Source organism: Aeromonas schubertii (assembly GCF_000820105.1).
GTDB lineage: Bacteria > Pseudomonadota > Gammaproteobacteria > Enterobacterales > Aeromonadaceae > Aeromonas > Aeromonas schubertii.
In genome coordinates this window covers 1-56134 of sequence record NZ_CDDB01000063.1, presented here as the reverse complement: position 1 = coordinate 56134, position 56134 = coordinate 1, and the positions used below count along the sequence as shown (strand labels likewise).

General features: G+C 61.7%; 53 protein-coding genes and 2 tRNA genes (1 of these 55 cut by a window edge). 34 read left to right on the top strand and 21 right to left on the bottom strand.

Annotated elements, in window-relative coordinates:
• Positions 1-423 carry the 3' portion of an ABC transporter ATP-binding protein gene (locus tag BN1133_RS12480; protein WP_050666851.1) on the top strand. Its footprint begins 264 nt before the window's first position, so the window shows 423 of its 687 coding nt (coding positions 265-687); its start codon lies off the left edge, out of view; the stop codon is at positions 421-423.
• Positions 420-2855, top strand: a complete 2436-nt coding sequence (locus BN1133_RS12475; protein WP_050666850.1) for an ABC transporter permease — start codon at positions 420-422, stop codon at positions 2853-2855. Before BN1133_RS12480 ends, BN1133_RS12475 begins: the two co-directional genes overlap by 4 nt.
• A gap of 6 nt (positions 2856-2861) precedes the next feature.
• Here BN1133_RS12475 and BN1133_RS12470 read toward each other — a convergent pair whose 3' ends face one another.
• The 3 genes from BN1133_RS12470 to BN1133_RS12460 all read right to left on the bottom strand — a co-directional run bounded on the left by BN1133_RS12470 (position 2862) and on the right by BN1133_RS12460 (position 7616).
• Entirely contained in the window at positions 2862-3758 is an 897-nt protein-coding gene (locus BN1133_RS12470) for a TIGR01777 family oxidoreductase (RefSeq protein WP_050666849.1), read from the bottom strand.
• 419 nt (positions 3759-4177) lie between these two features.
• Positions 4178-6343 carry a phosphate acetyltransferase gene (gene pta, locus BN1133_RS12465; protein WP_050666848.1) on the bottom strand — a complete coding sequence of 722 codons (2166 nt, stop codon included), beginning with the start codon at positions 6341-6343 and terminating at the stop codon, positions 4178-4180.
• 70 nt (positions 6344-6413) lie between these two features.
• A complete protein-coding gene (locus tag BN1133_RS12460; protein WP_050666847.1) occupies positions 6414-7616 on the bottom strand; it encodes an acetate kinase in 1203 nt (400 codons plus the stop codon).
• A 297-nt stretch (positions 7617-7913) separates the two neighbouring features.
• Here BN1133_RS12460 and yfbV point away from each other — a divergent pair, with 297 nt between their 5' ends.
• Positions 7914-8348 (top strand): terminus macrodomain insulation protein YfbV, encoded by a 435-nt coding sequence (gene yfbV / locus BN1133_RS12455; protein ID WP_050666846.1) that lies wholly within the window; start codon positions 7914-7916, stop codon positions 8346-8348.
• 50 nt (positions 8349-8398) lie between these two features.
• On the opposite strand, the gene BN1133_RS12450 is transcribed toward yfbV, so the two are convergent.
• The 3 genes from BN1133_RS12450 to BN1133_RS12440 form a co-directional block, all read right to left on the bottom strand.
• Positions 8399-8899 carry a YfbU family protein gene (locus BN1133_RS12450; protein WP_050666845.1) on the bottom strand — a complete coding sequence of 167 codons (501 nt, stop codon included), beginning with the start codon at positions 8897-8899 and terminating at the stop codon, positions 8399-8401.
• A 260-nt stretch (positions 8900-9159) separates the two neighbouring features.
• Complete coding sequence (gene bcp / locus BN1133_RS12445; protein ID WP_050666844.1) at positions 9160-9624, bottom strand: thioredoxin-dependent thiol peroxidase; 465 nt, start codon at positions 9622-9624, stop codon at positions 9160-9162.
• Positions 9625-9647: 23 nt separating this feature from the next.
• Positions 9648-10181, bottom strand: coding sequence for a glycine cleavage system transcriptional repressor (locus BN1133_RS12440; RefSeq protein WP_050666843.1), 534 nt, complete (start codon positions 10179-10181; stop codon positions 9648-9650).
• A gap of 115 nt (positions 10182-10296) precedes the next feature.
• On the opposite strand from BN1133_RS12440, the gene dapA reads away from it, so the two are divergent.
• From dapA to BN1133_RS12425, 3 genes are read left to right on the top strand one after another with little or no spacing between them, the layout of a single operon-like run.
• On the top strand, positions 10297-11184 hold the full coding sequence (gene dapA, locus BN1133_RS12435) for a 4-hydroxy-tetrahydrodipicolinate synthase (RefSeq protein ID WP_050666842.1): 888 nt from the start codon (positions 10297-10299) through the stop codon (positions 11182-11184).
• Complete coding sequence (gene bamC / locus BN1133_RS12430) at positions 11177-12292, top strand: outer membrane protein assembly factor BamC (RefSeq protein ID WP_136612884.1); 1116 nt, start codon at positions 11177-11179, stop codon at positions 12290-12292. Before dapA ends, bamC begins: the two co-directional genes overlap by 8 nt.
• 60 nt (positions 12293-12352) lie before the next feature.
• Entirely contained in the window at positions 12353-13453 is a 1101-nt protein-coding gene (locus tag BN1133_RS12425) for a phosphoribosylaminoimidazolesuccinocarboxamide synthase (RefSeq protein WP_050666840.1), read from the top strand.
• Positions 13454-13528: 75 nt separating this feature from the next.
• On the opposite strand, the gene BN1133_RS12420 is transcribed toward BN1133_RS12425, so the two are convergent.
• Positions 13529-14134, bottom strand: a complete 606-nt coding sequence (locus tag BN1133_RS12420; protein ID WP_050666839.1) for a short chain dehydrogenase — start codon at positions 14132-14134, stop codon at positions 13529-13531.
• A gap of 111 nt (positions 14135-14245) precedes the next feature.
• On the opposite strand from BN1133_RS12420, the gene BN1133_RS12415 reads away from it, so the two are divergent.
• A complete protein-coding gene (locus BN1133_RS12415) occupies positions 14246-15148 on the top strand; it encodes a LysR family transcriptional regulator (protein WP_050666838.1) in 903 nt (300 codons plus the stop codon).
• A gap of 51 nt (positions 15149-15199) precedes the next feature.
• Here BN1133_RS12415 and dxs read toward each other — a convergent pair whose 3' ends face one another.
• The 3 genes from dxs to xseB are packed head-to-tail and all read right to left on the bottom strand — an operon-like array spanning position 15200 to position 18225.
• Complete coding sequence (gene dxs / locus BN1133_RS12410) at positions 15200-17059, bottom strand: 1-deoxy-D-xylulose-5-phosphate synthase (protein WP_050666837.1); 1860 nt, start codon at positions 17057-17059, stop codon at positions 15200-15202.
• A gap of 23 nt (positions 17060-17082) precedes the next feature.
• Positions 17083-17973 carry a (2E,6E)-farnesyl diphosphate synthase gene (ispA, locus tag BN1133_RS12405; protein WP_050666836.1) on the bottom strand — a complete coding sequence of 297 codons (891 nt, stop codon included), beginning with the start codon at positions 17971-17973 and terminating at the stop codon, positions 17083-17085.
• The gene (gene xseB / locus BN1133_RS12400; RefSeq protein WP_050666835.1) at positions 17974-18225 is read right to left on the bottom strand and encodes an exodeoxyribonuclease VII small subunit; all 252 of its coding nucleotides are present in this window, start codon (positions 18223-18225) and stop codon (positions 17974-17976) included.
• A gap of 212 nt (positions 18226-18437) precedes the next feature.
• Between xseB and pomA the strand changes: the two genes are divergently transcribed.
• The 3 genes from pomA (at position 18438) to greA (ending at position 20699) form a co-directional block, all read left to right on the top strand.
• Positions 18438-19196, top strand: a complete 759-nt coding sequence (pomA, locus tag BN1133_RS12395) for a flagellar motor protein PomA (RefSeq protein WP_050666834.1) — start codon at positions 18438-18440, stop codon at positions 19194-19196.
• Between the two features lie 5 nt (positions 19197-19201).
• The gene (locus BN1133_RS12390) at positions 19202-20110 is read left to right on the top strand and encodes a flagellar motor protein MotB (RefSeq protein ID WP_050666833.1); all 909 of its coding nucleotides are present in this window, start codon (positions 19202-19204) and stop codon (positions 20108-20110) included.
• Positions 20111-20222: 112 nt separating this feature from the next.
• Positions 20223-20699 carry a transcription elongation factor GreA gene (gene greA / locus BN1133_RS12385; protein ID WP_050666832.1) on the top strand — a complete coding sequence of 159 codons (477 nt, stop codon included), beginning with the start codon at positions 20223-20225 and terminating at the stop codon, positions 20697-20699.
• 40 nt (positions 20700-20739) lie between these two features.
• Here greA and BN1133_RS12380 read toward each other — a convergent pair whose 3' ends face one another.
• Positions 20740-21324, bottom strand: a complete 585-nt coding sequence (locus BN1133_RS12380; RefSeq protein ID WP_050666831.1) for a PilZ domain-containing protein — start codon at positions 21322-21324, stop codon at positions 20740-20742.
• Positions 21325-21427: 103 nt separating this feature from the next.
• Positions 21428-21724, bottom strand: coding sequence for a ribosome assembly RNA-binding protein YhbY (gene yhbY / locus BN1133_RS12375; RefSeq protein WP_050666830.1), 297 nt, complete (start codon positions 21722-21724; stop codon positions 21428-21430).
• A 97-nt stretch (positions 21725-21821) separates the two neighbouring features.
• On the opposite strand from yhbY, the gene rlmE reads away from it, so the two are divergent.
• From rlmE to pnp, 14 genes are all read left to right on the top strand, one after another.
• Positions 21822-22451: a 23S rRNA (uridine(2552)-2'-O)-methyltransferase RlmE gene (gene rlmE, locus BN1133_RS12370; RefSeq protein ID WP_050666829.1), complete on the top strand. Its 630-nt coding sequence runs from the start codon at positions 21822-21824 to the stop codon at positions 22449-22451.
• Between the two features lie 45 nt (positions 22452-22496).
• Complete coding sequence (gene ftsH, locus BN1133_RS12365) at positions 22497-24437, top strand: ATP-dependent zinc metalloprotease FtsH (protein WP_050666828.1); 1941 nt, start codon at positions 22497-22499, stop codon at positions 24435-24437.
• Between the two features lie 65 nt (positions 24438-24502).
• Positions 24503-25348, top strand: a complete 846-nt coding sequence (gene folP / locus BN1133_RS12360; RefSeq protein ID WP_050666827.1) for a dihydropteroate synthase — start codon at positions 24503-24505, stop codon at positions 25346-25348.
• A 16-nt stretch (positions 25349-25364) separates the two neighbouring features.
• Entirely contained in the window at positions 25365-26699 is a 1335-nt protein-coding gene (glmM, locus tag BN1133_RS12355; protein WP_050666826.1) for a phosphoglucosamine mutase, read from the top strand.
• Between the two features lie 210 nt (positions 26700-26909).
• Positions 26910-27236: a preprotein translocase subunit SecG gene (gene secG, locus BN1133_RS12350; protein ID WP_050666825.1), complete on the top strand. Its 327-nt coding sequence runs from the start codon at positions 26910-26912 to the stop codon at positions 27234-27236.
• Between the two features lie 8 nt (positions 27237-27244).
• Positions 27245-27329, top strand: a tRNA-Leu gene (locus BN1133_RS12345).
• 89 nt (positions 27330-27418) lie between these two features.
• A tRNA-Met gene (locus BN1133_RS12340) sits at positions 27419-27495 on the top strand.
• Between the two features lie 163 nt (positions 27496-27658).
• Positions 27659-28117 (top strand): ribosome maturation factor RimP, encoded by a 459-nt coding sequence (rimP, locus tag BN1133_RS12335; protein ID WP_050666824.1) that lies wholly within the window; start codon positions 27659-27661, stop codon positions 28115-28117.
• A gap of 14 nt (positions 28118-28131) precedes the next feature.
• On the top strand, positions 28132-29628 hold the full coding sequence (gene nusA / locus BN1133_RS12330; protein ID WP_050666823.1) for a transcription termination factor NusA: 1497 nt from the start codon (positions 28132-28134) through the stop codon (positions 29626-29628).
• A 25-nt stretch (positions 29629-29653) separates the two neighbouring features.
• The gene (gene infB, locus BN1133_RS12325; RefSeq protein ID WP_050666822.1) at positions 29654-32347 is read left to right on the top strand and encodes a translation initiation factor IF-2; all 2694 of its coding nucleotides are present in this window, start codon (positions 29654-29656) and stop codon (positions 32345-32347) included.
• A gap of 54 nt (positions 32348-32401) precedes the next feature.
• Positions 32402-32830, top strand: coding sequence for a 30S ribosome-binding factor RbfA (gene rbfA / locus BN1133_RS12320; protein ID WP_005347492.1), 429 nt, complete (start codon positions 32402-32404; stop codon positions 32828-32830).
• 1 nt (position 32831) lies between these two features.
• Positions 32832-33785: a tRNA pseudouridine(55) synthase TruB gene (gene truB, locus BN1133_RS12315; protein WP_050666821.1), complete on the top strand. Its 954-nt coding sequence runs from the start codon at positions 32832-32834 to the stop codon at positions 33783-33785.
• Positions 33786-33906: 121 nt separating this feature from the next.
• Positions 33907-34176: a 30S ribosomal protein S15 gene (gene rpsO, locus BN1133_RS12310; RefSeq protein ID WP_050666820.1), complete on the top strand. Its 270-nt coding sequence runs from the start codon at positions 33907-33909 to the stop codon at positions 34174-34176.
• Positions 34177-34333: 157 nt separating this feature from the next.
• Entirely contained in the window at positions 34334-36478 is a 2145-nt protein-coding gene (pnp, locus tag BN1133_RS12305; RefSeq protein ID WP_050666819.1) for a polyribonucleotide nucleotidyltransferase, read from the top strand.
• A 73-nt stretch (positions 36479-36551) separates the two neighbouring features.
• Here pnp and BN1133_RS12300 read toward each other — a convergent pair whose 3' ends face one another.
• The 5 genes from BN1133_RS12300 to BN1133_RS12280 all read right to left on the bottom strand — a co-directional run bounded on the left by BN1133_RS12300 (position 36552) and on the right by BN1133_RS12280 (position 41925).
• Positions 36552-38636, bottom strand: a complete 2085-nt coding sequence (locus BN1133_RS12300) for an alpha-amylase (protein ID WP_050666818.1) — start codon at positions 38634-38636, stop codon at positions 36552-36554.
• Between the two features lie 160 nt (positions 38637-38796).
• The gene (locus BN1133_RS12295; protein WP_050666817.1) at positions 38797-39942 is read right to left on the bottom strand and encodes a hypothetical protein; all 1146 of its coding nucleotides are present in this window, start codon (positions 39940-39942) and stop codon (positions 38797-38799) included.
• Positions 39942-40313 (bottom strand): GtrA family protein, encoded by a 372-nt coding sequence (locus tag BN1133_RS12290; protein ID WP_050666816.1) that lies wholly within the window; start codon positions 40311-40313, stop codon positions 39942-39944. The genes BN1133_RS12295 and BN1133_RS12290 overlap by 1 nt, the downstream gene beginning before the upstream one ends.
• Positions 40310-41299 (bottom strand): glycosyltransferase family 2 protein, encoded by a 990-nt coding sequence (locus BN1133_RS12285; RefSeq protein WP_050666815.1) that lies wholly within the window; start codon positions 41297-41299, stop codon positions 40310-40312. The genes BN1133_RS12290 and BN1133_RS12285 overlap by 4 nt, the downstream gene beginning before the upstream one ends.
• 92 nt (positions 41300-41391) lie before the next feature.
• Positions 41392-41925 (bottom strand): hypothetical protein, encoded by a 534-nt coding sequence (locus BN1133_RS12280; protein WP_050666814.1) that lies wholly within the window; start codon positions 41923-41925, stop codon positions 41392-41394.
• Positions 41926-42127: 202 nt separating this feature from the next.
• Between BN1133_RS12280 and BN1133_RS12275 the strand changes: the two genes are divergently transcribed.
• From BN1133_RS12275 to BN1133_RS12260, 4 genes are all read left to right on the top strand, one after another.
• On the top strand, positions 42128-42913 hold the full coding sequence (locus BN1133_RS12275; protein WP_050666813.1) for a substrate-binding periplasmic protein: 786 nt from the start codon (positions 42128-42130) through the stop codon (positions 42911-42913).
• Positions 42914-42956: 43 nt separating this feature from the next.
• Positions 42957-44432, top strand: a complete 1476-nt coding sequence (locus BN1133_RS12270) for a L,D-transpeptidase family protein (RefSeq protein ID WP_050666812.1) — start codon at positions 42957-42959, stop codon at positions 44430-44432.
• Between the two features lie 138 nt (positions 44433-44570).
• Complete coding sequence (locus BN1133_RS12265) at positions 44571-45116, top strand: peptidoglycan L,D-endopeptidase MepK (protein ID WP_050666811.1); 546 nt, start codon at positions 44571-44573, stop codon at positions 45114-45116.
• Between the two features lie 77 nt (positions 45117-45193).
• A complete protein-coding gene (locus tag BN1133_RS12260) occupies positions 45194-45442 on the top strand; it encodes a hypothetical protein (protein WP_050666810.1) in 249 nt (82 codons plus the stop codon).
• Between the two features lie 58 nt (positions 45443-45500).
• On the opposite strand, the gene BN1133_RS12255 is transcribed toward BN1133_RS12260, so the two are convergent.
• The 4 genes from BN1133_RS12255 to BN1133_RS12240 form a co-directional block, all read right to left on the bottom strand.
• Positions 45501-46088, bottom strand: coding sequence for a superinfection exclusion B family protein (locus BN1133_RS12255; protein ID WP_050666809.1), 588 nt, complete (start codon positions 46086-46088; stop codon positions 45501-45503).
• Positions 46089-46206: 118 nt separating this feature from the next.
• The gene (ansB, locus tag BN1133_RS12250; RefSeq protein WP_050666808.1) at positions 46207-47265 is read right to left on the bottom strand and encodes an L-asparaginase 2; all 1059 of its coding nucleotides are present in this window, start codon (positions 47263-47265) and stop codon (positions 46207-46209) included.
• A 133-nt stretch (positions 47266-47398) separates the two neighbouring features.
• A complete protein-coding gene (locus tag BN1133_RS12245; RefSeq protein ID WP_050666807.1) occupies positions 47399-47593 on the bottom strand; it encodes a heavy-metal-associated domain-containing protein in 195 nt (64 codons plus the stop codon).
• Between the two features lie 55 nt (positions 47594-47648).
• A complete protein-coding gene (locus BN1133_RS12240; RefSeq protein WP_050666806.1) occupies positions 47649-48599 on the bottom strand; it encodes an AEC family transporter in 951 nt (316 codons plus the stop codon).
• Positions 48600-48704: 105 nt separating this feature from the next.
• Here BN1133_RS12240 and treR point away from each other — a divergent pair, with 105 nt between their 5' ends.
• The 6 genes from treR to BN1133_RS12210 all read left to right on the top strand — a co-directional run bounded on the left by treR (position 48705) and on the right by BN1133_RS12210 (position 55493).
• Positions 48705-49655, top strand: a complete 951-nt coding sequence (treR, locus tag BN1133_RS12235) for a trehalose operon repressor TreR (protein ID WP_050666805.1) — start codon at positions 48705-48707, stop codon at positions 49653-49655.
• A 158-nt stretch (positions 49656-49813) separates the two neighbouring features.
• A complete protein-coding gene (treB, locus tag BN1133_RS12230; RefSeq protein ID WP_050666804.1) occupies positions 49814-51244 on the top strand; it encodes a PTS trehalose transporter subunit IIBC in 1431 nt (476 codons plus the stop codon).
• Positions 51245-51311: 67 nt separating this feature from the next.
• A complete protein-coding gene (treC, locus tag BN1133_RS12225) occupies positions 51312-52982 on the top strand; it encodes an alpha,alpha-phosphotrehalase (protein WP_050666803.1) in 1671 nt (556 codons plus the stop codon).
• Positions 52979-53566, top strand: coding sequence for a sugar O-acetyltransferase (locus BN1133_RS12220; RefSeq protein ID WP_050666802.1), 588 nt, complete (start codon positions 52979-52981; stop codon positions 53564-53566). Before treC ends, BN1133_RS12220 begins: the two co-directional genes overlap by 4 nt.
• A gap of 314 nt (positions 53567-53880) precedes the next feature.
• Positions 53881-54201 carry a hypothetical protein gene (locus BN1133_RS12215; RefSeq protein ID WP_050666801.1) on the top strand — a complete coding sequence of 107 codons (321 nt, stop codon included), beginning with the start codon at positions 53881-53883 and terminating at the stop codon, positions 54199-54201.
• Between the two features lie 194 nt (positions 54202-54395).
• Positions 54396-55493, top strand: a complete 1098-nt coding sequence (locus BN1133_RS12210) for an ABC transporter substrate-binding protein (protein ID WP_050666871.1) — start codon at positions 54396-54398, stop codon at positions 55491-55493.
• Positions 55494-56134 lie beyond the last annotated feature (641 nt).

Below are 56134 nucleotides of genomic sequence, written 5' to 3'. Positions count from 1 at the left end.
CAGCTGGGGTTTGTCTTTCAGTCCTTCCTGCTGCTGCCGACCCTGACCGCTCTCGAAAACGTGATGCTGCCGGCCGAGCTAAGGGGTGAGCGGGATGTCGAGCCCCGGGCCCGCGCTCTGCTCGAGCAGGTAGGATTGGGGTCAAGGTTGCACCATCTGCCACCCCGCCTCTCGGGGGGAGAGCAGCAGAGGGTTGCCCTCGCCCGCGCCTTTATCGGCCAGCCCGAGTTACTGCTGGCCGACGAGCCGACCGGGAATCTCGACAGCAAGACGGGAGAGCGGATCATCGAGCTGCTGTTCGAGCTCAATCGACAGCACGGCACCACCCTGCTGGTGGTGACCCATGATCCTGCGTTGGCGCAGCGTTGTGGGCGCCGTCTGGAGATTTCCGCCGGGCGGTTCATCGCCGGGGAGGCCTCATGACTCCTCGTCTTGCACTGCGCCTGTTGTGGCGGGAGGGGTGGCAGGGTGAGTTGCGCTGGTTTGTGTTGGCGCTCGCCCTGTGCGTGACCTGTGTCGTGAGCGTGGCGCTCATGGCCGATCGGCTCAATGCCGGCCTCAAGGCCTCGGGTCGTGAATTTATCGGTGGGGACAGGGTGCTGGTCAGCCCTGCTGCGCTCCCCGCATCACGACTCGACGGCTGGCGGCAGGCGGGGGCCCGGGTGCAGACCACGGTGAGCTTCAACACCATGCTGTTTCATGGGGAGGCATTCCAGTTGGCCTCTCTGCGCGCCGTCCCGTCGGAGTTTCCTTTTTATGGCTCGCTCAAGCGTGACCCTGTCGTTCCCCTGAAGCCGGGAGCCATCTGGTTGTCGCCCCGACTGATGCAACTGCTGGGGACACGACCGGGGGAGCGCATTGAGGTGGGGAATACGGCCCTCACCGTGAGCGCGACACTGTTGGAGGAGCCGGATCAGGGCTTCAGCCCCTTCCAGCTTGCTCCCCGGGCGTTGGTGCACAGCGACGATCTGGCGCGTATCGGCGCCCTGCTGCCGGGCAGTCGCCAGGAGTGGCGCTACCTGCTAAAGGTCGACGCGACCCGACTCGACGGGCTGGACCGCACACGCCCCACGGCGGCCGGTATGCGCTGGCTAACCCCGGAGAGTGGCGACAGCCGCAGCGGCAGGACCCTGGCCAACGCAGAGCGCTTCTTTCGGTTGGCGGCCCTGACCGGTGTACTGCTTGGGGCCCTGGCCATGGCCATCGCCGTGCGCCACTTCGCCGAGCGCCAAACCGGTATGGTGGCGCTGCTCAAGACTCTGGGGGCCTCCCGTGCCACCCTGTGGCGCCTGCTTGGCAGCCTGCTGCTCGGCCTGACCCTGGTGGGTGGAGGGATCGGGCTACTGCTCGGGCTGGTAGTTCAGGGGGTCGCCCTGGCCTCGCTGCAGGGGGTGTTGCCGGCCGAGCTGCCGCCGCCCTCGTGGCGCCCCTTCGTCCTGGCGATGGCGGTGGCGCTCTTCATTACGCTGATGCTCTCGCTCATCCCCTTTTTGAGGCTGTTGCGTATTCCTCCGCTACGGGTGCTGCGCAGAGAGGTCGAGGCTGACATCGGCAGCCACTGGGCCATTCCGGTGGCGCTGCTCGGGCTGTTTATATTGGTGTGGGGCTTGATGGGGGATGGGCTGCTGGCGCTGGGGCTCATCGCCTGCATGGGGCTGTTGATGGGGCTGCTGGCCCTGTTAGGGGGGCTCCTGTTGCGGCTTGGGCGGAAGGTGCGTGGGCCGCGCCCCTTGCGCCTGGCGCTGGCCCGCATGGCCAGAGAGCGGGGGCGGGGTCTGTTTCAGTTGGCCGGGTTTTCCCTCGCCTTGCTGCTGCTGGGGCTACTCTGGGCGGTGCGCAGCGATCTGATGGGGGATATCGCCCGGCACCTGCCGGCCGATGCCCCCAATCGGTTCCTGGTCAACCTGATGCCGGAGGAGCGCATCCCTGTGCTGACCAAACTCAAGGAGGCCGGTGCCGAGACCTCTGATTTCTACCCCATGGTGCGAGGCCGGCTGACTCGCATCGCCGGTGAGGCTGTGGCCGAAGAGGGTCAACCGGGACGTGAGGGGATAGGGCGCGAGCTCAACTTCACCACCACCGACCGCCTGCCGTTTGGCAACCGCATCACGGCCGGGGAATGGTTGAATGGCCCGGGTCAGGTGTCGGTCGACGAGGAGGTGGCGACCAGGCTCGGCATCCGGCTTGGGGACGAGTTGGGCTTCACCATAGAGGGACGCCCCTTCACGGCCACCGTCACCAGCCTGCGAGCGATCCACTGGGATTCCCTGCGCCCCAACTTCTTCATGATCTTCTCGCCGGATCTGCTGGAGCCCTTCAGCCTCACCTGGATGGGGAGCTACCGGTTGCCCGACGGGACGCAAACGGTCGAACTGGATCTGGTTCGCTCCTTTCCCACCGTCAGCCTCATCGATGTCGAGGATCTCATCAACCGGCTTGTCGCTATTTCGGCCCAGGTGAGCCGGGCGCTGGGACTGATGCTGGGGTTAGTCACGGCGGCCGCCTTGCTGGTGCTGCTGGCCCAGACCCAGGCATCCCTGGCGGCGCGGCGCGGCGAGCTCATCGTGATGCGTACCCTGGGGGCTCCTGGCACTCTCTTATCGCGCATGTTGAGCTGGGAGCTGATGATAACCGGTGCCGTGGCGGGGCTTTGTGCCGCCCTGGTGGCCGAGGGGGGCGTCCTCTTCCTGCAGCTGTGGTGGTTCTCGGGGTCGCTCAACTGGCACCCTCAGCTCTGGGTCGGACTACCCTTGCTGGGGGCCTTGCTGGTGACGCTGATTGGACAGGGGTGGCGCCGCCATCTGTTGAGAGGAGCCCTGGGGGGGCGGCTACGCGCCATGGGGCACGCCCTCTAGGGGGCGTCAGGTAAAGAGATCGGTGAGAGCCGGCGCCAGCTCCGGGTGGGAAAAATGGAAGCCTGCCTCCTGCAGCCGGGTCGGCAGCACCGCCTGACCGGTCAACAACAGATCGCTCGCCTCGCCCATGGCCAGGCGCAGCAGGGGGGCGGGGACCATCAGGAGGTGGGGACGATGCAGGGCTGAGGCCAGGGCTTTGCTAAATGTCCGGTTGCTCACCGGCTGGGGGGCTGTGCCGTTATAGATCCCCTGGCACTCCTCATGCTCGAGCAGGAACAAAATGGCGCGCACCAGATCCTGCAGGTGGACCCAGCTCATCATCTGCTCTCCCGATCCCAGGGGGCCACCCAATCCCAGCTTGTAGGGGGTCAGCATCTTGGCCAGCGCGCCCCCCTCCTTGCCGAGCACGATACCGATACGCAGCACACACACCCGGGTCTGTTTGCTGCGCGCCTGCAAGGCGAGGGACTCCCAGCGTTGACAGAGGCGATGGGTAAACTCGTCGTGAGGTTGCTGGCAGGATTCGTCGACCGGCTCCGGGCCTTGTCGTCCATACCACCCCACGGCAGAGGCATTGATCAAGACTCGGGGAGGAGCCTCGGAGAGCTGGATCAGATCGACCAGTTGTTCGGTCAGCAGCCAGCGGCTGTCGCACAGCAGCTGTTTGCGCTCCTCGCTCCAGCGTCCCTCGGCGATCGGCTCGCCGGCCAGGTTGATCACGGCATCGAAGCCATCCAGATTATCGAGGCGATCCAGGTTATCGATGATCTCAACATCGTGCCCCAGCCGTTGCCAGGCGCGGGGGCGATCCCGGCTCAGGATCACCAGATCATGCAGCTGCTTGAGTTGGGCGACCAATTTACGGCCAATGAAGCCGGTGCCGCCGGTGATCAGGATCTTCATATCAGCTCCTCTGCCTCTGTGCCCATTACTCTAGCCATTCCCAAAAATTGGAACAAGTCGTTGTATTACTTGAGCTTGTTTGGAGGCTATCGATTTGGTCCCGGGGAAGGGGTGGGGCCGCTCAAGAGCGTTATTTTCTTTCAAAAGATCTGAAAACTATCCACAAAATCTGTGGAAAACTCTGTAGATTAGCCGTGCTTCTATTTTTATTTATATGATTTATATGAAAAATTTCTGGCCACGTCAAAATGTGCCCTCCTTGTGCAAGGGATTGGCGGTGGGTGAGTGGTTGCTCTTTCCCAATGCCTCTCACCACAAGGGATCGAGGATCCGATCCCGGATCCTCCATGTTGATCCCTGAGATCAAACGGATATAAAAAAGCCCTGCCGAAGCAGGGCTTATGCCGTCACTGGGGCGATCAGGCCTGGGCTGCGTCTTGCTGGGCCGCCTGGATCCCGGTCAGGGCGATGGTGTAGACGATGTCATCCACCAGGGCACCACGGGAGAGGTCGTTGACCGGCTTGCGCATGCCTTGCAGCATGGGGCCGATGGAGACCAGCTCGGCAGAGCGTTGTACCGCCTTGTAGGTGGTGTTGCCGGTGTTGAGATCCGGGAACACGAAGACGGTGGCCTTGCCGGCAACCGGGGAGTTCGGCGCCTTGGACTTGGCGACGTTCTCCATGATGGCCGCGTCGTACTGCAGCGGGCCGTCGATGACCAGGTCCGGACGCTTCTCCTGGGCGATGCGGGTGGCTTCACGTACCTTGTCCACATCGGCGCCGGCGCCGGAGGTGCCGGTGGAGTAGGAGATCATGGCCACTCGCGGCTCGATACCGAAGGCGGCGGCAGACTCGGCGGACTGGATGGCGATTTCTGCCAGTTGCTCGGCGCTCGGATCCGGGTTGATGGCACAGTCACCGTAGACCAGTACCTGATCCGGCAGCAGCATGAAGAAGATCGAGGAGATCAGGGAAGAACCGGGGGCGGTCTTGATGATCTGCATCGGCGGACGGATGGTGTTGGCGGTGGTGTGTACCGCGCCGGATACCAGGCCGTCAACTTCATTGCGCTCCAGCATCATGGTGCCCAGCACCACGTTGTCTTCCAGCTGTTCGCGGGCGACCACTTCGGTCATGCCCTTGTTCTTGCGCAGCTCGACCAGGCGGGCCACGTAGCGCTCGCGAACCTCGACCGGATCGATGATCTCGACGCGATCGGTCAGGATCACGCCCTGCTGATCGGCGACACGGCGGATCTCTTCCGGGTTACCCAGCAGCACCGGGCGGGCGATGCCACGCTCGGCACAGATGGCGGCTGCCTTGATGGTACGCGGCTCTTCCCCTTCCGGCAGCACGACACGCTTGTTGGCCTGACGAGCCAGCTCGGTCAGCTGATAACGGAATGCCGGCGGGCTGAGGCGGCGGGAGCGGGTAGACTTGGCAGAGAGGGACTCGATCCAGTGCTTGTCGATGTGGCCGGCCACATAATCCTGCACCAGCTCGATACGCTCGCGGTCATCTTCCGGAATATCGACGTTGAAGTTCTGCAGGCTGACGGCGGTCTGCCAGGTGTTGGTGCCGATCATCATGATCGGCAGGCCGGTGGCCATGGCCTGTTGGCACAGGGCCATCACCTGCGGCTCCGGATGGTAGTTACCGGTCAGCAGCAGGGCGCCCAGCTTGGTGCCGTTCATGGCGGAGAGGCAGGCAGAGACGATCACGTCGGAGCGGTCGCCGGAGGTGACCAGCAGGCTGCCCGGACGGAAGTGCTCGACCATGTTGTGGATAGAGCGGGCACAGAAGGTGACGGTCTGCAGGCGGCGGGTATCCAGCTCACCCTTGTTGATGATCTTGGCGGCCAGGTGCTTGGCGAGATCCTTGGCACGCGGGGCGATCAGCTGGGTGTTCCAGGGGATGCAGCCGAGGATGCGCAGGGGGCTCTTGCCAAAGACCTGCAGCACCTCCAGGTTGTGCGCCGGATCGGCACCCTGGTGGTGAGCCTCGAACATCTCGGTCAGATCGGGGCGGGTCACACCGTGCTCGTCAACCGGTGCGCCCACCTTGTTGATGATGCAGCCGACGATGCGCTTGTTGGCGACGCCACCGAAGTTGGAGCAGGCCAGCTCGATACGCTCTTTGAGCTTCTGGCTGGAGTCGTTACCCGGATGGGTGACGAACACCATGTCGGCATCCAGCGCCTTGGCCACGTCGTAGTTCAGCTTGTTGGCAAAGGGCTGCTTGTCGGTCGGAACCAGGCCTTCTACCACCACCACTTCGGCGGCGCTGCTCTTCACGTGTTCTTCGAAACGGGCCACGATCTCTTCCAGCAGGATGTCGGTGTTGCTGGTGGTGATCATGTTCTCGGCGTAGGAGAGGGCGAACGGCTCGGGCGGATTGATGTTGGCTGCGGCGCGGATCACGGCGCTGGAGCGCTCCGGACCGGTTTCGCCCGGACGCGGCTGGGCGACCGGCTTGAAGAAGCTCACGTTGACACCGTGACGCTCCATCGCGCGAACCACACCCAGGCTCACGGAAGTCACGCCGACACCGGTGCCGACCGGGATAAGCATAATAGTGCGTGCCACTTTATACCCCTTGGTTGTTTTGGGATCAGGAAAAGGCCGCCCTTGGGCGGCCTTGCATTACAGCTAAATCTTAGGCGCCGACCAGTTCCAGCGCATCGTGGGCGATGACCCACTCCTCGTTGGTCGGGATGACCAGGGCCTTGGTGGAGCCGGCCTTGGTGATCTCGCCACCCTTGCCGAAGCGGGCGGCCAGGTTGGCGTCGTGGTCGACGTCGAAGCCCAGCAGGCCCAGCTTGCCCAGGGTGATCTCGCGGATCGGAGCGGAGTTCTCGCCGATGCCACCGGTGAAGACTACGGCGTCCAGACGACCGTCCATGGCGGCGGCGTAGGCACCAATGTACTTGGCCAGACGGTAGCAGTAGACATCCATGGCGCGCTTGGCTTCTTCCTTGCTGTCGTAGTTGTCTTCAACGAAACGGCAGTCGGAGGTCACTTCGGTCAGACCCAGCAGGCCGGACTCCTTGGTCAGCATGGCATTGATCTGATCGACGCTCATGCCCAGCTTGTCGTGCAGGAAGAAGATGATGGCCGGATCGATATCACCGGAACGGGTACCCATCACCAGGCCTTCCAGCGGGGTCAGACCCATGGAGGTGTCGACGGACTGGCCATTCTTGATGGCACAGACGGAGCCGCCGTTGCCCAGGTGGCAGTTGATGATGTTCAGATCGGAAACCGGCTTGTTCAGCTGCTTGGCCGCTTCCAGGCTGATGTAGTAGTGGCTGGTGCCGTGGGCGCCATAGCGACGGATGCCGTTCTCTTTGTAGAGCTTGTACGGCAGGGCGTACAGGAAGGCCTCTTCCGGCATGGTCTGGTGGAAGGCGGTGTCGAACACGGCCACGTTCTTGTCGGCCAGCTCGGGGAATACCTTCATGGCGGCACGGATGCCGATCAGGTGAGCCGGGTTGTGCAGCGGCGCATAGGGGATGGCGGCTTCGATGCCGGCAATGACGTCGTCACAGATCACCACGGACGAGGTGAAGCGCTCGCCGCCGTGCACGACACGATGGCCGATGGCAACCAGGTTCTTGGCCAACTCGGGGTTGAGCGGCAGGATCTTGTGAACGATGAAGTCCAGGGCTTCCTGGTGAGCGGCACCGGCTCCCAGTTCGGCGTTGCCCTTCTCACCGTTGAGCTTCCACTTGATGCGGGCATCCGCCAGGTTGAAGCACTCGGCCAGGCCGGAGAGCAGGTCATCACCGGTGTTGGCGTCGATGACGGCGAATTTCAGGGAAGAGCTGCCACAGTTAAGAACAAGAACCAGCTTACTCATGAATTAATCCTATCGCAGAATGGTTATACAGGCGTCCGACTCGGGCGCGGGGCGACTGACGGTTCAGGTGTTGGTCATCGGGAGAGTTGGCATTTTTCGGCCTTCGCCTTGTATAGTGATAGCAAGGCTCCGATGACAGCGTGAACGGCGTGGCCGACACGCAAAAAAAGGCGCATAAAGGATAACCTGTTTGTTGGAAAATAACAAAGTCATCCTCAATCATTGTTGGCTTACATCAAAAAAAGTTGAGGTTTTGCGATTTAAGTGGTGGTTTGGTCGACATAGAGGAGCCAGGTGATGGATCTTTTTGGAAGTAAATTACAGCTTGGTCGACGCTATCTGGCCGTGTGGCCCCGTCGTCCCGAGCTGAATCCCCTCTTCCCGGAAAACCGGGTCATTCACGCCATCGAATTTGGTGCCAGGGTGCTGCCCCCCGTGGTCGTGATCTGCCTGATGCTGCAGTACCAGTTCGGGGATGCCTCTTATTGGCCCTCTGTTCTCACCTCTCTTATCTTCATGCTGAGTATGCCGCTGCAGGGTTACTACTGGCTCGGCCGGCGTGCGGTAACCCCTCTGCCACCCTCTTTGGCTCACTGGTATCGTGAGATCAATGGCCGCATGAGCGAGCAGGGTTGCCGGCGACGGGCCGTCGATTCTCCCCGCTACCAGGAGCTGGCCGAAACGCTCAAGGCGGCCTTCGACAAGCTCGACAGCTCATTTCTCTACGAATGAGTCAACCCGTTTAGCATAAAGGCGCCCGCAGGCGCCTTTGCTGATCCCGATCAGGCATTGAGGATTTTTCTCAGCTCCTGTACCGAAAGCTTGTACTGGCGCGGGCATTCACTCCATGCGGCGAGCATGCGCTGATACTTGCCACGCATGGCCACATCACTGGAAAGCGATTCACAGGGGCAATCGACCTCAGGGAAGCGTTTCTCCACTTCGAGCAGGAAGCAGACGTAGTCACACAGCTCGCCCTCGTGGCTGCGGCTGTAACCGATGAAGCGCAGACGCGCCTGCGGGAATTCGCTCTGCTCCTCGCTGGCGAGGTTTTCCCAGGAGACCGCCATGGCGTGATGCATCTCCAGGGTGTCGATCACCTCCTGGCAGCTCTCCCGGCTCAGCTGCCCCAGGCTCTTCCCAAGATCCTGTAGCTGGAGGCCGTAGCCACGCTCGACGATGGTCTTGGCACGCAGATAGGCAGGGGCCTGCTCGGGGTTGAGCTTGGCCAGGATCTCGTACTGATTGCAGAGGATGAGGCGCTCGGAGGGGCTCATGTTCATGGTGTTTCTCGCGTATCAAAGAGTCTGAGGGCACGTTAACTCATATATAGAATGAATTTTTTGATCTGGGTCGCCAGGGGCGCGAGTTGGGAGAGAGGGGTGATGAATTAATCGTGCGGGAGGGGGATTGCAACAGAGCCTGACACAAACGAAACTGTCTTCGTCGCCGAAGTGAACCACCAAGGCACCTCTTCTGCATCCGATTGATGTGGCGACACCGTAACGGGGCCGGCTTATGCCGGCCCCGTTATTATCCGGGCTTAACCTGCCAGGTGAGTCAGTACCACCTGATGGTGGTCACTGGTTTTGAACTTGTTGAAGACATGGGCTATTTGCCCCTGCTCGTCGAGCAGGAAGCTGATACGGTGCAGGCCGTCGTACTCCTTACCCATAAACTTCTTGGGGCCCCAGACCCCAAAGGCATCGGCGACGGCGTGATCCTCGTCGGCCAGCAGGGTGAAGTTGAGACCATCGCGCAGCTCGAATTTCTTGAGGCGGGCGGGGCTGTCGGTGCTGATGCCGAGGACCACCAGATTGTGGGCTGCCAGCTCGCCTTGCACATCGCGCAGTCCACAGGCCTGGGTGGTACAACCCGGGGTCATCGCCTTGGGATAGAAGTAGATCAGCACTCTCTTGCCGCGCAGATCCGAGAGGGAAACGAGCTCGCCATTCTGGTTGGGCAGGGTGAAATCGGGAGCCTGGGCTCCGGCTTGCAGCATCGGCATGGTTGCTCCTTGGTGTGTGCCCCTCAGGGGCGGCGCTGATTGAAGGTGATGTGGAAGGACTCGGCTCCCAGAGTACGACAGAAGTCGGCAAACCCGGTTTCATGGGAGGAGAGCTCTGCATCATTGGCCAGTTTGAGTTCGAAGTGGATCTTGAGCAGGTTATAGGGGGCTTGCTCCAGCGTCTCCGATTGCATGGCGTGGATGTCCCAGCCCTGGTCGCTGAAGTGGCGTGTACAGCGTGAAACGATGCCGGGTTCGTCCCTCAGCAGTATTTCGGCTTCGGCCGAGAGGGGATAATCGCGGGGTTGATGGCGCTCGGTGCGTTTCATCATGGTGATGAGATCCCACTCCTGACTGCGCAGGGGAAGGGTGATCTCGAGCTGCATCAGGCTGTTCCAGTCACCTGACAGCAGCATGATAAAGGTGAACTCCTGTCCGAAGATCCCCAGCCGGCTGTCGACTATGTTGCAGCCACAGTCGGTCACATGGCGGGTCACTTCATTGACGATGCCGGGCCTGTCGGTGCCGATGGCGGTCACTACCAGGTAGTGGGTCATGGGTCATCTCTCGTCCTGAAATTTGCGCCATGGTATCACGCTTGCGGTGGGGGCTCCTTGTTTTTGCAACGGGCGCACCTTACCATTACGGCCCTGAATTTCAGGAGAAAAACCCATGTTGCGCGGTAGTATCGTTGCCCTTGTCACCCCCATGTCCCCCACGGGTGAGGTGGACTGGTCCAGCCTTTCACGTCTGGTTGAATATCATGTGGCAAGCGGCACCAGCGCCATTGTTGCCGTCGGTACTACCGGCGAGTCGGTGACCCTGACCCAGGATGAGCACATCGCCGTCGTCGAGCGCTGTGTCGAGCTTGCGGCGGGTCGCATTCCGGTCATCGCCGGCTGCGGCTCCAACAACACAGCCCACGCCATCGCGCTGGCCCGTCGTTTCGAACAGAGCGGCGTGGTGGCCGGTCTCAGCGTCACCCCCTACTACAACAAGCCCACCCAGGAGGGGCTCTATCGCCACTATTGCGCCATCGCCGACGCTAGTGGTCTGCCCCAGATCCTTTATAATGTGCCCGGCCGTACCGGCTGTGATCTCAAGCCGGAGACGGTGGGGCGTCTGGCCAGCCAGTCCGGTATTATCGGCCTCAAGGAGGCCACTGGCGATCTGGATCGCACGCCCCTGCTGCGTGAACTGTGTGGTGCCGATTTTGCCCTCTACAGTGGCGATGATGCGACCGGATGTGATTTCATGCTGCAAGGCGGTGACGGTGTTATTTCCGTCACCACCAATATTGCCGCGGTCCTGATGGCCGACATGTGTCGCGCCGCCCTGGCCAAGGAAGCCGATGTGGCTCAAGCCATCAACCTGAGGTTGATGCCGCTGCACCGGACCCTGTTTATCGAACCGAGCCCGATCCCGGTCAAGTGGGCCTGTGCCCAGCTCGATCTGATCGCCTCGGCCACCCTACGCCTGCCGCTCACCGAACTGACCCCGGAGGGGGAGGTAGCGATGCGTCAGGCCCTGAAGAGTGCGGAGTTGATTGCGAGTGTCTAAAGCAAACGGAAGAGTACGCGCTGCACGCCTGACCCTGGGCGTCATCAGCATGGCCGTGCTGGCTGCCTGCAGCAGCCCGCAGGATCGGAAGATGGCCAATCGCGGTTTCGAGTATGAGGAGGCCAAGCTGGAAGGCCGCGCCTTCCTCATCCCGGCAGGCCTGCAATCCCCCCGCTTCACCAGCGACTATGATGTTCCTCCGCTCCCCGAGTCGAGCCGCGACGGAGCCACAGGGGCCAAGGTCGATGTGCGTCCGCCAGCCCAGCTGCTGACCGTGGTTCCGGGCAGCCAGATCGTGCAGGGTGCCAGCGAGCCCACCATCGCCTACTACGCCCTGAGCACCTCTCAGGATGTGGGCTCCGATGCCTGGGCCTTCCTGATGAACTTCCTCGCCAAGTTTGGTGTAACCACCGAGAATCTGGACCGCAATGCAGGCACCCTGGAGACCGGCTGGTTCACCAATACCGCCGCCCTCGATGGCTGGGGTGAAGAGGATGAGGACTATCAGATCCGCCAGCGTTACCTCTTTACCCTCAAGCGTGATGAGGTTCGTCACTCGGTCAATGTCTCCGTGCGCGTGCTGCAGCATGAAGAGGAGATGGACGGTGAGAAGAGCAGCGGCCTGAGCCAGGACGAGGCGCGTCGCTATGCGGTGCGCGCCCTCAACCAGTTCAGCCTCTACTATGACCAGCAACTCAAGAGCCGTGAGCAGCACAAGGCCGCCGTCGGTATGGGACTCGAGCTCGGCTTTGACAATAACGAGCTGAGTGCCTGGGTTGCCGATGCCTCTTTCGAGCTGGTGTGGCAACGCATCAATCGACTGCTGCCCCGTTACGGCTTTACCATCAAGGACACCCAACAGTCCCTGGGCTGGATCGATGTCGAGTACGAGGATCCGGGCAAGGCGTTCTGGCAGGAGGTGGGCGCCGAACCGTTCAACCTCGAAGAGGGCAAATACCGCTTCCAGCTTGGAGAGATGGCCGGGGGCAAGACCTCCATCACTCTCTTTGACAAGGACAAGAAGCCGGTCAAATCGAGTGTGGTGTCGCAGATGCACATCACCCTCTCCAAGGCCTTCGCCAAGGCCGTGGCAGACAAAACCGAATAAGAAACAGGGGCCTTGTGCCCCTGTTTTGTTATCCCCCCACAACAGGAAGTGTTATCAACCATGACTCTTGCAGACCAAGTACTCGCGGTAAACGATGATCTGCCGATCCGCACCGAGCGCCCCGTTCACTCCGGCAAGGTGCGCAGCGTCTACTGGCTGACGGCTGCCGACAGCGCCCGTCTGATCCGTGACAGAGGCTACGATGTGCCGGCCGACACGCCACTGGCCATCATGGTGATCAGCGATCGCATCTCCGCCTTCGACTGTATCTGGCAGGGAGAAGAGGGGCTGGCGGGTGTACCTGGCAAGGGCGCCGCGCTCAACGCCATCTCCAGCCACTGGTTCAGGTTGTTCCGTGAGCAGGGGCTGGCCGACAGCCATATTCTCGACATTCCCCATCCTTTCGTCTGGATCGTGCAACAGGCCACTCCGGTACGTGTCGAGGCGATCGCCCGCCAGTACATCACGGGCTCCATGTGGCGTGCTTACCAGAGTGGGGAGCGGGAATTTTGCGGCATCACCCTTCCCGAGGGACTCAAGAAGGATCAGAAGCTGCCCGAGATCCTCATCACCCCCTCCACCAAGGGGATCCTGACCGGTCTGGAAGGGGTGCCCGAGGCCGATGATGTCAACGTCTCCCGCGCCGATCTGGAGCGCCACTATCGGGCCTTCGGCTTCCGCTCACCGGCCGATATCGACCGTTATGAGACCCTGCTCAAGGAAGGGTTTGGGGTGATTGCCGAGGCGCTGGCCAGGCTGGATCAGATCTTCGTCGATACCAAGTTCGAGTTTGGTTATGTGACCGATGCCGCCGGCAACGAGAAGCTCATCTACATGGATGAGGTGGGTACCCCCGACAGCTCCCGTATCTGGGACGGCGCGGCCCATCGGGACGGCCAAATCATCGAACAGTCCAAGGAGGGCTTCCGTCAGTGGCTGCTGACCCACTTCCCGGACTCGGACATCCTGCTCAACAAGAACCGGATGGAGGAGCGTTTCGCCCTGGCACACAACAACAAGCTGCCGGTCGAGGTGATGATGGATATCTCTCGCACCTACCTCGGCATCGCCGAGAAGGTGGTGGGCCACCCGATCGCCCTGAGCACCAACCCCAAGCAGGAGATCATCGAGGTGTTGACCGGTTACGGCCTCATCGAGTGATTTTTTGGCGTTTAGATTCAAACGTTTGCCTTTTTTGTGACAATAAGGGGGCCTCCACCGGGAGGCCCCTTTTCATTATCCAAATACGGGGTAGACGCGCCCGCTCTGGATCCCGAGCACGGATTTGCGGTAGGCCTGGGCCACCCGCTCGGCCGGCACCGGCACAAACCCCGGGAAGAAGGAGGCGTATTTGTCCATCGACTCGCTCAGCACGGTCGGGCTCACTGCATTGATGCGCAGGCCTCGCGGCAGCTCGCAGGCGGCGGCCTGCACGAAGTGGTTGATGGCGCCATTGATGGTACAGGCACTGCTGCCAGATGCGATGGGTTCGTCGCTCAGGATGCCGCTCACCAGGGTGATGGAGCCGGCGTCGCGCAGGTGCGGGATGGCGGCGCGGGTCAGGTTGAGTTGACCCATCAGCTTGCTGGTGAGGCCGTGCTGCCACTGGGCGTCGCTCATCTCGGTCAGTGGCGCGAAAGCCACCTCACCGCCGGTGACCACCAGGGCGTCGAAGAGTCCGATGCGGGCGAACAGATCGCGGCAGGCCCGGCTGTCGGTCATGTCGACCCGCTCCTGGCCGCGGCTGCGGCCGACCGTGATGATCTCGTTGCCTTCGGCCAGTGCCGCGTGTACGGCGCGGCCCAGGGTGCCGGCGGCGCCGACGATGACGATGCGTTTCATGATGAGCTCCATGTTGAGGACGAACGATCGGGGATGAGCCACATCATAGAGGAACCAATTTGGCGAAAAAGCGCTTAACATGAACGCATTGTTGCGAATTTGGAGTTAATCGTGGATATCGCCCAGCTCGAGAGTTTCTATCAGGTGGTGCGCCACGGCAGCTTCTCAGCCGCTGCCGACGCTCTCGACGTGAGCAAGGGCGCCCTGAGCCGCCATGTCACGGCTCTGGAGGCTTCGCTCTGTGCCCAGTTGCTGCAGCGCACCACTCGCCGCCTGGTGCTGACGGAGGCCGGCCAGAGTCTGTATGCCCAGGCGGGGCAGATCTTCGCTCTCAAGCTACAGGCCGAGCAGAGCGTGCGGGCCCTGACCGAGGAGGAGAGCGGGGTGCTGCGTTTCACCGCGCCGGTCAGCACCGGCGAGCGCCTGGTGGCGGATCTGGTTGCGCGCTTCGGCGAGCTCTGCCCGCGGGTGCGCCTCGAGCTCGATCTCAGCAATGCTCCTCAGGATCTCTCCCTGGGGCAGAGCGATCTGGCCCTGCGCGCCATGGAGCGGCTACCGGAGGACCTGGTGGCACGGCGCATCGGTCGCCTCAAGGATCTGGTGGTGGCGAGCCCCGCCTTGCTGGCCCGGGTCGGTGCGCCGCAGACGCCGTTCGAACTGGCGGCGCACCCTTGCCTGCTACAGGGTAGCAACCCGGCCTGGGACGAGTGGTGCCTGTTGCGTCAGGGGGAAGAGGCGCGGGTGACGGTGCAGGGCACGGTGCGGGTCAACCACTATGGCAGTGCACTGCGCCTGGCCGAGGCCGGGGTGGGGTTTGCCAAGGCGCCGTTGCTGCTGGTTGAGGAGGCACTGACCGCCGGGCGTCTGGTGCAGGTTCTGCCCGAGTGGCACGGCGCTTTGCACCCCTTGCATCTGCTGCATGCCCCCCAGCACCCCTTGCCGGCCAAGCTGCGCCGCTTCAAGGGGCTAATTCTGGCCTGGTTTGAGGACCATCCCTACTACTGGGTGCCCTGAGGCGGCATCAAAAAACGGGCCCTTGGGGCCCGTCTTTGTACATCCGGCCAATCAGGCCAGGTAGCGCTCGATGGCGATGCGAATACCGTCGCCGTCGAGGCCGAGCAGGGCGTAGATCTCCTCCTGGGTGCCCTGCTCGACGAAGCGGTCAGGCAGACCCAGATTGAGTACGGGGCGCAGCAGTCGCTCGCGCATCAGGAACTCATTGACCGCCGAGCCGGCGCCGCCCTGAATGGCGTTGTCCTCGACCGTGACCAACACCTCGTGGCGAGCGGCCAGGTCCCGCAGCAGCACCTCGTCCAGCGGCTTGACGAAACGCATGTCCACCAGGGTGGCGTCCAGCGCCTCGGCGGCGATCCGGGCCTGGGTGAGCAGGGTGCCAAAGGCCAGGATGGCCAGCTTGCTCCCTTCACGCACGACGTGTCCCTTGCCGATGGGCAGGGTCTCGAGATCCTGGCCTGCCTCGATGCCGGTACCACAGCCGCGGGGGTAGCGCACCGCAGCCGGGCCATTGTGGTGATAACCGGTGGAGAGCATCAGGCGGCACTCACGCTCGTCGGACGGGGTCATGATCACCATGTTGGGCACGGTGCGCAGGAAACCGATATCGAACGCTCCCTGATGAGTCGGACCATCGGCACCCACCAGACCGGCACGATCGATGGCAAACAGCACCGGCAGGTTCTGCAGGGCCACGTCGTGGATCACCTGATCGTAGGCGCGCTGCAGGAAGCTCGAATAGATGGCCACGACCGGTTTCTTGCCTTCGATGGCGAGACCGGCGGCGAAGGTGACCGCATGTTGCTCGGCGATGGCCACGTCGAAGTAGCGGCCCGGGTACTGCTGGCTGAACTTGACCAGTCCCGACCCTTCGCGCATGGCCGGGGTGATGCCGATGAGGCGCTCATCCTGGGCGGCGGTGTCGCACAACCACTGGCCGAAGATGGCGGAAAAGCTTGGCTGGCCGCCACTCTTGGGCAGGGCACACTCGTCCGGGTTAAATTTGGGGACACCGTGATAGCCGATAGGATCTTTCTCGGCCGGCTCGTAACCCTTGCCCTTCTTGGTCTTGACGTGCAGTAGCTGGGGCCCCTTGAGGCTGCGCATGTTGCGCAGGGTCTCGATGAGGGCGTCGATATCGTGACCGTCGATGGGACCTATGTAGTTGAAGCCGAACTCCTCAAACAGGGTGCCCGGGACCACCATCCCCTTGAGGTGCTCCTCGGCCCGTTTGGCCAGCTCTTTGACCGGCGGCATGCCGGAGAGCACCTTCTTGCCCCCCTCGCGGATCGTGGTATAGAGCTTGCCGGACATGAGGCGAGCCAGGTTGTTGTTGACGGCTCCCACGTTTTCGGAGATGGACATCTCGTTATCGTTGAGGATGACCAGCATGTCCTTGTGCACGTCACCGGCATGGTTGAGGGCCTCGAAGGCCATGCCGGCCGTGAGGGCACCATCGCCAATGATGGCGACCACCTTGCGTCCCAGCGCCTCTTCCTCGGCGGCGACGGCCATGCCCAGTGCGGCACCGATAGAGGTGCTGGAGTGGCCAACCGACAGCACGTCATACTCGCTCTCGCCGCGCCACGGGAAGGGGTGCAGGCCATCCTTCTGGCGGATGGTGTGCATGCGATCCCGTCGTCCGGTCAGGATCTTGTGGGGATAGGCCTGGTGGCCCACGTCCCACACCAGGCGATCGAACGGCGTGTTGTAGACGTAGTGCAGGGCCACCGTCAGCTCGACGGTGCCGAGGCCCGAGGCAAGATGGCCACTGGAGCGGCTCACCGAGCGCAGCAGGTATTCACGCAGCTCGTTACAGAGCAGGGGAAGGCGCTCGCGGGGGAGAGATCTCAGCTCGATCGGGGTATCGGCCAAGGCCAGGTTGGGATAGTGGTTGATGTCGACGCTCATGTTATTTGAATCGTGTCCAGCGTTCAGTGGGTTCGTTCGACTATGTAGTCGGCGAACGCTTCCAGAATGTCCGTATTGTAGGGCAGGGAGTGCAGCGCCGTTAAGGCGCGTTGGTGCAATTCGCGGGCCAGCTCACGGGCGCCCTCTATGCCGATGAGGGCCGGGTAGGTGCTCTTCTCATGGGCGAGATCGGATCCTTGCGGCTTACCCAGGGTCGCGGTATCCCCGACGATATCGAGGATGTCATCCTGTACCTGGAAGGCGAGACCAATGGCGGCTGCATAGTCGCGCAGGGCGGTCAGGGTTGCATCATCCATGTCGGGGCGGCACAAGGCTCCCAGCGTGACGGCGCAGCGGATCAGGGCACCCGTCTTGTGGCGATGGATCGCCTCGAGTTGGGACAGGCCCAGTTGCTGACGCTCTCCTTCCATGTCCAGTGCCTGACCACCGCACATCCCCCCATAGCCGGAGGCCTGTGCCAGTTCGGACACCATCCTGACTCTATTGGGCATCAGGTCGGCAGGCATGGGGTGCTCGGCGAGGATGGAGAAGGCCAGGGTCTGCAATGCATCGCCGGCGAGGATCGCGGTCGCCTCATCGAACGCCTTGTGGACCGTGGGCTGACCGCGACGCAGGTCATCGTCATCCATGGCCGGCAGATCGTCGTGAATGAGTGAGTAGGCGTGGATGCACTCCACGGCGGCGGCGGGACCATCCAGCACCTGCGGGCTGACTCCCAGCATCTCGCCCACGGCGTAGACCAAAAAGGGGCGAACGCGTTTGCCGCCGAGCAGCAGGCCGTGTGACATGGCCTGCTTGAGGCGCGGGGCGATCAGGGGAAGGGTATCGAGGTGGGCCTGCAGGGCCCGATCGATACGAGCCCTGTGCTGCTCGGTAAAGGGTTCCAGAGACATTCAATCCTCTCCTTGCTCGGGTCTGAACTCGGTCAGCGATGTCTGGCCGTGGTGGTCGCTCATCAGGATCTGGATCTTCTGTTCTGCTTGTTCCAGCTTGGCCTGGCCGGCGCGCACCAGATTGATGCCCTGCTCGAACTGCTTGAGTGCTTCCTCCAGGGGCAGGGAACCTTGCTCCAACTGTTGAACAATGGTTTCCAACTCCGCCAGGGTGGCATCAAAACTCAGGCGGTCACTCTTTTTGCTGGCCATCTTGGTCCTCTGGGGGTGAAAAAACGCCTTATAGTAACACCAGAGTGGACGTCGGGGGAGGCTGAAAGCGGCGGGCGGGTTAAACTCAGAAAGCTTGGTGCCGATACAGGTGAGCCAGCCGGTGCAGAGGCGACAGGGCTTTGTCACCTGTTGTACATTACGTATTAAATTCAAATAACTACTGTTTTTCTTGGGCCGACAGGAGCAGCGACGTGGATCTGGGCAGTTTAATCGGGGTTTTGCTGGGATTTGGGGTGGTGATCTACGGCATGCTGTTGGGGGGGCCGGTGAGCATGTATGTGGATGTGCCCTCCGTCATGATCACCATCTTCGGTTCACTCTTCATCGCCATGATGAAGTTCAATCTGGGACAGTTCCTGACTTCATTCAAGGTGGCCGGCAAGGCCTTCATGTACAAGAGCGACAAGCTCGAAGAGCTCATCGCCAAGTCGGTGGAGCTGGCCGATGCGGCCAGAAAGGGGGGCTTTCTGGCGCTGGAGGCTGCCGAGATCCCCAACTCCTTCATGAAGAAGGGAATCGACATGTTGGTCGACGGCCATGACGCCGATGTGGTGCGCTCTGTGCTGGAGAAGGATATCGAGCTGACGGCCGAGCGCCACTCCATCGCCATCAAGGTGTTCAAGACCATAGGTGACCTCGGTCCTGCCATGGGCATGATCGGTACCCTGGTCGGCCTGGTGGCCATGCTCTCCAACATGAGCGATCCCAAGTCCATCGGCCCGGCCATGGCGGTCGCTCTGTTGACGACCCTCTACGGGGCCATCGAGGCCAACATGCTGGCGCTGCCTATCGCCGACAAGCTGGACCTGCGCAGCGGAGAGGAGAAGCTGGCCCGCTGCCTTATCCTCGATGCGGTGATGGGGATTCAGGATGGCCAGAATCCCAGGGTCATCGAGGCCATGCTGAAGAATTATCTCAATCAGTCCAAGCGTGATGTGGGCGGGGAGTAATCCATATGGCCGACTGCAAGTGCCCACCACCCGGCCTGCCCGCCTATATGGGGACCTTTGCCGATCTCATGTCCCTGCTCATGTGCTTCTTCGTGCTGTTGCTCTCGTTTGCCGAGATGGATGTGCAGAAGTTCAAGCAGATTGCGGGATCGATGGAGAAGGCCTTCGGGGTGCAAAATATTCTGGAGGTCAAAGATATTCCCAAGGGAACCTCGGTGATCGCCCAGGAGTTCAGACCTGGCCGTCCCGAGCCGACCCCTATCGATACCGTGATGCAGCAGACGGTCGACCTGACCCAGACCGAACTCGATTTCCAGCCCGGCAAGGAGGACACCTCGGGCGGGCAGAAGAATCAGGATGGCTCTGAGGCCGGTGGCCGTGGGCAAGAGGTGGCTGCCAGCGCCAGCAGCAACGCCGAGGCACAGGCACAGTCCAATGCCCTGGCCCAGCAACTGGCGCAGCAGTTGAACGACCAGATCAAGGATGACTCCATCGAGATCGAGGCGCTGGGCCAACAGGTGATCATCCGCATTCGTGAAAAGGCGGCCTTCCCGGCGGGCTCCGCCTTCCTGCAGCCCCAGTTTTGGCCGGTGATCACCAAGGTCGCCCGACTGCTCAAGGATGTACCGGGTGAGATTACCGTCTCCGGCCATACGGATAACAGTCCCACCTCGAACGAACTCTATAGCTCCAACTGGGATCTTTCGACCCAGCGTGCCGTGGCGGTGGCGCACCAGATGATCAAGGTTCCGGGTTTTGGCCAGGATCGCCTGGTGGTGCAGGGAATGGCCGATACCCATCCCCTGGTGCCCAATACCACGCCCGAGAACCGGCGCATGAACCGGCGCGTCGAGATTGCCATCATGCAGGGCAAACCCAAGGTGAGTGAGCCCCTCTCCGTGCCTGCAGAGTGACCGTTTCGACTTGGATTTGTGGGAGCGACATATTAAGATGCCCTCCCACAACCCGTGACAGCGGCCGGTTTCCGGCGGCTGTCTCTCTCTTTATGTAACCCAGGTTTCGACTATGAATCATACTCCGATGACTGTGCGCGGCGCCGAGAAGCTGCGTCAAGAGCTTGAACATCTCAAGACCGTGTTGCGCCCGCAGATTATCGAAGCCATTGCCGAAGCGCGTGAGCACGGCGATCTGAAGGAGAACGCCGAGTACCATGCGGCCCGGGAGCAGCAAGGGTTCTGCGAAGGCCGGATCCAGGAGATCGAGAGCAAGCTCTCCAATGCTCAGGTGATCGATGTGACCAAGATTGCCAACAATGGTCGTGTCATCTTCGGGGCTACCGTTACCCTGCTCAAGGTGGAAGAGGATGAAGAGGTCACCTACCGCATCGTGGGTGACGACGAGGCGGATATCAAACAGAACCTCATTTCGGTCAACTCTCCCATCGCCCGCGCCTTGATCGGCAAAGAAGTGGATGATGTGGCCGTGGTGAAAACCCCGGCTGGCGATGTGGAGTACGAGGTACTCGACGTCCAGTATCTCTGAGTCGGCAGAGAGTGATGCGGGGAGCCCAGGCTCCCCGTTTTTACTCGTTATCGCCGCTGCCCGGGAAGACCCGTTGGTGATGCCGAAACAGCCAGCCTTGCAGCCGTTGTCGCTTATCGGGGTCCAGAGCGAAGTGCAGTGCCCAGTGGCCGGGCTCTGTCGTTGGCCTGATCCAGACCCCTTCGAGGGGAAGCGGAGCCATCCCCTCCAGCTCCAGGGTAGCGCTGAACGTCTCACCGGTTTTCGGGGTGAAATGGGTTACATCGACCTGTAATCCCTGTTCCGAGAGCTCGTACACGGCCCAGCGCCAGGGGCCTGCCTTGAGGATGGCTTTCTGCTGCGATCGCCAGGGCCTTGGATGGTCGCCACCGAGTTCCTCGATGGCCGGGGCGGCCAGGGTGGGAGTGAGTTCGCCCTCCGAGTGAGCCTCTAGGCTCAGGGGGAAACGGAGTCGGTGATCGGCAACCTCGGCCTCCAGCGTCAAGCGCCGGGAGCGCTGTAACAGAGAGAGTAAGGCCGGAGGAAGTTGGCCATGCAGCAATGAACCGACCTCTGTACGGGGGGCTTCGAAGCCCTCCAACAGCATGGCCAGTTCATCGGGGGTCAGGTGTGACGCGCCGCTCATGGTTGTCTCCCGGACTGCATTCATCACAGGTTAAGAGGCGTGGCGCTAGCTTGGCAACCGCTTTATGCAGGTAGAAAGGGCAAGGAGAGAGCGGGCTCTCTCCTTATTTGCGGGGCAGGGCGATCTTGGGTTCTTGTGCCTGGCGATAGATAGTCAGGATGTGGCCCATGGTCTGTACCTTGATGGCGGCAGTCTCGCGCACGATGGCATCGAAAATCAGCTGCTTGGTCTCGCGATCTGAGGTCGCAACCTTGACCTTGATCAGTTCATGATGGGCGAGTGCCACATCGATCTCGGCCAGCACGCCTTCGGTCAGGCCATGTTGCCCGAGCAGGACGACCGGCTTGAGGCTGTGGGCGAGTCCTTTCAGATACTGTTTCTGTTTGTTGTTCAGCGTCATGGCAATTTCTTCGTCAATCAGGGTTGAAAGGGGCGTATTCTAACCCCACTTAGCCCTCAATAGTAATAACCCTCGCGGTTTTTTGAAGTCGGATATCATGACCCAGAAGAAACGTTCCGCCAGCTCTACGCGCTGGTTGAAAGAACACTTTGATGATCAATATGTTAAAAAGGCCCAGCAGAGGGGGCTGCGTTCGCGCGCCGTGTTCAAGCTGGAAGAGATTCAGGGCAAGGACCGCTTGCTCAAGACAGGCATGACGGTGGTGGACCTCGGTGCGGCCCCCGGCAGCTGGTCCCAGTATACCGTCGATCTGGTGGGGGAGCGTGGGCGTGTCATCGCCTGTGACATCCTGCCTATGGATCCCATCGCCGGTGTCGATTTCCTGCAAGGGGACTTCAGGGAGGATAGTGTTCTCACTGCCCTGCTGGAGCGGGTCGGCCCCGACAAGGTGGACGTGGTCATGTCTGACATGGCCCCCAACATGAGCGGCGCACAGCAGGTGGATCAGGCACGCTCCATGTATCTGGTCGAGCTGGCGCTGGACATGTGCCATCAGGTGCTACGTCCCGACGGAGCCTTCGTGGTCAAGGTGTTTCAGGGGGAGGGGTTTACCTCCTATCTGGATGAAATGAAAAAGATTTTTAAGGCCGTCAAGATTCGCAAGCCAGACTCATCAAGAGCCCGTTCACGGGAAGTCTACATTGTGGCTACCGGTTTTAAACTGTAGTACCCTAACTTTTGTCGTTAACTGTCAGTCTGCGAGGTTACGGATTTGAGTGACATGGCGAAAAATTTAATCCTGTGGCTGGTTATCGCCGTCGTTTTGATGTCGGTGTTCAACAGCTTCAGCCCCAGTGATACCGCCGGACGACAGCTGGATTACACCAGTTTCGTCAAGGAAGTGACCCAGGAGCAGATCCGTGAAGTGCGGATTGACGGTAAGGTCATCAATGGGGTCAAACGCAGTGGTGAGCGTTTCCTGACCGTGATCCCGGCCCAGGATGACCAACTCCTCAACGATCTCATCAATCACAACGTGAAGGTTGAGGGGGTCAAGCCGGAAGAGCCCTCGCTCATCACCTCTATCTTCATCTCCTGGTTCCCCATGCTGCTGCTGATCGGGGTCTGGGTCTTCTTCATGCGCCAGATGCAGGGCGGCGGTGGCAAGGGTGCCATGTCGTTTGGCAAGAGCAAGGCTCGGCTGATGAGTGAAGATCAGATCAAGACCACCTTTGCCGACGTTGCCGGCTGTGACGAGGCGAAAGAAGAGGTCAAGGAGCTGGTGGACTACCTGCGCGATCCCAGCAAATTCCAGAAGCTGGGCGGCAAGATCCCGACCGGCGTCTTGATGGTGGGTCCTCCCGGTACCGGTAAGACGCTGCTGGCCAAGGCGATTGCCGGTGAGGCCAAGGTGCCTTTCTTCACCATCTCGGGCTCCGACTTCGTCGAGATGTTTGTGGGGGTCGGTGCCTCCCGGGTGCGCGACATGTTCGATCAGGCCAAGAAGTCCGCCCCCTGCATCATTTTCATCGACGAAATCGATGCGGTCGGTCGTCAGCGCGGTGCCGGTCTCGGCGGTGGCCATGACGAGCGTGAGCAGACCCTCAACCAGATGCTGGTCGAGATGGACGGCTTCGAAGGTAACGAAGGTATCATCGTCATCGCAGCGACCAACCGTCCGGACGTATTGGATCCGGCACTGCTGCGTCCTGGCCGATTTGACCGCCAGGTCGTGGTAGGCCTGCCGGATGTGCGCGGTCGTGAACAGATCCTCAAGGTACACATGCGCAAGGTACCGTTGGCCGATGACGTCAATGCGGCGCTGATCGCCCGCGGTACTCCCGGGTTCTCCGGTGCCGACCTGGCCAACCTGGTGAATGAGGCCGCTCTCTTCTCTGCCCGTGAGAACCGCCGCGTGGTCTCCATGGCCGAGTTTGAGAAGGCGAAGGACAAGATCATGATGGGTGCCGAGCGCCGCTCCATGGTGATGAAAGAGTCCGAGAAGGAGATGACCGCCTACCACGAGGCCGGACACGCCATTATCGGTCGCCTGGTGCCGGATCATGACCCGGTTTACAAGGTCTCTATCATTCCTCGTGGTCGTGCCCTGGGGGTGACCATGTACCTGCCGGAGCAGGATCGCTGGAGTCACTCCAAGCAGCATCTGGAGTCCATGATCTCCAGTCTCTACGGTGGCCGTCTGGCGGAAGAGCTCATCTATGGTGCCGAGAAGGTATCGACCGGTGCCTCCAACGACATCGAGCGCGCTACCGATATCGCTCGCAAGATGGTGACCCAGTGGGGGATGTCCGAGCGTCTCGGTCCCATGCTCTATGCCGAAGAGGAAGGGGAAGTGTTCCTCGGCCGCAGCATGGCCAAGGCCAAGCATATGTCCGACGATACCGCTCGCATCATCGATGCCGAGGTGAAGCAGGTGATCGATCGCAACTACGATCGTGCCAAGCAGATGCTGATCGACAACATGGATATCCTTCATACCATGAAGGATGCCCTGATGAAGTACGAGACCATAGACGCCAAGCAGATCGACGATCTGATGGCCCGTCGCGAGGTCCGGGCTCCCAGCAACTGGCACGACGAACACGGTGACACTCCTCAGGGCGGTACCCCTGCCGATGCCGAGCCTGCCACACAGGGCAGTGCCAAGCCGGAGAGCGACATCAACAAGGCCAACGATCTGCCGGCCCAGTAAATCGCACATCATCAACCCCGGGCTTGCCCGGGGTTTTCTTTTTCCCCAAGACATGAAGGATTTATATGCTGCTGGAAAGCAAGGGTCTGCACCTCTCCCTCGAGCGGCCCCATGTGATGGGCATTCTCAATGTAACCCCGGATTCATTTTCCGATGGCGGACGTTGGCATCATCTGGACAATGCCCTGGCTCATGCCCGCGAGATGGTTGCCCAAGGGGCGACCCTGATCGATGTGGGTGGGGAGTCTACCCGCCCAGGCGCCCCGGATGTGAGCGAGCAGGAGGAGCTGGATCGGGTCATCCCTGTGATCGAGGCCCTCTCTGCCGAGCTGGAGGTGTTGATCTCCCTCGACACCTCCAAGGCGGTGGTGATGCGTGAGGGTTGCCGCGCCGGCGCTCATCTCATCAACGATGTGCGCGCCCTGCAGGAGCCGGGGGCTCTGGCTGCAGCGGTTGAGGCGGCGGTGCCTGTCTGTCTGATGCATATGCAGGGGCAACCGAGGACCATGCAAGTGGCCCCTCACTATGAGGATCTGCTCGCAGAGGTCGCCATCTTCTTCGAGCAGCGTATCGAGGCCTGTCTTGAGGCGGGTATCCCGAGGGCGCGGCTGCTGCTCGACCCCGGTTACGGCTTTGGCAAGAGCCTGGAGCACAACTATCAGCTTCTGGCGAGACAGGATGAACTGTTGGTGCTGGGAGTGCCGCTCTTGGTGGGGATGTCGAGAAAGTCTATGATAGGCAACCTGCTTGAACGTCCTGTCTCCGAGCGTCTCTCTGGCAGCCTGGCTTGTGCCGTGCTGGGGATGCAGAAGGGGGCCCGCATCATCCGCGTTCATGACGTACAACCCACCATGGATGCCCTGCGTGTCGCTTGGATGACCATGACGGGTCACGATTTTTATTCCGAGTAAGATGAGTACAACAATAATGGCAAGAAAATACTTTGGCACCGACGGTGTGCGCGGGAAGGTGGGTGACTATCCGATCACCCCCGAGTTTGTGATGAAACTGGGTTGGGCCGCCGGCAAGGTGCTCTCCAAGAAAGGCACCAAGAAGGTGCTGATCGGCAAGGATACCCGCATCTCCGGCTATATGCTGGAGGCAGCGCTGGAGGCGGGTCTTTCCGCCGCCGGTCTCAAGGCCACCCTGCTTGGCCCCATGCCGACTCCTGCCGTCGCCTACCTGACCCGTACCTTCCGTGCCGAGGCGGGTATCGTCATCAGCGCCTCCCATAACCCCTACTACGACAACGGCATCAAGTTCTTCTCCGCCGATGGCACCAAGCTGCCTGACGAGGTTGAGCTGGCCATCGAGGCCGAACTGGATCACCCTCTCACCTGTGTCGATTCGGCGCTGCTGGGCAAGGCGGTGCGTATCGAAGATGCCGCCGGCCGCTACATCGAGTTCTGCAAGAGCACCTTCCCCTCCAAGTTGAATCTGGATGGGCTGCGCATCGTCGTCGATTGTGGTCACGGGGCGACCTATCATATCGCCCCCTCTGTGTTCCGCGAGCTGGGTGCTGAGGTGATCGCCATGGGTTGCGAGCCAAACGGTCTCAACATCAATGAAGGTGTGGGCTCGACGGCACCGGATGCCCTGGCGGCCAAGGTGATCGAGAGCAAGGCCGACCTCGGGGTTGCCTTCGACGGCGACGGTGACCGTCTGGTGATGGTCGATCACACGGGCTACATCATAGACGGTGACGAGATCCTCTATATCATCGCCCGCGATGCCCTGCGTAATGGCCGACTCAAGGGAGGGGTGGTCGGTACCCTGATGGCCAACATGGGCCTGGAGCTGGCGCTGCAGACCCTGGGCATTCCGTTTGCCCGCGCCAAGGTTGGGGATCGCTACGTTCTCGAGATGATGGAGGAGAAGGGGTGGCGCATCGGGGGTGAGAACTCCGGCCACATCATCTGTCTCGATCAGACCACCACGGGTGACGGTATCGTGGCGGCCCTGCAGGTGCTGGGGGCCATGCGTGCCGCCGAGATGCCCCTGGCCAAGCTGCGCTCCGGTATGTCCAAGTTCCCCCAGATCCTGATCAACGTTCGTTATGGGGAAGGACAGGATCCTCTCTCCTCCGAGGCGGTACAGGGGGAGGTTGCCCTGGTTGAGCAGGAGCTGGCCGGTCGCGGCCGTGTGCTGCTGCGCAAGTCAGGCACCGAACCCCTGATCCGGGTCATGGTGGAAGGGGAGCACGAAGATCAGGTGCGTGCGATGGCAGAGCGGATCGCTGAACGGGTAAAATCGGCGATCTAATCACCAGTCGAGGCGGCTTTTTAGTCGCCTTGATTGTATCTTGTTCAAACGATTCAAAAACTTCAAAAAAGTGCTTGTCAGTGCGGTGGGGGGTCGATATTATCTGCCTCGCTTTCGCAAGGGAGTGAGGATTCAAGCCTGCCGCGAGTAAGCGACGAGGTGATGAAAACCTGGTAGGGTGGTGACCCTCCTTCCGAAAAGGTAAGTGAAATGTACGAAATTCTGTTGGTTCTTTATCTGTTGGTGTCTCTGGGTCTGATTGGCCTGGTGATGGTTCAGCAAGGTAAGGGAGCTGATATGGGTGCCTCCTTCGGCGCCGGGGCATCGAATACCATCTTCGGTTCCTCCGGTTCAGGTAACTTCCTGACCCGTACAACTGCGATTTTGGCTACGCTGTTTTTCGTGATTAGTCTGGTGCTTGGCAACATGTCTACTCACAAGGGAACTCAGGGTAGTGGTTGGGAAAACCTGCAACAACCTCAGCAGGTTGAGAAGACCGAAGCGCCGGTAAAGAAAGACGCTGACGTCCCCAACTAAAGGTTTATGCCGTGGTGGTGAAATTGGTAGACACGCTATCTTGAGGGGGTAGTGCCCTAGGGTGTGCGGGTTCGAGTCCCGCCCACGGCACCAATTGAAGTGACCTCAGCCTGAGGGTTGAGGAAGCCAGTCAAATCTTGAACCTGAGTTTTGACATGGCTATAATCTCGCACGATTTCGGACGCGGGGTGGAGCAGCCTGGTAGCTCGTCGGGCTCATAACCCGAAGGTCGTCGGTTCAAATCCGGCCCCCGCAACCAAATTTCACGCATCCCATTGCTCAGGGTGCGGTCGCTGCGAGGCGACAATCAGGGTAAAGCGCCAAGCCCCGATTTGATATCGGGGCTTTTTGTTATGTGTGTTTTACGCTGACCTGATCTGACATGGGCTTTATGCCCTTTTTTTGTTTTTCGGAGGGTGACTTTGGCTACGTTGGAACAACGTTTGACCGAGCTGCTCGAGGCGCCGATCCAGGCCCTGGGCTTCGAGTTGTGGGGCATCGAGTTTGTGCGCGCCGGCAAGCACTCCACCTTGCGTGTCTTCATTGACAGCGAGAATGGGGTTTCTGTCGAAAACTGCGCCGAGGTGAGTTATCAGGCGGGGGCTCTGCTCGATGTAGAGGATCCCATCAGCGAGGAGTATTACCTCGAAGTCTCCTCACCCGGGCTGGATCGACTCCTGTTCAAGGTCGCCCACTACGAGAAATACATTGGCCAGGAGGCGGCGGTAACGCTTCGGATGGCAACAAATAACCGCCGCAAGTTCAAAGGCGTAATCAAGTCTGTCGAGGGGGACATGATCACCTTGACGGTAGATGGTAAGGACGAAGTGCTGGCTTTCACCAATATCCAGAAGGCCAACATAGTTCCGCACTTTGGTTAACGAGGCTTTTCCACATGAATAAAGAGATTTTGCTGGTCGTTGACGCCGTATCCAACGAGAAGGCCGTTCCCCGCGAGAAGATCTTCCAGGCGCTGGAGACTGCTCTGGCCACCGCGACCAAGAAAAAATATGAAGGCGAGATCGAAGTGCGCGTCGCCATCGATCGCAAGACCGGGGATTTCGACACCTTCCGTCGCTGGAAAGTCATTGCCGACCAGGCCGAGATGGAAAACCCGTACGCCGAGATCACCCTGGAAGCCGCTCAGGTTGAAGAGCCCGAGATTCAGGTGGGCGAGTACGTTGAGGATCAGATTGAATCTGTCACCTTCGACCGTATCACCACCCAGACTGCCAAGCAGGTGATCGTGCAAAAAGTGCGCGAAGCCGAGCGTTCCCAGGTCGTCGAGCAGTTCAAGGATAAAGAAGGCACCATCATCAGCGGTGTGGTCAAGAAGAGCAACCGCGAGAACGTGGTGCTGGATCTGGGCAGCAACGCCGAAGCCGTTATCTTCCGTGATGACATGCTCCCGCGCGAGACCTTCCGCCCGGGTGACCGTGTGCGTGGTCTGCTCTATGCCGTGCGTCCCGAGGCCCGTGGCTCCCAGCTGTTTGTCAGCCGCTCCAGCCCGGATTTCCTCAAAGAGCTGTTTCGCATCGAAGTGCCGGAGATCGGCGAAGAGATGATTCAGATCATGGGCGCCGCCCGCGATCCGGGCTCCCGTGCCAAGATCGCCGTCAAGACCAACGATCGCCGCATCGATCCTATCGGTGCCTGTATCGGCATGCGTGGTGCCCGTGTCCAGGCCGTCTCCGCGGAGCTGGGTGGCGAGCGTGCCGACATCGTGCTGTACGATGACAATCCGGCCCAGTATGTGATCAACGCCATGGCGCCGGCCGATGTGGCCTCCATCGTGGTCGATGAAGACAATCACACCATGGATATTGCCGTCGAAGCGGCCAATCTGGCCCAGGCCATCGGCCGTAACGGTCAGAACGTGCGCCTGGCTTCCCAGCTGACCGGTTGGGAGCTCAACGTCATGACCGTCGAGGACATGCGTGCCAAGCACCAGGCCGAGAACGACCGCATCATGAACCTCTTCACCAGCACCCTGGATATCGATGACGATTTCGCCGAGATGCTGATGGAAGAGGGCTTCTCCACCCTGGAGGAGATCGCTTACGTGCCGGTCAACGAGCTGCTCGCCATCGACGGTCTGGACGAAGACATGGTCGAAGAGTTGCGCGGCCGTGCCAAGGCAGCCCTGACCACCAAGGCCCTGGCCAGCGAAGAGTCCAAGGAAGCCGTCGAGCCGACCGAGGAGCTGCTGGCTCTCGAAGGGCTCTCCACCGCCGTCGGTTATGCCCTGGCGGGCCGTGGTATCGGCACCCTGGAAGACCTGGCCGAGCAGGGCATCGACGACCTTGCCGATATTGAAGGGCTGACCGCCGAGAAGGCCGGTGAGCTGATCATGGCTGCTCGCAACATCTGCTGGTTCGGAGAGCAGTCCTAAGTACGAGATCAACGGAGGTATATGAATGGCAGAAGTATCAGTAAAACAACTTGCCACTGACATCGACACGCCGGTTGATCGTCTTCTCCAGCAGTTTGCTGCGGCCGGTATCGACAAGAGCAAGGCCGATGACATGGTTAGCGAGTCCGAGAAACAGGCTCTGTTGACCCATCTGAAGAAGCAACACGGTGAAGAGGCGAGTGCCGCCCCTGCCCGTATGACCTTGCAGCGCAAGACCAAGAGCACCCTGAGTGTTCAGGGGACTGGTGGCAAGAGCAAGGAAGTACAGGTAGAGGTGCGCAAGTCTCGCACCTATGTAAGACGCTCGGCGCTGGAAGAAGAACAGCGTCAGGAAGCCGAAGAAAAAGCGCGTTTGGAAGCGGAAGAGAAGGCTCGTCGCGAGGCCGAAGAAAAGGCTCGCAACGAGGCGGAAGAGAAGGCTCGCCGTGTGGCTGAGCAGGCTCGCCTGGAAGCTGAGGAAAAGGCGCGTATCGAGGCAGAGAAAAAGGCTCGCCAGGCTCAGCAGCAGCCAGCGAACGCAGCCGATAGCAAAGCTCAGCAAGAGGCAGAGAAGATGGCCAAGCGCGAAGCAGAAGAACTGAAGCGCCAACAAGAAGCGACCGCCCTTCAGAAGGCGGAAGAACTGGCAGCCAAGAAGGCGGAAGAAGCCCGCCTGATGGCTGAAGAGAATGCGGCCCGTTGGGCCGAGGAAGAGGCCAAGCGTGCCACCGAGAGCGGAGACTACCACGTCACTACCTCCATGCATGCCCGTGCCGCCGAAGACGAGCAGGACAGCAAGGAAGAGAGCCGTCGCCGTGGTGCTACCGCCGCCAAGGGGCCGAAGAAGACCGGCCGCCGCGACGATGACCGCGACGATCGCAACCCGCGTGCTCGCAAGGGCAAGCGTGGCAAGATGGCCACCCCGAACGCCATGAAGCACGGCTTCAACAAGCCGGCTGCCGCGGTCAACCGTGACGTCATCATCGGCGAGACCATCACAGTGGCCGAGCTGGCCAACAAGATGGCCGTCAAGGGCGTTGAAGTCATCAAGGTGATGATGAAGATGGGTGCCATGGCCACCATCAACCAGGTGATCGACCAGGAGACCGCTCAGCTGGTCGCCGAGGAGATGGGTCACAAGGTGGTGCTGCGTCGTGAGAACGAGCTGGAAGAGGCGGTGCTGTCCGATCGTGACGAGACCTCCGAAGCCAAGCCGCGCGCGCCGGTTGTCACCATCATGGGTCACGTCGACCACGGTAAGACCTCCCTGCTGGACTACATCCGTAAGGCCAAGGTCGCCGCAGGCGAAGCCGGTGGCATTACCCAGCATATCGGTGCTTACCACGTTAAGACCGAAAGCGGCATGATCACCTTCCTGGATACCCCGGGTCACGCGGCCTTTACCTCCATGCGTGCTCGTGGTGCCAAGGCGACCGATATCGTGGTCCTGGTGGTGGCGGCGGACGACGGCGTGATGCCGCAGACCATCGAGGCCATCCAGCACGCCAAGGCGGCCGGTGTGCCGCTGGTTGTTGCGGTCAACAAGATCGACAAGCCGGAAGCGGATCCGGATCGCGTCAAGACCGAGCTGGCCCGCTACGACGTCATGTCCGAAGACTGGGGTGGTGACTGCCAGTTCGTGCACGTCTCCGCCAAGTCCGGTCAGGGCATCGACGACCTGCTGGAGGCCATTCTGATCCAGTCCGAAGTGCTGGAGCTCAAGGCCGTGGTCGACGGCATGGCCAACGGCGTGGTCATCGAGTCCTTCCTCGACAAGGGTCGTGGTCCGGTTGCCACCGTACTGGTGCAGGAAGGTACCCTGCGTCAAGGCGACATCGTGCTGTGTGGCCTCGAGTACGGCCGTGTGCGTGCCATGCGTGACGAGCTGGGCAAAGAGATCAAGGAGGCTGGTCCCTCCCTGCCGGTCGAGATCCTGGGTCTCTCCGGTGTTCCCTCTGCCGGTGACGAAGCCACCGTCGTGCGTGACGAGAAGAAGGCCCGTGAAGTGGCTCTCTATCGTCAGGGCAAGTTCCGCGAGGTCAAGCTGGCTCGCCAGCAGAAGGCCAAGCTGGAGAACATGTTCGCCAACATGACCGAAGGCGAAGTCTCCGAGGTGAACGTGGTCCTGAAGGCCGACGTACAGGGTTCCGTGGAAGCGATCTGCGACGCCCTGGTCAAGCTCTCCACCGACGAGGTGAAGGTGAAGATCGTCGGCTCCGGTGTCGGTGGTATCACCGAGACCGACGCCACCCTGGCGGCCGCGTCCAGCGCCATCCTGGTGGGCTTCAACGTCCGTGCCGACGCCTCTGCGCGCAAGGTGATCGAGGCCGAGAGCCTGGATCTGCGCTACTACTCCGTCATCTATGATCTGATCGACGAAGTGAAGCAGGCCATGAGCGGCATGCTGGCGCCGGAGTACAAGCAGGAGATCATCGGTCTGGCCGAAGTGCGCGACGTGTTCAAGTCGCCCAAGTTCGGTGCCGTTGCCGGTTGTATGGTCACCGAGGGCGTGGTCAAGCGCTCCAACCGTATCCGTGTGCTGCGTGACAACGTGGTCATCTACGAAGGCGAGCTGGAGTCCCTGCGTCGCTTCAAGGATGACGTCAACGAAGTCAAGAATGGCTACGAGTGCGGCATCGCGGTGAAGAACTACAACGACGTCCGCGTTGGCGACCAGATCGAAGTCTACGAGACCGTGGAAATCAAGCGCTCTCTGTAATTCGAAGGTTCAAGATGGGGGGCTGCGGCCCCCCTTTATCGCAGGTGTAAAAACATGGCGAGAGAATTCAGTCGGACCCGTCGGGTCGGACAGCAGATCCAGCGTGAAATCGCGCTGATCCTGCAACGTGAGGTGAAAGACCCGCGTTTCGGCATGGTGACCGTCTCTGACGTAGAGGTCTCCCGTGACCTCAACTATGCCAAGGTATATGTCACCTTCCTGCAGCTCGACAACGATCCCGAGCGCATCAAAGAGGCCCTGACCGCCCTCGGTGAGGCCGCCGGCTACATCCGTAGTCTGCTGGGCAGCGCCATGCGTCTGCGCGTGGTGCCCGAGCTGCGCTTCTTCTATGACGAGACCCTGGTGGAAGGGATGCGCATGTCCAACCTGGTGACCAACACCATCCGTGAGGACAAGCGTCGCATGGCCGAATCCGGTCGTGAGGACGATGTGGCGGATGACACAACTGAGGATAACGCCTGAGATGTCTCGTAGACGTCGTTTCAAGGGCCGTGAGGTTCACGGCATCCTGCTGCTCGACAAGCCGACCGGCCTGACCTCCAACGATGTGTTGCAGAAGGTCAAGCGTATCTATAACGCCGCCAAGGCGGGCCACACCGGTGCTCTGGATCCCCTGGCCACCGGCATGTTGCCCATCTGCCTCGGTGAGGCGACCAAGTTCTCCCAGTTCCTGCTGGACGCCGACAAGCGTTATCAGGTGACCGCCAAGCTTGGCGTGCGCACCAACACCAGCGACGCGGACGGGGAAGTGGTCAGCGAGCGTCCGGTCAATGTGGCTACCGGTGACATCATTGAGGCGCTGGACAAGTTCCGTGGCCCCATCATGCAGGTGCCGTCCATGTACTCGGCGCTCAAGCACAACGGTCGCCCGCTCTATGAGTATGCCCGCGAAGGGATCGTCATCGAGCGCGAGGCTCGCCCCATCACCATCTATGAGCTCAAGCTCATCAGCGTGGAGGGAGACGAGATCAAGATGGAGGTGCACTGCAGCAAGGGTACCTACATCCGCTCCCTGGTGGACGATCTCGGTGAGCTGCTCGGCTGTGGCGCCCACGTCACTGCCCTGCGTCGCACTCAGGTGGCCAGCTATCCGTACGATCGGATGCTGACCCTGGAGCAGCTCGAGTGCATCCTGGAGCACGCCCGTGCCCAGACAGTGCCGCCGCGCGAGCACCTGGATCCGCTGCTGCTGCCGATGGACACCGCCGTGGCCTCCCTGCCCGAGGTGAATCTGCTGCCGGCGGTGGCCGCCTACGTCAACCAGGGCCAGGCGGTCCAGGTGGCGGGGGCACCCCAGAGCGGTCAGGTGCGCATGACGGTCGGACCCGAGCGCGAGTTCATCGGCGTTGGCGAGATCGATGACGATGGCCGCGTGGCTCCCCGTCGTCTGGTTCGCCTCGGCGCTGACGAAGAGTAATGTTCGGCGGGTGTCATGCAGCGTTGCCAAGTGCGGCAAAGATGGTATGATACCGCCCTCATTTCACGGCTGAATTAGAGATCGGCTGTGAACCTTTAAACACTCTAGCTGGAGTAGACACATGTCTCTAAATGCTGAAATCAAGGCTCAGATCGTAGCCGAACACGCTCGTGGCGCCAACGACACCGGTTCTCCGGAAGTTCAGGTTGCCCTGCTGACTGCTCAGATCAACCACCTGCAAGGCCACTTCAAGCAGCACGCCAAAGACCACCACGGTCGTCGCGGTCTGCTGCGCATGGTTTCCCAGCGTCGTAAGCTGCTGGACTACCTGAAGCGTAAAGACAACGCTCGTTACGCTGCGCTGATCGCCAAGCTGGGTCTGCGTCGCTAATCGACCGCACGATTTCGTTGGAAAAGGGGGAACCGTCAGGTTCCCCCTTTTTTCGTTAAGGCGCATCAAGCGTGCGGTTGCAGCGCTTACCTTTTAATTCGAATCAAGTATACTTGTGCGCGAATTTGAAAGGCCAAATTGATAAAAGGAAATTCACGTGAATCCTACCGTTAAGTCATTCCAGTACGGTCAACACACCGTTACTCTCGAAACCGGCATGATGGCCCGCCAGGCCACCGGCGCGGTCATGGTCAGCATGGACGACACCTGCGTGTTCGTCACCGTGGTAGGCAAGAAGGAGGCCGACGCCGGTCGTGACTTCTTCCCGCTCACCGTCAACTATCAGGAGCGTACCTACGCCGCCGGCCGTATCCCGGGTGGTTTCTTCCGTCGTGAAGGCCGTCCGAGTGAAGGCGAGACCCTGATCGCCCGCCTGATCGACCGCCCGATCCGTCCGCTGTTCCCGGAAGGCTTCCTCAATGAGGTTCAGGTAGTGGCCACCGTGATGTCCGTGAACCCGCAGGTGTCTCCGGACATCGTTGCCATGATCGGCGCCTCTGCCGCTCTGGCCGTTTCCGGCATTCCTTTCAATGGCCCGATCGGCGCAGCCCGCGTCGGTTACATGAACGGTCAGTACCTGCTGAACCCGACCATGAAGGAGCTGGAAACCAGCCAGCTGGATCTGGTCGTTGCCGGTACCGCCAGCGCTGTGCTGATGGTGGAATCCGAGGCCTCCGTGCTGCCGGAAGACGTCATGCTGGGCGCCGTGGTCTATGGCCACGAGCAGATGCAGACCGTCATCGCTGCCATCAACGAGTTTGCCGCCGAAGCCGGTGCCAAGCCGTGGAACTGGGTGGCTCCGGCCGTTAACCAGGCGCTGAAGGACAAGGTTGCCGAGCTGGCCACCGCCGAGCTCGGCGAAGCCTACCGCATCACCGAGAAGGCCGTGCGTTACGAGACCATCGGTGGCATCAAGCAACGTGTCATCGAGCAGCTGATCGCCGCCGACGAGACCCTGGACCCGAAGAAGATCGGCGAAGAGTTCCACAACCTGGAAAGCCGCATCGTTCGTGGTCGTGTGGTGCGCGGCGAGCCGCGTATCGACGGTCGTGACCCGCACATGGTGCGCGCCCTGAACGTGGCCACCGGCGTGCTGCCGCGTACCCACGGCTCTGCCCTCTTCACCCGTGGTGAGACTCAGGCCATGGTGGTTGCCACCCTGGGTACCGAGCGCGATGCCCAGAACATCGACGAGCTGACCGGCAATCGTGCCGACCGCTTCATGCTGCACTACAACTTCCCGCCCTACTGCGTCGGCGAGACCGGCATGATGGGCAGCCCCAAGCGCCGCGAAATCGGCCACGGTCGTCTGGCCAAGCGTGGCGTTGCCGCCGTGATGCCGAGCGCCGACGAGTTCCCGTACGTGGTGCGTGTGGTGTCTGAGATCACCGAATCCAACGGCTCCTCCTCCATGGCCTCCGTCTGTGGTACTTCCCTGGCCCTGATGGACGCCGGTGTGCCGATCAAGGCCTCCGTTGCCGGCATCGCCATGGGTCTGGTGAAGGAAGAAGACGGCTTCGTCGTGCTGTCCGACATCCTGGGTGACGAAGATCACCTGGGCGATATGGACTTCAAGGTTGCCGGTACCACCGAGGGCGTGACCGCCCTGCAGATGGACATCAAGATCGAGGGTATCACCAAGGAGATCATGGAGATCGCCCTGAAGCAGGCCCGTGACGCGCGTCTGCACATCCTGAAGGTGATGGATCAGGCTATCAACGCCCCGCGCGACGAGATCTCCGATTTCGCTCCGCGTATCCACACCATCAAGATCAGCCCGGAGAAAATCAAGGACGTCATCGGTAAGGGTGGCTCCGTGATCCGTGCCCTGACCGAAGAGACCGGCACCAACATCGAGCTCGATGACGACGGTACCGTGCGTATCGCCGCCGTGGATGGCGATGCCGCCAAGGAAGCCATTCGCCGCATCGAAGCCATCACCGCCGAGGTGGAAGTGGGCCGCATCTACGAAGGTAAGGTCGTGCGTCTGGCCGACTTCGGTGCCTTCGTCAACATCCTGCCTGGCAAGGATGGTCTGGTGCACATCTCCCAGATCACCGAAGAGCGCGTGCAGAACGTGGCCGACTACCTGAACATCGGTGACATGGTCAAGGTGAAGGTGCTGGAAGTGGACCGTCAGGGTCGCGTGCGCCTCTCCATCAAGGAAGCCAACGCCGAGGCCGCCGCGCCGGCTGCCGAAGCTGCACCTGCCGCTGCCGCCGAAGAGCCGGCTGCCGAGTAAGGCATGCCCAAGAAGAAGCCGCCCGATTGGGCGGCTTTTTTTATCTCTGCTTGCCAGGAAGGCCGCTGCAGGCTTATGAGCGACCGGCGAAGACCACCACCACCTTGTCTTCTCCCTGCTCTCGCACGAAGGCGTAGGGCGCGCCGGAGAGCTTCCGGTGGCTGCCGGCGGCGATGGCCGGATGGGCGGCACGGAACTGACCGAGCTTCTGCCAGTGGCGCAGCAAGCCCGCCTTCTCACCCTGGCCGAGCTCGCCCCAGTTCATGTCGGCGCGCAGGGCCTGATCGAACACGCCCCCATCCTTGGCCAGACCCCGGCCAGACTCGTCACCATAGTAGACCTGCACCCCGCCCGGCAGCAGCAGGAAGCTGTTGGCCACCCGCTTTTGCAGACCCACGTCCTGATAGTCCCCGAAGAAGAGCTTGGTATCGTGGGAGGAGATGTAGCTCAGCACGTTGAAGCTTGCATCGCCGTTGATGCGCCTGGCGTAGGAGGCATAGGTCTCCTCGGCCTGGCTCATGCACTGGGCATGGGTAAGGGCGCCTTCTCTCTGGTAGTCGAAGTTGATGACCGAGTCGAAGCCGTTGTCGTACCAGAGATCCTTGCTCACCCCGTGATCCCACACCTCACCGACCATGTAGAAGGGGAGATCGTCGATCTTCTTGTCGGGGTTGGCCGCCTTCCACTCCCGGAGCGCCTCGCTGCCCGCCTGTTTCAGCCTGGCCCAGACGGCGGGCTCCAGATGTTTGACCGTATCACCCCGAAAGCCGTCGATACCAAAGCGGCGTACCCAGTCGGTGTGCCAGGCGATGAGGTAGTCGCTCACGCTCGCATTGGGAATGGTTCTGGCACGGGTGTCGGCCTTGTGCTTGAGAAACTCGGGCAGATCCACCGCCTCGGTGGACTCGGTGAGAAAATCGGGCAGTCCGGCCACCGATCCCTGCACGTCGTCGTTACCCGGCTTGGGGTAGCCTGGCAGGTCGGCACGCACCCAGTCGGCGCCCCACCACCGGCTCCAGTCGTTCGACTGGTAGTTGATAAACTGGTTGTAGCCATGCCAGTTGAGGCCGCCGCTCGGGGTCCAGCTGTTCCAGCGCGCCGGCAGCTTGTCGCGCTGCGCCGTGAGGGAGGCAAGATCGAGATCCTGCAGATCCCCCAGGGTGGCGTAGCCGGCGTGGTTCATCACCACGTCCAGTATGATGCGCAGACCGCGTTTGTGGGCCTCGTCCACCAGGGTGCGCAGGCTCTCCTCGTCCCCATAGTTGGGATCGATTTTGGTGAAGTCGAGGGCCCAGTAGCCGTGGTAGGCATAGAAGGGGAAGCTCCCCTGCTCGCCACCACCGATGAAGCCATGCACCTGCTCCACCATAGGAGTGATCCAGATGGCGTTCATGCCGAGGCTCTTGATGTAGTCGAGCTTCTCGGTCAGCCCCTTGAAGTCGCCGCCGTGCCAGGTGGCCACCTCGTCCTTGCCATCCTTCTGGCGGCCGAAGCTGTGGTCGTTGCTTGGGTCTCCGTTGTGGAAGCGGTCGGTCAGGAGGAAGTAGACGCTGGCCTGATCCCAGCTAAAGGGGGCCGGCTTGGCCTGGGTGACCGGCTCGAGCAACAGTATGCCTTCGCTGCTGGCCGCCGGAGTCAGGGTGATCTTGCCCCCCTGCACCACGGCCTCCTGGCCCGAGTAGGCATCCCGCAGCCGGGTGCCGTCCGGCCAGACGCCCTCGAGGGAGGTGGTGACCGGCCCCCCGTCCCACTTGCTGCAGGGCACCTCGGGCGGAGCGCGTTTGACGACCGTCTTCTTGGTGGCGCGCAGCACCTTGAGGGTGGCGTGCGCCTGATCGAAGGTGAACTCATACTCCCCCGGCAACATGACCCGCAGGGTGAAGCTCTGGTCTTTGGCGCAGTCGCTCATGGGTTGGGCGGTGCCGAAGGGCAGCGGCCCGCTCTGGTTCGGGCCATAGGTGCTGCCACAGCTGTGCCCCGCATCGGCAATCTGAATGCGGTAGCTCCCCTTGGTGAGGGAGTGAACCAGCTTGCCGTCGCTAAAGGGGGTGGCGACTTGAGTGCCATCCACAGTCAGAAAAAGAGGCGTCCCGGCATGGGTCGCGGCGGGCAGCGCCGACAGCAGGGCCAGGCAGAGCGGGGTGAGTGAGGGGCGCATAGACCATCCTTTGATGCAGGCGATAAATGGGGTTTGGCCCATTCTAGGCAGCACAGTGGTCGGGGGGGACTGGCAGGATGCGGAACTGTGAGCCGCCTTGAAATGACAACGGTTTCAAGGGGATAGAAAAAAGCGGGGCCCTTCAGGACCCCGCTTTGGTTTAGACGGTAAAGAACTTGGCGTTGACGAAGGCGATGGCGATAAAAGAGGCCACCATGCCGCTCACGGCCAGCACGGCGGGGCGAATGGCCGGCCAGCGCTCGGTGATGAGGACGATGGCCAGCAGGGTCGGGTAGAGGCCAAACATGTAACGCGGTATGGCGTTGAGGCCCGTCATCAGGGGGATGGTGCAGCAGATAAACATCAGGGTCCCCTCTGCCCAGCGCTTCTGGCTGAAGAGCCAGAGGTTCAGGGCCCAACCGAACATCACCATGATGGAGAGATAGAGTTTGCGCCCCCCCAGCTCGAAGCCGGTCAGCCACCAGTCGATAGGGTTGTCCATCCCCCGTCCCCATGCCACCTGGATATGTTTGAAGGCGAAGGCATCACCGGTGAGGTGGTAGAGATAGAACATGTAGGCAAACAGGCCAAGGGGGATCATCCAGAGGGCAAAGACCACCTTGAAGGCGTTCTCGGTAAAGCGGAAGAACTCGCGCCAGCCGTAGGCCTGCAGGGCCAGGATCAGCACCGGGAAGACCATCATGACGCCGAGGTTGCGGGTCCCCGAGATGAGCACACCGATGAGGCCGACCAGGATCCACTGCTGCCGGTAGGCAAACAGGAACATGAGCAGCATAAACAGCATGAACATGGGCTCGGTATAGCCCGAGACGAAGTAGGCCGAGAAGGGGGAGAAGGCCAGCAGCCAGACCCCGAAGCGGGCACTCCCTTCGCTCAGTTTGAGCTGGCGAAGTACCAGCAGCATGGCTGGCAGGGCGAGGAAGAAGGCAAGGTTGGCGACCAGCATCAGGGCGGTCAGGGAGTCGCCCCCGAGCAGGTCCGAGACCAGGCTGCTCAGCATGGGATAGAGAGGCATGAAGGCCCAGTTGGCGGCATTGCCCTTGCTCAGCCAGCGGGGATAGAGATCGTAGCCGTTCTCTATGATGCGCATGAACCAGACGCAGTCGAACTGGCAATAGGCCTGGAGCGGTCCCAGCTCGGGGTTACCGTAGAGCTGGACGCCGGCATAGGCCAATCCATAGAGGGCGATGCGGCTCAGCAGGAAGGCGGCAATCACCAGCCACCAATCCTGGCGGCTGAGTCGCAGGGAGGGGCGGTAGGGCCCCGTCAGTGCAAGGTCACTCATCAGGCAAACACCCAGATTCGGGAGAGAAGATAGGTCAGTACGGTCACGGTCAGGGTCGCTATCACCACCGGCAAGAGGCCCGCCAGGCCACCCCACAGCAAGGCACTGAGGATCAGGTTGCGCACCGCCAGGGAGAAGAGGGCGACCAGCAGAAACTTGCTGGCGGCACCCTGTTTCTGGAAGGTGATGTAGCGGTGGCCGAAGAAGGAGAACCAGAAGGCCACGGCGAAGGCCAAGGTGGTCACCAGATGCTCAGAGATGCCGGGCCAGAGGTGGAAGAGGGCGAACGAGGTGCCCAGATCCACCAGGGTGGCGCCACCACCGACGAAGCCAAAGCGTACCAGACGCCAGAACTCATCACGGGAGATCATGCGGCGCCCTGCTCCTCGTCGCTCTCGGCGGCACGGCGGGCATACTCACCGTAGACGCCTTCGATGAGGTAGACAGGGCGCTGTTTGACTTCGACAAACATGCGGCCGATGTACTCACCGATCACCCCGAGGGAGATGAGCTGGATGCCACCGAGGAACAGCACCACCGACATCAGGGAGGCATAACCGGGCACGTCGATGCCGAAGAAGAGCACCTGGGTGACGATCTTGATGATGTAGAGGAAGGCGAACAGGGAGATGGTGACCCCCACATAGCTCCACACCCGCAGGGGCCAGCTGGAGAAGCTCAGCAGACCGTCGAGGGCGAAGTTCCACAGCTTCCAGTAGTTGAACTTGGTCTCGCCGGCGTGGCGGGCCGGACGCTCATAGGGAACGCCCACGGAGCGAAAGCCCGCCCAGGCAAAGAGCCCCTTCATGAAGCGGTTGCGCTCGGGCAACTGCTTGATCGCCTCGACCACGCGACGGTCGATGAGGCGGAAGTCCCCCGCATTCTCCGGCAACTTGGTCTGGGTGGAGAGGGCGTTGAAGAAGCGGTAGAAGCCGCCGGCGGTGAGGCGCTTCAAGGGGGTATCGGCGCTGCGATCGACCCGGATGCCGTAGACGGTATCGTAGTCACCGCTCTGCCACAGCTTGACGAACTCGAGGATGAGGGCAGGCGGATCTTGCAGGTCCACGTCCATGGGCACCACCGCATCCCCCTGGGCGTGATGCAGACCGGCGGTCAGCGCCGCCTCCTTGCCGAAGTTGCGGGCCAGGTTGACCAGGGTGACGCGCGGGTCGCGGGCAATTGCCTGCTCGACCACTTCACGGGTGCGGTCACGGCTGCCATCGTTGACGAAGACGATCTCCAGCTGCTCCTTGAGGGGGGCGAGCTCGTTGTCGATGGCGGCGATGAAGGCATCGATACTCTCTTCCTCGTTGTACACGGGGACGACCAAGGAGAGTCGGAAAGAAGTATTCGACATGGGTGACATCCTTATTTTGGCGGATAGCGCTTATTGTGTGACGTTGTGCTGAACCGGGTGAAGCTTGCCGGCCCCGGTGGGGCCGGCCGTGATTATTGGGCCACTTTCATCTGCAGCGAGTGAACGTTGAGCGGCTCCGGGGTGGAGATGGCCAGGAAGTTGGGGTGCGAGGGATCGGCGCTGAGCAACTGGCCCGGCAGGTTGAGGCGAATCTCGTTGAGTCCCTCCTTGGCCAGCTTGACCGTGGTGCTCCAGTCGTGCCCCAGGGCTACCTTGACCAGAGTGCCCGCCTTGGGGCTCTCTACCTTGGCCAGCACGGTGAGCTGGTCGGGCTGTTTGGGCAGGACAAAGTAGAGTCCCCCCTGACCCTCGAGCCGGGTACCGGCGGCGTTGGGTTTGGTTGCCCACCCCTCCCGGGAGAGGAAGCGACTCGGCTTGCTCAGATTGAGCTCGTTGCCGGCGTGGTAAACCATGTCGGAGTTGTGTTCCCAGAAGCGGGTCTTGCCTTCCATATAATAGAGACGATAGGAGAGGCTGACCTGCGGGTGGGCGGCCAGGTAGAGGGTGTAGAGATAGAAACCGCTCAGGGCCAGGATGGCAGAGGCGAAGCCAACTTTTCTGTACATGACAACTCTCGATAACTGAATGTGCCGGGGAGGGCCTTTCAGCGCACATGCTAATCAATTTATGGAAAAAGCATAGTGGATCACAAAAATAAATTTTGCTCGCCCTTTAACCAAATTATTGTGTCATTCAGGCGTGCCCAATAGCGCCTGCCGCGGCCTGATGATGCAGGCAGAGACAGCCATGGAGGCAGAGAGTCGACGAATGGGAATAGGTATCAAGAGAGGGATCCTGGGGGCCTGGCTCTGGGGGTGTTTCAGTGCTCAGGGATGGGCGCTGTGCGACACCCCCTGGCGGGTGGGGTATGACCAATGGCCGCCGTATCACTTTCGTGGCGCCGATGCGACGATGCAGGGTTACGGGGTTGAGGTGTTACAGGGGGTCGCCCGGCGGCTGGGGTGCGAGGTGACGTTTATCGAGCGACCCTGGAAACGCAACCTGCAGGAGTTGGAGATCGGTGAGCTCAGCATCGCCATGGAGGCCTTTATCAATGATGAGCGATCGCGCTATGCCTGGTTTTCCGAGCCCTATAGCCCAGGCAAGACGATGCTCTGGGTGCGCAGGGATGCCCAGTTTGACGATGGTTCACTTCCTGCCTGGCTGGCGGCGGGGCACCGTCTCGGCATCACCAAGGAGTTCTATTATGGCGCCGAGGTTGCCAACCTGGTGGCCCGTTACCCGGATCGGATCAGCGCCCTGGTGGATGAATCGCAAAACTACGGCAAGTTGATGCGCGGGCGTATCGACGGCTTTCTCGGGGATGCGTTGGCCACCCGATGGGCGTTGCATCAGGAGGGGCTGCTCGGCAAGATAGTGCCCTTTTCGGAACCGATATTTGTCATGCCGGCTCGTTTCATGATGAGCAAGCAGCGTTTTGACCCTTCGGAGGTGGCCCGCTTCAACCAGGAGCTGGCTGTCTTTATGGCCAGCCCGGAGTATGATGCGCTCTTGCGCCGCTACTTCCCCGAGGCGATTCGATCCGAACCGTGACGGGAGGAGTCTGTCGCGGCCACTGTGTGTTGTTGAGGTATCTATGGGAATGAGGTTCTGGCTGGCTCTGGTCAACGTGATCTGGCTCGGATGCTGGCCTGCCACTGCCGCTTTGGCGGATGAGACATCACCCGTGGTGGAGGCGGCAGAGCGCCTCTCCCACAACTGGGGCGCCGAGGATGAGGCGCGTGAGGAGCTGCAGCAGCAGCTGTTTGAGGCCGCACTGGCACAGTTGCACCCCGATTTCGTCCGTCTCTGGCGGCAGCTCGCTGCCACAGCGGAGGGACACAGAGGCCCCGTCTACGACGAGGCGCTCATCAAGCTCACCCGCTTCCAGCAGATGTGGCGCGGTCTCGACTTCGTCTCCCGAGAGCAGATCGGGAGCATGACCCTGGATCTCTCCAAGCCACTGCCCCATCAGACCGGGCAGAGTCTGCACGAGTGGGTGTTTGCCCTGCGCCCTGCGGTCGCCGAGTATGAGGCGGTGCGCCGGGAAGTGCAGAAGCTGGTGGCCATGCCCCTGGCCACCGAGTGGCCGAGAGTCGCCATTCCGACCCTGCGCGAGGGGGAGAGCTCTCCCTCCCTGCCCGAGATCCGCAAGATACTGGTGGAGCTGGGGGACCTGCCTTCGGCCCACGCCAGTGAAGCGTTCTACAATGGCGACACCCTGCAGGCGGTCAAGGCTTTCCAGTCTCGCCACGGTCTGACCGTCGACGGCGTCATCGGGCGGCAGACCCAGCAGTGGCTCAACACCGACCCCGAGTCCCGCGCCCGCCTGCTGCTGCGCAACCTGTGGCGCCGTGATGTGGTTGACCGCCTGCCCGAGCAGCGTTATGTGCTGGTCAATATTCCCGACTACCGCCTGAGCGTGGTGGAGAAGGGCAGCGAGATCTTCACCAGCCGGGTCATCGTCGGCCAGCAATTGCGGGCCACGCCGATCCTGGCCAGCGAGATCCGCTCTGTGGTGATCAACCCCGCCTGGCATGTGCCCCGCTCCATCATGAAGAAGGACATACTGCCCAAGCTGGCCAAGGATCCCGACTACCTGGCCAAGCAGCAGCTCGAGGTGATCGACGGGGAGGGCAATCCGGTCGCCTTCTCCCCCGAGGGGTGGAGCCACGCTCTCGCCTCCGGTTTCCCCTATCGTCTGCGGCAGAAGCCGGGGGATCACAATGCCCTGGGTCGCTACAAGTTCTACCTGCCCAATAACGATGCCATCTACCTCCACTCCACGCCCAAGATGGGGTTGTTCGAGCAGGGGGCCCGGGCCCTGAGCTCGGGTTGTGTTCGGGTCGAGAAGGCCGAGAGCCTGGCCGAGCTGTTGCTGGCGCCAACACCGCGCAAGAGGGAGGAGATCAAGGGATTGCTCAAGGAGACCACTACCCGCTGGATGCCCCTGGCCAACCCGATTCCCGTTTTCACCGTCTACTGGAGCAGCTGGGTCGATGGGGAGGGGGTACAGCACTTTCGCAACGACATCTATGGCTTCGATAAAGGCAGCTTCAAACGAATTCTCTAGGCCCAAAGGGGCGTGAGGGGATTCACACTTCGAGACACCCGGGGCTACCCGGGTGTCATTTTATGAGCAGTCGGTTTGACACCCCGGCGAGCGGACGGGTAGTGTCAGACGGTTGTTTGAACGGGAGGAAAGAGGGAGATGCTGGATAAAGGGATGAGTCGTCGTCAACTGCTGCTGGGGACGGGCTGCCTGCTGACGGCCGGTCTGTTGCCGCAGAGCGCTCTGGCCAGCCGCAGCACCAGCCACCGCGCCCTCACCGTCCACAACCTCAACACGGGCGAACAGATAGAGGCGAGCTACTGGGAGAATGGTCGCTACCTGCAAGACGGCCTGGAAGAGCTCAACCACATCTTTCGCGACTATCGCCGCAACGAGGTGTTTGCCATCGATCGCAAGCTGTTCGATCAGCTCTATCTCCTGCAACACAAGCTGGGTCGCAAGGGGCGTATCGAGCTTATCTCGGGTTACCGTTCGCCAGCCACCAATCGCCAGAAGCAGCGTCGCAGCAGGGGGGTCGCCAAGCGCAGCTACCACATGCTCGGTCAGGCGGTGGATGTCCGCATGCCGGGGGTGCCGCTTGCCCACCTGCGCCAGGCCGCCCTGCAACTGAGGGTGGGGGGCGTCGGCTACTACCCTGGCGACAACTTCGTTCACCTCGACACAGGTCCTGCCCGTCACTGGTGACCTTTCCCCCGCCCTGGGCTGGCATCTTTTCTTCTCCCCCCTTACTCTCCTGCACGGGATGCAACGAGGAGCCTCTTATGCGTATGACGCTGGCGCTGGGCCTGGTAGTGCTGCTGGCAGGTTGCAGCAAGCTCGACAAGGCCCACTACGATCAACTGAAGCTGGGAATGAGTTACCAAGAGGTGAGTGCCGTATTGGGCAAGGCGGAGCGCTGTGATGAGGCATTGGGTGCCTCCAACTGCCTGTGGGGAAATGACGACAGGCAGATCCAGGTGGGATTCATCGCCGGCAAGGCGGCGCTGTTCAGCTCCAAGGGACTCAACTAGTCCGGCAGGAGACCAAAAAGCCGACACCCGCAAGGTGTCGGCTTTTTTGCATGGGGGATCAGCGGGAGAGGCCCTTCTGGGCAAACTTGGGGCGGGCGCTCATGATCTGCTCTACCTGCTCCTCGCTCATCTTGCCGCGCGACAACCCCAGCACCTTGTAGGTGAGCAGGGGGCGTGCCGGCAGGGCGATCATCAGGGCGCGGATCTGGTTCTCGTCATCCTTCTCCCGATTGGGCTTGCCATAGGCGAAGGTGAGGATCCCGGCGTCCATCAGGTTTTTGACGGCCGGCTCGGTGATCGGCAGATTAATGACGCTCTTGCGCTGCAGCACGAACTCGCGCAGTACCGCCTTCTCGTTGAAGTCGAGAAAGGTGATGGTCTGCTCCATGTTGCTCTGCTGGCGCCGCTCTTGCCACTCCTCGCACAGATATTCCCAGGCGATAAGCAGCCCCTGACTGGCGAAGTAGGAGAGGGCAATCAGCATGCCTACCCCCAGCCAGCCCGCATAGGCCTCGGCCCAGCGGCTCACGGCACCGTTCATGACCCCTTCGGGGAAGATTAGGATCAGGCTGCAGGTGAGCAGCAGCCAGGTCATGACCCAGTTGAGTTGAACCAGTTGGTGAAAATGTTGGATCCAGCGTCTCATCTCATGTCCTTCCAAACGATGGCACCTGGACCCACTTCAGCAAAGGGTGTGCCAATTTGTTTTTGACACCCCAAAAAGAGAGGGCGGGACAGGCCCGCCCTCGCGCCGCCCTGGTCGTTTAGTACTGCTGGAAGTAGTGCTGGATCTGCTTGGGATCCTGGGTCTGGGTGAGGGAGAGCATCAACAGCACCCGCGCCTTCTGCGGGTTGAGGCTCTCGGCGGCGACGAAGCCGTACTTGGCGTCATCGATCTCCGCATCCAGGGTGGTGGAGCCGGTCGGTACGCGGGCCGAGCGCACCACGCGGATCCCCTTCTCGCTGGCCTTGGCCAGGGTGTCGAACAGGGTGTGGTAGAGGTTGCCGTTGCCCACCCCGGCGCTGACGATGCCATCGAACTTGGCGTCGACCAGAGCCTTGGCCGGCAGATCCGAGGCGTTGGCATAGCTGTAGACGATGCCGACCCGGGGCAGCTTGTCGAGCTTGCTCACGTCGAACGGAGTCTGGCTGGTGTGCAGCCGGGCCGGCGTGCGCTGATAGTCGATCTTGCCGTTGTGGATGTAACCGAGCGGGCCAAAGTTGGGGGAGGCAAAGGTCTGCACCCCTGTGGTGTTGGTCTTGGTGACGTCACGGGCGTCGAGTACGGTGTCGTTCATGGCGACCATGACGCCGCGCCCCTTGGAGGCGGGGTCGGAGGCGGTGACCACGGCGTTGTAGAGGTTCATGGGGCCGTCGGCACTCATGGCGGTGGAGGGGCGCATGGCGCCGACCAGCACCACCGGCTTGTCGCTCTTGACGGTGAGGTTCAGGAAGTAGGCGGTCTCTTCCATGGTGTCGGTGCCGTGGGTGATGACGATGCCGTCCACGTCATCCTTGGCCAGCAGCTCGTTGACCCGCTTGGCAAGCTTCAGCCACACCTCGTCATTCATGTCCTGGGAGCCGATCTTGACCACCTGCTCCCCCTGTACGTCGGCCACCTTCTTCATCTCGGGCACGGCGGCGATCAGGGTCTCGATGGCGACCTTACCCGCCTCGTAGTTGGACTGGGTGGCAGACTGGCCGGCGCCGGCGATGGTGCCGCCGGTGGCCAGGATATGCACGCTCGGCAGGGCGAAGGCCAGCGGGGAGAGGGTCATGCCGAGAACGGCGGCGATCAGGCTCTTGCGAAGGGGTAGGGACATGCTGCGACTTCCTTATTGTGATGGTGAAAGACCGCAGCATTTTTGCTCATGTATATCCGGTTTATTGTGAGTAAACTCACCAAAGAACAGGTTGATACAGAACTTTAACCTATTTTATACCTATAAAGTGGTGTTATAGGTGGGCATGAAACCCCTGGGCTTCGATGAGGGCCACCAGGGCGGTGGGCTCCACCTCTCCCTCGATACGGGCGGTGGCGCTGGCAAAATCCACCTTCACGGCGGTGACGCCGGGCTGGGCGCCCAGGGCTCGCTCCAGCGAGGCGGCGCAGCCGCCGCAGGACATCCCCTCAACCTTCAATTCGATCATCGTGCTTCCTCCTGTGGGTAACCCGGCCATCCTCTTCCTGCCGGTCGGGGCAAGGTCAAGTCATCAGACCCAGATAGTTCATCAGGGCGGCCCCCAGGCTGGTGGTGACCAGCGAGCCCAGGGTGGTGACGGCGATGATGCTGGCGGCCAGGGCGCTGTCGCCGCCCATGGCACGGGTCATCACATAGCTGGCGGCGGCGGTCGGGGTCGAGCTCACCAGAAACAGGATGCCGAGGGCCTGATGGTTGAAACCGAGCAGGGCGGCGCCGCTCACCATCAGCAGGGGGAACAGCAACAGGCGGTTGGCGGTGGCCCAGCCGGTGAGCAAAGCCCCGCCACGCAGGGCCTGCAGGTTGAGGCTGGCGCCGGTGCAGAGCAGGGCCAGGGGCAGGGTCATGTTGGCAAAGTAGTTGCCGGTGGTGAGCAGCAGGGGCGGCAGTTCGACCCCGAGCAGGCCGAAGGGGAGGGCCGAGAGGATGGCGATGATAAGGGGGTTTTTGGCGATCCCCTTGAGGATGGCGCGAGCGCCGTGCCCGCCCCCCAGGCTGCGGGTCAGGGTAATGACGGCGAGGATGTTATAGAGGACGGTGACCGCCCCCACATAGAGGGCGGCGGCGCCGATCCCCTCGGGACCGTAGGCGTTTTGCACGAAGGCCAGCCCCATGATCCCCATGTTGCCGCGAAAGCTCCCCTGCACGAAGATGCCGCGCAGGGCGCGGGCGGCGATGCAGCGCGCCGCCAGCCACTCCAGCAGCAGGAAGCCGGCGAGGGTACCGAGCAGGCCGTAGACGATGAGCCAGGGGCTCGGCATGGAGGCAAAATCGGTGCGTACCATGCTGAGGAACAGAAGCGCCGGCAGGGTGACCTGAAACACCAGGCGCGAGGCCGACTCGATAAAGCTCTCGGGCAGCAGCCCCAGCCGCTTGAGGGCGATGCCGAGCAGCAGCACCAGGCAGATGGGGCCGGTAATGGAGAGGGAGAAGTTCAGGCTGGCGAGCAGATCCATCGTCCTGTCCTGGGCAGTGGGGAGCGTCCATTCTAACCCCAACGGCTTGTTTTTGCGGGGGCAAATCACAACAATAGGGCCCTTCCCCTCCCATCAGTGCTGCCCATGGAAAAGAAGCTCACCATCCTCGATATCGCCCGCCTCTGCGGGGTCGGCAAGTCGACCGTCTCCCGGGTATTGAACCGCGATCCCAGGGTCAAGGAGGAGACTCGGGTGCGGGTCGAGCAGGTGATCGCCCGGCACGGTTTCACCCCGAGCAAGTCGGCACGCGCCATGCGCAGCCAGAGCCAGAGGGTGGTCGGCATCATCGTCTCGCGCCTCGACTCGGGCTCGGAGAACCAGGCGGTGCGCGGCATGCTCGAGACCCTCTACGGCGAGGGGTACGACGCCGTGCTGATGGAGAGCAAGTTCTCTCCCGCCAAGGTCGAGGAGCACCTGGCGGTGCTGGAGCGGCGCGGGGTGGATGGCATCATTCTGTTTGCCTTTAACGATCTCGACTACGGCGCCATGAGTCCGTATCGGGATAAGCTGGTGCTGGTGGCGCGCGAGGCGCCGGGCTTCTCCTCGGTCTGCTTCGACGACGAGGGGGCCATCCGCACCATGATGGGAGGCTTGCTCGCCGACGGCGTGCGCGAGATAGCCTATCTGGGGGTGGACGAGGCGGATCTCACCACCGGAGCGCGGCGGCGCGATGCCTACCTGAGTTGTTGCGCCGAGCACGGCCTGACCCCTCGGCTGGCGCTCGGGGATCTCTCCCACCAGAGCGGTTATCGCCTGGCCGCCGAGCTGCTCACGCCGGCCACCCGGGCCCTGGTCTGCGCCAGCGACACCCTGGCCATCGGCGCCGCCAAGTACCTGCAAGAGCAGGGGCGCAGCGAGGTGCGGGTCACCGGCCTGGGTAACAACCCCCTGCTCGGTTTCCTGTTTCCCAACGCACAGAGCCTGGATCTCGGCTACAAGGGGGCCGGCGTGCAGGCCGCGTGCCAGTTGCTGGGACAGATCGAGTCTGGTCACCCCCCCCACGCCACCATCGCCCCCAGCCTGACCTGGCGTTGAAACCCGCAGGGCAGGCTGCGCTTTTTGTGACCATAACCCCAAACTGGGAACGTTCCCATTGATGCGGAGGAACTTCTGCCTCATGGTGTTTGGGAACGATTCCAAAAACCAGCCCACAGGGTAATGCACACCATGCGGCGTCACAGAGGGAAGACCCGATGACCAAGATCAACACCCAGCACCTGGCCACGCTTATCGACAAGATCGGCGGCAAGGAGAACATCGCCACCGTCAGCCACTGCCTGACCCGGTTGCGCTTCGTCCTGAACGATCCGGCCAAGGCCGACAGCAAGGCCATCGAGACCATCCCGGCGGTGAAGGGGAGCTTCACCCAGGGCGGCCAGTTCCAGGTGGTCATCGGCAACGAGGTGGAGCAGTGGTATCAGGCGCTGACCGAAGAGATCGGTGTCAGCGGCGGCAGCAAGGAGGCCGCCAAGCAGGCGGCGCGCCAGAACATGAATCCGCTGGAGCGCGGCATCTCCCACCTGGCGGAGATCTTCGTGCCCCTGTTGCCGGCCATCATCACCGGCGGTCTGATCCTGGGTTTTCGCAACGTCATCGGCGACATCAAGATGTTCGACGACGGCACCCGCACCCTCACCGAGATCAGCCAGTTCTGGGCTCAGGTGCACGCCTTCCTCTGGCTGCTGGGCGAGGCCATCTTCCACTTCCTGCCGGTGGGCGTCTGCTGGTCGGCGGTCAAGAAGATGGGCGGCTCCGAGATCCTGGGCATAGTGCTGGGTATCACGCTGGTGTCGCCCCAGCTGATGAACGCCTACGGCATCGGTCAGCAGACCCCCGAGGTGTGGGACTTTGGCCTCTTCGTCATCCAGAAGGTGGGTTATCAGGCCCAGGTCATCCCGGCCCTGCTGGCGGGTGTTTTCCTCGCCTGGGTGGAGACCAATCTCAAGCGGATCATCCCGGCCTACCTCTACCTGGTCATAGTCCCCTTCGTCTCCCTGCTGCTGGCGGTGATCGTGGCCCACGCCTTTATCGGTCCGTTCGGTCGCTGGCTGGGTGACGGGGTCGGCCTTGCCGCCAAGGCCGCCATGACCGGCTCCTTTGCCCCCATCGGCGCCGCCCTGTTTGGCTTTCTCTACGCGCCCCTGGTCATCACCGGCATCCACCACACCACCAACGCGGTGGATCTGCAACTGATGCAGAGCATGGGTGGCACCCCCATCTGGCCGCTGATCGCCCTCTCCAACATCGCCCAGGCCTCTGCGGTGGTCGGCATCATCCTGATCAGCCGCAAGGAGAACGAGCGCGAGATCTCGGTGCCCGCCGCCATCTCCGCCTACCTGGGGGTGACCGAGCCGGCCATGTACGGCATCAACCTCAAGTACAAGTTCCCCATGCTGTGTGCCATGGTGGGCTCGAGCCTGGCGGCCCTCATCTGCGGCTTCGCCGGGGTGATGGCCAACGGCATCGGGGTAGGGGGCCTGCCGGGCATCCTCTCCATCCAGCCCCAATACTGGGCCGTCTATGCCGTGGCCATGCTGGTGGCCATCGTCGTGCCTGTGGTGCTGACCCTGCTGGTTTACCGGCGCCAGCAGGCGGCCGGCAAGCTGGCGCTGGCCAGCGCCTGACCCCACGCATCAGGGCGACCCGCCGGGGTCGCCCTCTCCCTTTTTATTCGAGACAAGAGCAAGACCCATGAGCCAAACACCCTGGTGGCAGAGCGCCGTGATTTACCAGATCTACCCCAAGAGTTTTCAGGACAGTGGCGCGCGCGGCACTGGCGATCTCAAGGGGATCATGGCCCGCCTCGACTATCTCAAGACCCTCGGCGTCGACGCCCTCTGGCTGACCCCGGTCTACGTCTCGCCGCAGGTGGACAACGGCTACGACATCGCCGACTACCTTGCCATTGACCCGGCTTACGGCACCATGGCCGATTTCGAGGCGCTCTTGGCCGCCGCCCACGCGCGCGACATTCGCATCGTGATGGATATCGTGGTGAACCACACCTCCACCGAGCACGCCTGGTTCAAGTCGGCGCTGGGGGACAAAAGCAGCCCCTACCGCGACTACTACATCTGGAAAGACCCGGTGGGCGGTGGCGTGCCCAACAACTGGCAATCCAAGTTTGGCGGCAGCGCCTGGGAGCTGGATAAGGCCACCGGCCAGTACTACCTGCACCTGTTTGCCCGCGAGCAGGCGGATCTCAACTGGGAGAACCCGGCCGTGCGCGCCGAGGTGAAAAACATCATCCACTTCTGGGCGAACAAGGGAGTGGACGGTTTTCGCCTCGACGTCATCAACCTCATCTCCAAGGATCAAGCGTTCCCGAGCGACGACAGTGGCGATGGCCGCCGCTTCTACACCGACGGGCCGCGCATCCACGAATTTTTGCAGGACCTGAGTCGCGACCTGTTTGCCCCGGTGGGTGCCATGACGGTGGGGGAGATGTCCTCTACCACGCTCGAGCACTGCCAGCGCTATGGCGCGCGGGATGGCTCCGAGCTCTCCATGGTGTTCAACTTCCACCATCTGAAGGTGGATTATCCGGGTGGCGACAAGTGGACCCAGGCGCCATTCGATTTCCTCGCACTCAAGCGCATCTTCAACCACTGGCAGAGCGGCATGCACGGCAAGGCCTGGTCGGCCCTGTTCTGGTGCAATCACGACCAGCCGCGTATCGTCTCCCGCTTCGGTGACGAGGGCGAGCACAGGGTGGTGGCGGCCAAGATGCTGGCCAGCACACTGCACGGCTTGCAGGGCACCCCCTACATCTATCAGGGGGAGGAGATCGGCATGACCAACCCCGGCTATCAGCGCATCGATGACTATCAGGACGTGGAGAGTCGCAACATCTTCGCCATCAAGCAGGCCGAAGGGATGAGCGAGGCCGAGATCCTCGCCATTCTCGGCGCCAAGTCTCGCGACAACTCGCGTACCCCGATGCAGTGGCGCGCTGCGGCCAATGCGGGCTTCACGGCCGGCACCCCCTGGCTCAAGCCCGCCGCCAACTATCCTGCGATCAATGCCGAGGCGGCCCTGGCCGACCCGGGCTCGGTGTTCTGGCACTACCGGGATCTGATCCGTCTGCGCAAGAGTCATCCCATCTTCACGCACGGGGATTATCAGGAGCTGCTGGCGGGGCACCCGAAGATCTGGGCCTATGCCCGCCGCGCCGACGGTCAGACCCTGCTGGTGGTGAGCAACTTCTATGGTGAAGCGGTGGACTTTGCCCTGCCTGAAGGCATACCCCAGGGGCGCGGCGAGCGATTGATCGCCAACTATCCGGACAGCCCGGCCCGGCCGCAATCCTGTAGACTGCGCCCCTATGAATCCATTCAATGGCTTATTGAGGAGAACCTATGATCGACAAGCAGAGCCCGGAGTGGCGCAAGATGGTGGCCGGCGAGCCCTATGATGCCGGGGTGCCTGAGCTGGTCTCGGCCCGGGCCCGCTGCCGCACCCTGCTGGGGCTCATCAACCGGGAGGGGACCGACGCCCCCGAGTGGGAGTCGCGTCTCACCACCCTGTTGGGGAGCCGGGGCCAGCGCTGCTTTATCACGCCTCCCTTCTTCTGCGACTACGGGGCCAATATCTCGGTGGGTGAGAACTTCTATGCCAACTTCGGCTGCACCCTGCTCGATGTGTGCGAGATCCGGATCGGCGATAACGTGTTGCTCGCCCCCAACGTGCAGATCTACACCGCCGCTCACCCGGTGGCGGTGGCCCCGCGCATTCAGGGGGTCGAGTTTGGCAAGCCGGTGAGCATCGGCAACAACGTCTGGGTCGGTGGCGCCGCCGTCATCTGCCCCGGCGTCACCATCGGGGAGAACAGCGTCATCGGCGCAGGCTCAGTGGTGACCCGTGATATTCCCCCCAACGTGGTGGCGGCCGGCAACCCCTGCCGGGTGCTGCGTCCCCTGACGGCTGAGGAGTTGGCCGGGGTATAAGGATAGGGGGGCAGGGTCTCCTGCCCTCTTTGGTCGGTCGCCCGCGTTTTCTGAATCCTTCCTGTATGGCTACATCAAATTTATTGAATATTCTAACCAGTTAATCTCGCTAACACCTCGCATCTCTCTCCCTTAGTATCCCCATATCACCTCGGCAGGATTGCCGGGTGCCCAAATAGCGCGTTGTAACCGGCTGTGCCTGTCAGGGTTAACCGGTGAAGGTGCAACATAATATTTGAATGAACTCTCGCAAGGATGCATTGATTCGGGCCGAGTCGGCCCAGGCAATGACATAAAACCAAGAGAGAACGAACATGAGACACGCAATCAAACTGTTGGCCGTAGCAGGCCTGATGACCGCCGGTGTTGCCCAGGCGTCGGTGCCGGCCGATTTTAGTGCCGTACCCGGAGTGCTGATGGTGAAGTGGCACGACGCCGCCGCTATCAGTGGGGCGAGCACGCTCGAGGTGCGCGATGCGGCCGGTGAGCTGTTGGCCTCCGTCCCCGCCAGGACCATGGGCACCCAACAGATAGCGCTGCCCTACCGTGCCCAGGGCACCCTGAGTGTGAGCCTGGGGGATCAGAGCAGTGACTACCGCATCCCCTATGGCATCGGCGACGGCCGTCAACGCTAAGACGCCGCGAGCCGGTCATCCGGCTCGGGCCAGGCACAAAAACAGGGAGGCCTTGGCCTCCCTGTTGCTATGGTGTGCGGTGAATGCCCTGCGTGGTGGCGCCTCACCTCGTCATGGCAGGGCCTATACTCCTTGAAGGGTCTCTCCCTGGAGTTGTGAACATGCGCAGTTTCGCCTTGTTGGCCTGGTTTTGTATGGGGTCGGCATTGGCCGCCCCGGTGCAGCTCAAGCTGCTGGAGTGGGGCTATCTTCCTACCGGCTATGAACAGCAGTTTGCCGAGTACGCCAGGAGTCGGGGGGTTGAGGCGACGGTGAGCCGTGTCGAGCCGCTGATCACCGACTTTGACAGCGTCTATCGTGCCTTGCGCACCCGCAGCGCCGATGTGGTGATGCCGACCAGCTACTTCTACAAGGCCCACCATCAGCCGCTGTTCAAGCTGCTGCTGCCCATCGACGCTGAGCGCCTCGAGCACTACAAAGAGGTGAAGCCCGCCCTCAAAAACACCGAGTATGACAAGCAAGGGGAGCGTAACTATTCGGTGCCCTTCTCCTATGCCATGTTCAGCCTCGCCTATGACAGCAAGCAGGAGCCCAACCCGCCGACCAGTTGGCAGGTGCTGGCCGACCCGGTTCGGAAGGGGCAGTTTGCGGTTTTCTGCGATCAGTTCGAGCCTCTGCTCTTCTCGGTACTGCTCTCCCTTGGCAAGTCACCCGCTCTCTTTGCCAGCGGCGAGATGCTGGCCGACAACCCCTTGCAGCTCGAGGTAGAAAGCCAGCTGACCCGTCGGCTCGAGGCAAGCCGGGGATTTTGGTTTAACCAGGCCAATCGCTGTGAGGATCTGCGCCACCAACGTCTCGCCACCACCTGGGGGCTGGAGCTGGTGGAGTGCAACCGGCAAAACGGCCAGCAGTGGCGCATCGCCATGGTGCGGGAGGGGGCCATCTATGCCCTCGATGCCCTCTCGATCGCCCGTCATGTGGAGAGTGATCCTGACCGCCTCAAGGCGGCTTATCTGCTGATCGACTTTCTGCTCAGCGCCCCCCTGCAGAGTCGCATGTTGGTGGGGACTCCCACAGTGTCGGGGAGCAACATGGGGGCAAGACCGCCTCTTACCCCTGAGGAGCAAGCCGTTTTGCCGGAGCGGGCCCTGCCCGAGTTTGACGAGCGGCTGTTGGTGCCGGCCCTGCCCGCACACATCAAGAATCGCTACAAGCGGATGGTGCAGCAGGCCCTGGCCAGTAGCGGCAAGGAGAGCCCTTCCCGCGTCTGTCCCTGGGATCTGGCCAACTGATCTATTGGCCACGCTGCGGCGCTCGGTGGGGGGGCTCTCTGGGGAGTGGATGGGGCATGACCGTATAGGATGCGAGGGCTTTTGGCCCTCGACCTTTTTCGCCAGCCCACCCGGGGAGCCCGGTCGAGCTCCTGGCCTAGGACGGGGATCTCGATGCGGCTTTGCCGCATAGGGGGAGGGGGCAATCAGTGCGGCGCATTGCATCGGGTGAGTGAAGCGCGAGGGCTCTGCCCTCGAAGTTTTTCGCCAGCCCACCTGGAGGCGCTCAGTCGAGCTCCTGGCCTACGACTGGGATCTCGATGCGGCTTTGCCGCATAGGGGTTTCGCCTGCCCTTCGGGCCGGGGCGAGTGACTTTGGAAAGACCCAAAGTCACCAAAGGTCTTCTCCCCCGCCGATTCGCTCTCCTTCGGCGAGTGCCCTCGCTTCAGTCATCAGGCCGACGGCACGCGCCGACGGGCCTTTGGCCTTCGCCATCCATGGCTTCGGCCAAAGCCCGCTTCTAACATCCTTGTTCTCGCGCCAACTCGGGATCGAGCCGTGCTCGCCCTAATCCGATTTGGTCCATGGCCCGCCGCCACTCGCTCGACATCCCTGTCTCGCGACCTGGCCTGATGGCTTCACCTCGGCGAATCAGAGGGGG

Coding starts and splice junctions, on each gene's coding strand:
- dxs (WP_050666837.1), bottom strand. CDS start 17,059: ATGAGCGTCGACATCAACCACTATCCCAACCTGGCCTTGGCCGATACC.
- infB (WP_050666822.1), top strand. CDS start 29,654: ATGGCAGAAGTATCAGTAAAACAACTTGCCACTGACATCGACACGCCG.
- BN1133_RS12275 (WP_050666813.1), top strand. CDS start 42,128: ATGGGAATAGGTATCAAGAGAGGGATCCTGGGGGCCTGGCTCTGGGGG.
- BN1133_RS12300 (WP_050666818.1), bottom strand. CDS start 38,636: ATGCGCCCCTCACTCACCCCGCTCTGCCTGGCCCTGCTGTCGGCGCTG.
- BN1133_RS12265 (WP_050666811.1), top strand. CDS start 44,571: ATGCTGGATAAAGGGATGAGTCGTCGTCAACTGCTGCTGGGGACGGGC.
- treC (WP_050666803.1), top strand. CDS start 51,312: ATGAGCCAAACACCCTGGTGGCAGAGCGCCGTGATTTACCAGATCTAC.
- truB (WP_050666821.1), top strand. CDS start 32,832: ATGTCTCGTAGACGTCGTTTCAAGGGCCGTGAGGTTCACGGCATCCTG.
- ispA (WP_050666836.1), bottom strand. CDS start 17,973: ATGTCTCTGGAACCCTTTACCGAGCAGCACAGGGCTCGTATCGATCGG.
- BN1133_RS12425 (WP_050666840.1), top strand. CDS start 12,353: ATGACTCTTGCAGACCAAGTACTCGCGGTAAACGATGATCTGCCGATC.
- BN1133_RS12240 (WP_050666806.1), bottom strand. CDS start 48,599: ATGGATCTGCTCGCCAGCCTGAACTTCTCCCTCTCCATTACCGGCCCC.
- yfbV (WP_050666846.1), top strand. CDS start 7,914: ATGGATCTTTTTGGAAGTAAATTACAGCTTGGTCGACGCTATCTGGCC.
- BN1133_RS12295 (WP_050666817.1), bottom strand. CDS start 39,942: ATGAGTGACCTTGCACTGACGGGGCCCTACCGCCCCTCCCTGCGACTC.
- BN1133_RS12215 (WP_050666801.1), top strand. CDS start 53,881: ATGAGACACGCAATCAAACTGTTGGCCGTAGCAGGCCTGATGACCGCC.
- dapA (WP_050666842.1), top strand. CDS start 10,297: ATGTTGCGCGGTAGTATCGTTGCCCTTGTCACCCCCATGTCCCCCACG.
- BN1133_RS12220 (WP_050666802.1), top strand. CDS start 52,979: ATGATCGACAAGCAGAGCCCGGAGTGGCGCAAGATGGTGGCCGGCGAG.
- BN1133_RS12290 (WP_050666816.1), bottom strand. CDS start 40,313: ATGATCTCCCGTGATGAGTTCTGGCGTCTGGTACGCTTTGGCTTCGTC.
- BN1133_RS12255 (WP_050666809.1), bottom strand. CDS start 46,088: ATGAGACGCTGGATCCAACATTTTCACCAACTGGTTCAACTCAACTGG.
- BN1133_RS12245 (WP_050666807.1), bottom strand. CDS start 47,593: ATGATCGAATTGAAGGTTGAGGGGATGTCCTGCGGCGGCTGCGCCGCC.
- BN1133_RS12380 (WP_050666831.1), bottom strand. CDS start 21,324: ATGAGCGGCGCGTCACACCTGACCCCCGATGAACTGGCCATGCTGTTG.
- secG (WP_050666825.1), top strand. CDS start 26,910: ATGTACGAAATTCTGTTGGTTCTTTATCTGTTGGTGTCTCTGGGTCTG.
- BN1133_RS12210 (WP_050666871.1), top strand. CDS start 54,396: ATGGGGTCGGCATTGGCCGCCCCGGTGCAGCTCAAGCTGCTGGAGTGG.
- folP (WP_050666827.1), top strand. CDS start 24,503: ATGCTGCTGGAAAGCAAGGGTCTGCACCTCTCCCTCGAGCGGCCCCAT.
- BN1133_RS12285 (WP_050666815.1), bottom strand. CDS start 41,299: ATGTCGAATACTTCTTTCCGACTCTCCTTGGTCGTCCCCGTGTACAAC.
- BN1133_RS12470 (WP_050666849.1), bottom strand. CDS start 3,758: ATGAAGATCCTGATCACCGGCGGCACCGGCTTCATTGGCCGTAAATTG.
- rlmE (WP_050666829.1), top strand. CDS start 21,822: ATGACCCAGAAGAAACGTTCCGCCAGCTCTACGCGCTGGTTGAAAGAA.
- nusA (WP_050666823.1), top strand. CDS start 28,132: ATGAATAAAGAGATTTTGCTGGTCGTTGACGCCGTATCCAACGAGAAG.
- rpsO (WP_050666820.1), top strand. CDS start 33,907: ATGTCTCTAAATGCTGAAATCAAGGCTCAGATCGTAGCCGAACACGCT.
- ansB (WP_050666808.1), bottom strand. CDS start 47,265: ATGTCCCTACCCCTTCGCAAGAGCCTGATCGCCGCCGTTCTCGGCATG.
- BN1133_RS12390 (WP_050666833.1), top strand. CDS start 19,202: ATGGCCGACTGCAAGTGCCCACCACCCGGCCTGCCCGCCTATATGGGG.
- glmM (WP_050666826.1), top strand. CDS start 25,365: ATGGCAAGAAAATACTTTGGCACCGACGGTGTGCGCGGGAAGGTGGGT.
- greA (WP_050666832.1), top strand. CDS start 20,223: ATGAATCATACTCCGATGACTGTGCGCGGCGCCGAGAAGCTGCGTCAA.
- BN1133_RS12460 (WP_050666847.1), bottom strand. CDS start 7,616: ATGAGTAAGCTGGTTCTTGTTCTTAACTGTGGCAGCTCTTCCCTGAAA.
- BN1133_RS12475 (WP_050666850.1), top strand. CDS start 420: ATGACTCCTCGTCTTGCACTGCGCCTGTTGTGGCGGGAGGGGTGGCAG.
- rbfA (WP_005347492.1), top strand. CDS start 32,402: ATGGCGAGAGAATTCAGTCGGACCCGTCGGGTCGGACAGCAGATCCAG.
- treR (WP_050666805.1), top strand. CDS start 48,705: ATGGAAAAGAAGCTCACCATCCTCGATATCGCCCGCCTCTGCGGGGTC.
- BN1133_RS12440 (WP_050666843.1), bottom strand. CDS start 10,181: ATGACCCACTACCTGGTAGTGACCGCCATCGGCACCGACAGGCCCGGC.
- BN1133_RS12260 (WP_050666810.1), top strand. CDS start 45,194: ATGCGTATGACGCTGGCGCTGGGCCTGGTAGTGCTGCTGGCAGGTTGC.
- BN1133_RS12280 (WP_050666814.1), bottom strand. CDS start 41,925: ATGTACAGAAAAGTTGGCTTCGCCTCTGCCATCCTGGCCCTGAGCGGT.
- bcp (WP_050666844.1), bottom strand. CDS start 9,624: ATGCCGATGCTGCAAGCCGGAGCCCAGGCTCCCGATTTCACCCTGCCC.
- treB (WP_050666804.1), top strand. CDS start 49,814: ATGACCAAGATCAACACCCAGCACCTGGCCACGCTTATCGACAAGATC.
- yhbY (WP_050666830.1), bottom strand. CDS start 21,724: ATGACGCTGAACAACAAACAGAAACAGTATCTGAAAGGACTCGCCCAC.
- BN1133_RS12450 (WP_050666845.1), bottom strand. CDS start 8,899: ATGAACATGAGCCCCTCCGAGCGCCTCATCCTCTGCAATCAGTACGAG.
- xseB (WP_050666835.1), bottom strand. CDS start 18,225: ATGGCCAGCAAAAAGAGTGACCGCCTGAGTTTTGATGCCACCCTGGCG.
- BN1133_RS12270 (WP_050666812.1), top strand. CDS start 42,957: ATGGGAATGAGGTTCTGGCTGGCTCTGGTCAACGTGATCTGGCTCGGA.
- BN1133_RS12420 (WP_050666839.1), bottom strand. CDS start 14,134: ATGAAACGCATCGTCATCGTCGGCGCCGCCGGCACCCTGGGCCGCGCC.